Source organism: Photobacterium aquae, assembly GCF_001029445.1.
GTDB classification, from domain to species: Bacteria; Pseudomonadota; Gammaproteobacteria; order Enterobacterales; family Vibrionaceae; genus Photobacterium; species Photobacterium aquae.
Map to the genome: position 1 here is coordinate 1 of NZ_LDOT01000007.1, position 57671 is coordinate 57671.

Consider the following 57671-nt stretch of genomic DNA (forward strand, 5'->3'; position numbering starts at 1 on the left):
GGGGCGGACCATACATTTTTTGTGGTTGAAGAAACAGCCACCCTTCAGGAATATATGCTACGCTGATCCCCAAGATACTTTCTATTCCTGTCCCTATGGCAATAAACACAGCCGTACGACGATGAGCCAGACAATGCAACCAGGTCAACTGATCCCGCTAATCAAAACCGTCCATGCCGCAACCTTTATTGAGTTACTTAGGAATTTCGAAACAGATATCTACCCGCTCCTGAAAACGGCCGGATTACCTGATGATATTTTGCGCGGCAAGCATGAATTCATCCCCGAAAAACCAGTAAAACACCTGCTGGGGCTTATGGCCGAGCGTGCTGAACCCGAACGCTACGGCGATTTGCTGAGAACCCTGATTCAAACCTACTTTATTCCCAAAATGCTACGGCATCTAACGAACCCACAAACCTTAGGGGAAGCCATTTTCCAGTTAAAAACGGCTATTCGCCATGATTCACCCTCGGCCAGTATTGACCTTGAGTATTTCAATCATGTGCCTTGGTTCTGTCGCTACAAGCAAAACGACCATTCCACCGGGTTCCTATGGGCTGAAATATTCTCGATCCTATTCCTCATTGAATTTATTCGCATGGCAGGTGAATGCGACTGGCAGCCCGCCTCTATCGCCATCCAATCAGATGATGCAGGCATTCTGGCGGCGGTGATTAACTGCCCCGAAACGGTTCTTTACGCCAAACGCCGTCTTTCCGCCGTCGAACTTTCCGAATCACTGCTCAACTCGCCGTTCAACCTTCCGGCACGATTTGACAGTATTCAGCAAGTGCCCCCCCACCAGCCCAATTTTATCGAGAGTTTATATCTGGCACTGACCCCTTATCTCGGGCAGCAATCATTCACTATCGAACAAGCTGCGGAACTGATGAATACCAGTGTCCGCACATTGCAGCGACGCCTCTCAGACGAAGGCACCACCTTCAAACAGGTCAGGGAAAACATCATGCTAACCACCGCCTGCCAAATGATGGAAGATAAGCAATTCTCCCTCACTGATATCGCCACCGAGCTGGGCTATGCGGATATCGCCCATTTTTCACGTGCATTCAAGAAACTGACCGGATTTCCGCCGCGAATCTACCGCCAGCGATTTTTATAACCGACATAGCAAAAAGCCAGTCGATTGACTGGCTTTAATGATGTTAGCTCGGTGGCCCTTAGCTTAAGCGGGTATCCTTATAGACTTGCCCCCCTTTGATAACCACCTTTATATTCTCCGCATTGGCGAGAATATCGAGATCCTCGACAGGGTTACCCTGCACAAACAGCATATCAGCGTATGCCCCTTCGCGTAGTACCCCAATCTCGCCTTCCGGGTATGGGTCGAGCAAACCTGACATCTTAAGCAGCTCCCCTGCATCTGAAGTGGCCTGCTTCAAGCCACGCAGCGAGCCAAAATATTTCTTGCGTGCTGAAAACTCAGCATTTTGGCGCGCATGTACCTCGGGCGTTCCAATAAGATCAGTACCAAACGCACATTTCAGACCATACTTTTCTACCAACTCTGCCTGCTTGAGCAACCCCTTGCCGACCCGCTCCGTCTTTTGATAAAGAATTTCGCTATCCAGCGGGATTTGACGGTGGGCGATCATCTCGGCGGTCGCATACTGCGGCACCACCCATACCTCTTTGTCCAAGCACATCCGGGCAATATCATCATCCATAAAGGTCGCATGTTCGAGAGACTTAACCCCTTCCTCAATGGCAATTTTCATCGCCGGCCCGGCATGAATATGGCTACATACGTAAGAGCCGTAGTTCGTTACCGTCTCGACAATCGCACGCAACTCCTCGCGGGTGTACTGAATTGTATCGAGCGGATCGAATAGCGAAGACGCACCACCACCGCCAAATACCTTGATATGCGATGCACCCATAAAGATTTGATCACGCGTCCGCTTAAGGCACTCCGGCACACCGTCCGCCAAAATCAAATGCCCCTGACGCATAAAGCTGGAATCTTCAATCCCTTGGTTGAACACCGAACGCTGGGCTCGGTTCTGACGATAATCAGCATGGCCGCAAGTTTGCGAAATCGCACCATAACTTGGGTAAATGCGAGGGCCAGGCACAAAGTCACTGTCGATACTCTGCTTGAGACCATAGCAATTGCTACCCACATCGCGCACCGTGGTAAAACCGCGCTCAAGCATTTGCTTGGCGATTACGGTGGAACGAATTGCCACTTCCTCTGCTGTCATTTTATCCAGCGCCAAAAACGTATCAGACATGGCAATGTGGGTATGCGCATCAATAAGGCCGGGGATCACCGTATAACCCGTAGCATCAATCACCTTATCGTACGCAACAGCAGGATCCTGCTGTTGAGCGATCGACTGGATCCTGCCGTCCTCAATACCGATATAGCAATCAACCGTCAGCGTCTCGCTGATCCCATCAAACAAAGAGACATTCTTAATCAATACTTTCATTGTCTTCTCACTTTTCAGGTGAAATCAATTTATTCAACAGTACGCAACCGACTCAAATCACCGCCGATGCGCAAGCGGCATCAATTTTTTCCAATTCAATATGATAGGCCTCGATAATCTTCTCAGCCGATGCATCAATATCAGCCACAGTGGTATGGCAGTTAAGCACCGAGAAAAGCATGGTTTTCAGCCCCTTGTACCCAGATGTAGACGGATAACAAAAACCTTCTTGCTGTAAACGATGGACAATACGTGCCGTCAGCACATTGCGAAACTCATCATCGCCTTTACCGAACTGAGCTGAGAATCGATTCGAGACCACATCGTTTAGGATGGTAATGCCGTCAACATTGCGTAGACGGTCGGCCATACGACGAGCCAAGTCACAACAGGTATCCAGGTGGTCTTCTATACCCTGCCTGCCAAGGGCCTTAATCGCCGCGTAAACCGGCACTCCACGGGCACGGCGCGACGCCGCGATACCAAAGTTAATGGCGTTGCGATCCGGCTTGGCAATGGCATCTGTCAAATAGGCCCCCATACTGTTGCCCCCCATCGCCTCAGCCAACAGGCTCGCATCACGCACAATTACCACGCCACTGTCATAAGGCATGTTGAACCACTTATGACCATCGGTATCCCATGAGTCGGCTTTTTCAATTCCTTTTAGCATCGGCTTTTGCTTTTCGCTCGCCGCCGACCACAAGCCTATCGCGCCATCGACATGCAGCCAGGCATTCGGGTGACGACTGACACAAGCTGACAACTCCTCGAACGGATCATAGGCCCCCGAATCAATACAGCCTGCCTGAGCACAAACCAATGTCGGGCCATCACATTGTGCAAGCACGTCCGAAATGGCATCAGGAATAATCCGTAGATTCTTGTCTGTCGGGATAGTCTTGATATCGCACTCGCCCATGCCAATCATCCACAACGCTCGCTTGATCGTTGAGTGGATCTGGTCACTCACCACCACGTTGATCCGTGGGGCGTCATAGAGTCCTTTTTTGGCGACATCCCAACCCGCCCGTTTCAGCAATGCATTGCGGGCAGTAATCAAGGCGGTATAAATCGCCTCCTGGGCGCCAGATGTAAAGCCTACGCCCGCAGTGTGCGGCAAGCCTAGCAATTCAAGTAACCACTCGGCGGCAGTTTCCTCGGCAACGGATGTCGCCGGGCTAGACACATAATATGGAACATTCTGATCCCAAGCGCTCACCAGCCAGTCAGCTGCAAGCGAAACCGGAAAACTACCGCCGATCGCGTATCCGAAATAACGCGGGCCACCTGACCCAATCAGACCCTGTTCGATATTCTCAGCCAATTCATCGATCACCAACTTGGCATCACTCGGTGTTTGCGGCAACGGGCCCCCAAGACGCGAACGCAATTCATCACTGCCGATCTGCTTGTCGATTGGGCGCTCTGGTAGCGATTCCAAATAGTCCACTGCGTGACCCATAGACGAATTGAGTAGTTCTCGATATTGGGTAAATTGATGGCTCATGACGTACCTCACTAACAATGAAAGTTACCGTCTAAATTAATGATTCTCTCCTCAATTACTTACCATTTCACGCCAATCCAACGCTAAAGTTTTGCGAGTTAATTCATCGTTTTGAACGAGCAAATGACCATTTTGTAGTGCTGATAGTGTTTATTGGGCATTATTCAAATGGGTTCATACGGGTTACACGGAAGTCGAAATGGAATTTACTCAAACAGGCATTATTCTAAAAACGGAAAAGTACAATCACTGCGTCCGTTTCTATTCCGAAATACTTGGTCTTTGCCTTGTATCTGAAAAAATTGAAGGTGAGTTCAGAATGTCTGAATTCAACTTTGGGGGAAGTTACCTGTTAATTGAAACCGGTGGTAAGGCAAGCCTTGAAGAAAAAAGCTCGACCGAAAATCCTACCGTATTAAGATTTGATATTCCTGATGCCAATATTGCTATTGCATATTTGCAAAATCATGGGGTTCAAACAGCATATTACACCTATGATTGGGCCAATATCATTATCATCATTGACCCAGATGGTAACCGTATTGAGTTAAAGGAAACAAAATGATCGGTTACCAACGAGACCAGTTAACGCTTCTTCTGTTAATGAAAATAATATTAACAACCACATTGCTGCCTATTGTGTGGGTATTTAGCAAGCAAACCCGCTATGAGTTCTACTTAACAAAACTAGCTAACTGGCTGCGTATCGCCGGTTTATATCGGTTAGCGATATATTTTAGCAATAAGGTATTTAAAAAGACAAAATCACAAGATAATAAATTCTGGGCGACTCACGTTCTAGCAATATCGTATCAATATGCTGGTGATCTAATTTTGGCAAAATGCTACTTCTATGCCGCTCGCGAAGATGCCAATGAATACCAAATGGGATTAAGCTACTATTATCATGGTAAGTTTATGGTCGAAATCGGTGAGTTAGATCTGGCTCAAGACTATTTCCGGCAAACCATAAGATTATGCTCAAATAACAACAATGATAATTTGCTCAAACAAACTCAAAGAGCACTAACAGGGCTTCACGAACTACAACAAACACTAAACCATCCTTATGTACACGGCGAAAACACACCTAACTCGATAGCACATAATGATACCTAAAAAAATAGTGAGCCATTATGGCTCACTATCTAGGGTGTGTCCCTCAACTCAGTATTTAAACAGGCTCACAACATCTTTAAGCTGATCCGCCTTGCCTTTTAACTGGTTGACCTCCAAGACAGAACAGCGGGTCGATTCCTTGTTTTCATCGGCCTTCTCACTCAAAGAGGTCACATTCAAAGCTAAATCTTCAGAGGCTTTGGCCTGCTCATTCACCAAAAGAGTAATTTCAGCCATCCCATCACTGACTTTGCTTATGTTCGTCTTGAAGTTTTCCAGTGACTCATTAGCCTGATCGGCAAAACGCGTGCTTTCATCTACACCAATCACTGCATGATGCATCATATCTGAGGCATCTTTAGTATCCGTTTGGATAGACGCAATCATTGTCCCAATCTCAATTGTTGCCGTTGCCGTTCGCTCTGACAACTTCCTAACTTCGTCGGCAACAACGGCAAAACCCCGCCCTTGATCACCGGCACGAGCAGCTTCGATCGCGGCATTAAGCGCCAACAAATTGGTTTGGTCTGCAATATCCTTGATCACCTCAACAATCGAGTGAATATCCTCAGCCTGCTGATCCAACTTCGCCAATTTATCAGTCATAATTAATGCTTCTTGCTGAACAGCTTTGATACTGTTTAGTGCAAGATTAATTGTTTTGACTGTACTCTCGGTCAAATCACCAAATTGTGACATTTCTCCACTAGCAGCCACAACGATCCCGGACACACTCTGTGAACTGGCAGATAATTCCTCAACAGCCGTTGCACCAGCGCGAACATCATGTGCTTGAGCGTCGTAACGGTCAGACACCTCCTCCATCAAATGTTCAAGTTCGGTACAATTATTGTTTACACTATTAACCGCTGTGTCGATATCTGTGATCTTCACCTGCAAGGCAGCCATGAATGTATTGAATGCCTTGGCCATCATGCCAATTTCATCACCGCTTCGAATACTCAAACGGCGCGTTAAGTCCCAATTGCCATTCGCTAAAGATGTTAATGTATCATTCAGCACATATACCGGATGAGTTATCTTGCGGCTAAACCACGCTGCAATAATAATCGATACTAATAGAAGAATTACAGCAAGAATCAGAGTATTAGTTATAACTCTTTTTTTCATATTAGCGATTGCAGCAATCGAAACATCGGCACCGATTACGTGTAATTCACCGTTCGAATTCCTAAACGGAATAAATATAGACCTGAAAACACCAAATTCTCCTTGGTATTCTTCATATTGAATCTGAGATGTTTCAAATGCTTTACGCATCATTGCTGGTACAATTTCGTACTCTTTATGATACCAATTTTTATAATCTCCGCGGCCAATTTCATCCGGTGATTTATTAACAGATGTATAATAAATCCGACCATTCTTCATATAAACTGAGTAGATATAGTCCAAACCAACTTTTTGGTTAAAATCAGTCAGTACCGACACAATACGATCATAATCATCAGCATGGTCGTTATTCATGCTTAAGAAGTCATCACCAATTATAGCTTGAGCCGCATAAGCCGACGTACGTAACTCAGAGTCATATGCTGAATAAGCTCGTTTCACTAATGTATTATAAGAGATTACGGATAACACACTAATAATCAATATTGCAACGAATAAAAAACAACCTGTAAGTTTGAATTGAAGAGAACGATTATAAAAAAGTATAGAATTCATGTTTATATTTATTGATATGATTAATTATACGTCCGTTTTTATAAAATGAAAGGTATTCAGGCTTTGATGCATACTAAACAGGTTTTATATTTCCTTTCCGTAATACAATAGCAACTCAAAGCGCATATTTGCTTCGTCTTATTAATAATATAAACACCTTTACAAACAAATTGAAAACACCCAAGCCCCAAAATACAAAAAGAGCAACCATTCAATTACAGGTTGCTCTTTAGGTATATATCAGGTTATTTATCCCAATATGATATATTTGGGCTGTTACTTATATTTATCGCCAGCAGCAGCTACAAATGCCATTTCGACAAGATAATCAGGATCCGCTAGCTCAGCTTTAACACAAGCACGGCTCGGAGCACAACCTTCAGGAAAGAAGGCATCCCAAATTTCATTTAACGCATCGAAATTGGCAAAATCAGTAACATAAATAGTTACCGACAAAATTCGCGATTTATCGCTATCAATCTTTGCCAAATTTGCTTCAGCCTGAGCAAGGATTTGTTCTGTCTGTCCTTTGATATCCGCTGAGGTATCGGTATCTGCCACTTCAACAAAATGTGCAATACCATTAAATACCGTGATATCAGACCAACGCTTACAAGGGTTAATACGGTGAATAGTCATAACTGCTCTCGGTTAGTGATTTAACCGCGTTATTTTAATAAAAAAACACCTTGTCACACAGTTTTTTCTCCTGCAACGCGGTGTTTGCTGCTGCTAATAAATCGCTTTGTCCGGATCAACTTCACCATATAGGGTATTGCACACATCCCCCAATGCGGGTTCTAAGTAATCTCGTATAGCATCAATGGAATCAGCCTGCCACATACACTGGCAGCATTTCTGGTAGTCATTGACGATGGTGGAACATAATCTCATCCCAGCGGGGGCTTCGCTGATGGCAACATCTGCCTTGCGCCAGAATCTTGCAGGATCTGTTATCTCATGCTCAATCACTATATACATGTGCATCGCCCCTTGAGATTCGTATCATGACATCTCACTACACCAGTCTCACTGACTCGACAATATAAGGATACAATCAGCAAAGTTACGATGTCAGGTCTGTCGTGTCCTGACACACCAAATCTGGCTGAAGTTTCTCAATCTGTCCGCGTAATGTGTGACTTATTTCTGCCTTGCTGTGAGTGTTGAAATCAAACATCACTATATCCGCTTGCCCATACGTTGTAATTTGCTGCTGCTGGCGGCTTACAATAATGTACTCCATCGTAAAACGGTCTTTATCCACAGCGCTGACCCGACTTCCAACCAGTAAGGTGTCCGGATAGGTTACCGGCAAACGATAACGGCTCTGAGTACCACTAAGAACGGGTCCAACACGGCTTTCCTTCAACTCTTCCATTAAACCAATATGGGTAAAATAATCTAACCGTGCCGTTTCAAAATAGCGAAAGTAAACAACGTTATTAACATGCTGCAATGCGTCCATCTCACCCCATGCTACGGGAATTTCTGTGATCACAGGGTATCCATCCAACAAGCTATCCATATTCGCCTCCTTGCCTTTTACTGAATTCTTAAACGTTTGTTTGAATATTAGTCCATAATTCGCACTCCCCCAAACACCCCATTATATTAAATGACTAGCACATTGATGATGTAACACACAGGTCAACGCCTACTTTTTAAACACAAATGAAAGCCGTGTGTAAATTTTCAACGTTAAACAACAATAAACTTGATTTTATAAAGGATTACGTAGGCTTTTGCGGTATTCTAGCAGCCCAATTTTATCCTGATGCCCAATGGCGGCGTCAGGAAAACCAAACAGGCGCCGAAGGGCCACATACACACTATGCTTTACGACAATAATCTTCCAATCCGCTATCCGAAAGGTAATTTCGCCATGGCGACGGTGTACAGTTTCACCGGCGCATCAATTCTGGCCTCTATCATTTTTTCCCTATTGCTGTTTTTGTCTATTGACGAAGACCCAATGATGCAAATCCTGTTCGGCGGACTCGCCGTTATTTTCGAATTAGGCAAATTTTTTGCCTGGTACGAATTTGGCGAACGTCGTGCACGCCGCAATTACACCGGTGCTTTTTCTGCATTTGCCTTTTATGCCGTATTAGCAGCAATCTCTATTGGTGGTTCGGTTGGCGGTATCAACAGCGCAACGAATCAGGCGCAAAGTCATGTCAATGTTCAGCAGAGCAAGATCAACAACTACAACATGCAAATTGAGGCGATTGAAGATCAAATCAAACTCAACAACGTCGCCGCTGAGAAATATATCCAAATGGAGCGTATCGCTACTGGTGTGACCCGTATCCAGAAAGAAAATGACAAACTGCGCGAACAACAAATGGCGTTGGCAGCAGAGCGCGACAGTCTACCGGTTGTCAGCCAAGGCTCTGTGATCGGCCTGATCGACAGCTTGGCTAAATCACTGCACATTAAGACCCAAACCGCCCAACTCGGCTTGGTGATTTTCCTTTCTGTTTTGCTGGATTTCTTTGCGGCTTTCTTTGTTGGGCTAATTGGTGAAGAGCTGCGTTTTCGCAACCAATTCAAAAACAACAATACGATTACCATCGATAGCTTTGCTAATTGTGAACCGAAAGAACCAGAGTTACTGACTCATTACTACCAAGGGTCTGATGAAGAGTTCTCAGCCGGTGATGAGCAGGCAATGACAAAACAAGCACCTGAACCTGTCGAGCCTAAAAGCCTCTATGAACAGGCTATCGATGCACTAAGCCAAAACAAGGTTAATTGCACCAAACGTGCTGTTACCCAATATCTGAAAGTAACCAACGAAGACGTCGATGAGCTATTCAAGCGCTTTATGGATGAAGGTATTGTCAGCAAGAAACCGAATAACCACTACCAATGGCACGGCGTAGCTACTTCTGAAAGCTAACATTTCGCATCACAGACAAAAAGCCAGAGTCGTACTCTGGCTTTTTTTTTGATGTTACGCAGTGAATCTTTATCACAAACAAGCAAACAAACCATTAACAATTAATTTAATTTCGCTTGATTGCTGATATCATTTTGATATTGGCACACATACCCATCAAGAATATATAAATTGAGAATAAACTCATGAAGATACTGAAAACGTCGATTCTTTCAAGCCTATTGCTACTTTCTGCAACTGTATCAGCACATGAATATAATGCAGGTTCACTGACCATTGACCATCCGTGGTCCAAACAAGTACCGCCATCATCATCCGTCGCAGCCGCCTTTTTTGATATTGAAAACCACACGAATAAAAACGATGAGTTGATTGCGGCTAGTTCTCCAATAGCAAAAACAACCGAACTACATGCTCATATACATCAAGACGGCATGATGAAAATGCGCGAAGTGCCTGCGATAACAATACCCGCCAATGGCAAAGAATCACTCAAACCCGGCGGTTTCCACATTATGTTTTTCGAATTGGCAGAAGTACCGAAACTAGGTGAAACCTTCCCGCTGACATTGACCTTCAAACATGCCGGCGAAGTAGAAGTAAATGTCAAAGTAGAAAAAGCAACATTCACTCCTAATAGTAATAAACAACCAGCAATGAACAGTGAACATGCACATCACTAAGATGATCCTGTGACAATACATCAGGCCGCGCTGCGGCCTGTTTGGGGAGATTGCCGCTATGCTCGCTCTTCACCAGATCCAAGGTTATATCCAAACAATCTATCTCGCTGAATATCAACACGGGCTACTTCTTCTCGATAGCGGCTGTTATGCTGACGTCCCCACCATATGCAACTTCATTGAGACACAACTCAAACGGCCAGTACATGATTTAAAGCTCACGGTAGTTACCCACATGCACCCTGATCATGCCGGGGGAGCAGCCAAATTACGGCAAGTAACCGGCTGTAGCATCGCCATGTGCCGTATCAAAAAACACTGGTATCAAGGAATAGACGGTAAATTAATGTTCCTAACCGATATTCTATTAGCTAAATGGGTCGCCAAACGACTCAAGCGTCCAACAAAGCGGCTGTTGTTCTCCCCGTGGCTCAAGGCGGATTTTCTACTAGACGACAATGAATATCTCCCCTATTTTCCTGACTGGAAAGTCCTCTTTACCCAGGGCCATACCGATAGAGACTTATCACTTTACCACCTGCCACTAAATCGCATCTATGTAGCAGATCTTATGGTCAAAGTTAAAGAGCACTATATTCCGCCTTATCCTATCTTTCATCCCAACCGCTACCGAGCATCTTTAGAACGTATCTTTCATCTAGCGCCTTCATCATTGTTACTCGCTCACGGGGGAGAAATAAGGCCCAGCCAATCAATCCAAACTCATATCCTGACACTGATCCCACACAAGCCAATAACCCATTGGCATTCAGTCAAGAGTAAGCTCTTCAAGGTATACCACTCTCTTGGCTTCAAATAAAAAAAGCCCTCTGTCATAGAGGGCTTTACGTTACGTCGTCACTTCAATTAATCACGGGCGTAACCGTTATTGTAATGCCGAACGTCCGGCACAATATTATGCTTATTCAACAAACGATACATGGTTGCGCGTGACACCCCCAGATCCTTAGCCGCCGAGGCAACTTGACCGCGATGGGTTTCCAACACCGCCACCAAAACATCCTTTTCAGCTTCATCTTTAATATTACGCAAGCTTTGTTTCAGATTCGCTTTGCTCGGCAAATCAAAGTGCTCCGCCCTCACCTCATTACCTTCCGCTAGCAAGGCCGCTCGTTTAACCTGATTAATCAGTTCACGCACATTACCCGGCCAGCTATAACGAAGCAGCAACTGTTTTGAATCCTCAGAAAATGTCGATGCCATCGTGCTATATTCACGCGCAAATTTCGTCAAGAAGGTTTCAGCCAAAAGGAAAATGTCAGATCCCCTTTCGCGCAGAGTCGGAACCTTAATATGAAAAACATTCAAGCGGTAGAACAGCTCCTTACTGAAATCACCGTTGGCAACAGCAGCTTCTAGATCTGCACTTGAAGAGGCAATGATGCGTATATCCGCCATATCCTCTTCTTCAATGCCTTCCATGGTTGGTGCTGTGAGGTACCCCAACAACACTTCCTGAAGCTCTTTTGACAATTCGTCCACATTGTCGAGCATCAAGGTTCCATTGAACCGCGTCCCATCCTCTTGACGATAGGAGCCATCAAGCAATGCCATTTGCTCATCATTACGGTTCAGCGCAGCACAGTTTACACAAACAAATTGGGTATTCTTACGTTTAGACAAATTATGAACAGATTTAGCAATCAGTTCTTTGCCCGTTCCATTTTCCCCTGTTAAAAACACATTGACCTCGGTCATTGCTACCCGACGGACCATATCTCGTAGTTGCTTGATTGATTTAGATTCGCCAAAAAGTCCCATATCGTGCTTAGACGTTATTTCAACCCAAGAACTGGCTTCAATCTGCAACATACCAAGCTGATGCCCTATCGTCGACAACAGATGGCTTCCCGGAACGGGAACAGAGAAATAATCGATACAGAAATTATTAATAAATTGACAAATAGCATCTGTATTTAATTGCTCTTTCTTTATAATTGCGATCCACTTAACTTGTTTGGTTTTATTTGCACGCAAAGAAATACTATTCAAACTAAAATCGTTATTACTTAAATCAACAACACAAATACATGGGCTATACTCCTCGAGAATTGAATCTACAGTCCGTAAATCATAACAACAATGGGTTTTCCAACCTGATTGTTCCAAGAGCGCAATCCAAGGTTCGTAGTTACAACCAATTGCAACCAAACGACCGTCAATTGTTTTGTTTTGACTTTGAGCCACCATCTAAGTCACCTTCTGTCAATTTATACTTATTATCGATGTATTAAAAATATAGAAGAGCTTTAACTATTTTGCAGCGTATCAACAGTAAGAAACCTTATATAAATCTAGTACATTTTAACTAAACATATAATATAAATATAATTATCAATGACTTATGAAAATCAAAATAGTTATATAAATACTGAACTTTTCATCGTCACTTAAAATTCTAACAAAACAAAAAAGCACTACATAACATGTAGTGCTTTCAAAAAGACAAAAAAGTTACATTTAAACAATTTTTATCATGCAACAGGTTTAATAACCACTGAAAAAGATCGCATTCTCCAATCGGTTATTAAATAAGTTTTGCTGGTTGAAACTCTTGATGTCCGCCTCAATATCTAATACCGTCTGCGTACTAATATGCGTATTATCAGCCGAGTTTTGGACCACATAACCGGAAACATCACTACTTGGTGTCCCCGTGACAATATTATTATCACCTATACTAACCACTTGAAGTGGATCTGAGTGATCATAGGTTCTACTTCCATCCTTGCTCTGTAATATACCATTATTGAATGTAAAATCAGCAATATGGGTAGACAGTACAGTTTCGCCATTAATCGCTGTATTTATGGATAATCCAATACTGATGATATTATTATCTAAAGATACAAAACCACCCCGCATAGATGACATTTCATCATCTGACAAACTTGTCAGACCCAAATTATCAACACCTATAAAATTAATAGATGCTTGTGCAATTATTGCTGTACTACTTATTGCTGAAGCGATCAATACACGAGTGAACTTTCTCATACAAGCCTCTAATATTCATTCGCACCAGGCAGAGTAATACTGAATGTTGACAGTGAATCTCTAACAACAGCCTCTGACGATGGTGAGGGGGTATATATATTATAGTTATCATCGGTAATAAAACTCTTCCTGCCAACTTTGGCCTGATTCTTTACCAACAATACTGCCCCTTTATAATATGATTTAAAATCTTCAATAGGCATAGTCAGCGTCCCTCTAGAGGGATCACCAAGTATGACATTCTTACTATTCATACCTTTAATTACAACAAAGTGCATATATCCATCAAAATTTACAATTGTTATTGCAGGTATACGAATTTTGTTAAATTTTTCAAGTGGGATATTATAACCATCTGCATCCAACCCTACAGATATTAGGTATTTTTTCATATCCAACATTGAAAAACCTTGTTTTTCTATTTTATCTTTGTCTCCATTTTTGAACATATATTCAAAAATAACATTTTCATGAGCTTCTATTCCGTAGTGAAATTGTAGTAATGAAGCAACAGCAGCAGATCCACAACTAAAGTCATATTGCTGCCGAAACACATCACCAAATAATTGCTCTTGATAGCTTTTAACCTCAACATTAAACCCGCCGCGATTCGGAAAATAATCAAGAGCGAATACATTCCCCGAAACAACGAGGCTAAGAAGCATCACTATATTTATCTTCATGCGCTTTGCTGCCTTATTGAGATAACAATTAACCTATCTAATTCAAGGTTAAGCCATCAAAGACCACTTGCTTTATCATTTTCGATACATTAACCCAAACACTGATCTATACACCGAAAAGAAGAAAGGGCCTTTCGGCCCTTTATCTTAGTAACCACCAGTACCTGGCGATACACCTGAGCCAACAAGCGCTGCGTTTGTACTTGTACTTTGCTGAACCATTGAGTTATTACCCACGTTCTGACCAGCAATGCTGATACCTGATGCAGAATTGTAAGCCATACCCATGGTGTTACTGTGATCGACCATCACATCACCAGAACTACCTTTACAACATGCTCCACCATAAGTCACTTCTGTATCCATCACAGTGCCATAGATAACACTTGAGGCGATGTAGTCATTAATTTCTTTATCAATGTCAACATCAATCGACTTATCCCAGCTTGAGTTATTTTCTTTGTGTTTTTCATAAGTATTGCCGACATTTTTCATCAGCAATTTATCATCGTCGTAGTAGTAATCTTTCTTATAATCAACGCTTTTCTCGTAATTCAGCTCTTTTTCGACGCTAACTGTTTTGTTCTTGCTACCTTCAATCGTTAGGTCACCGTCGTAATCATCATAGCCGCCGTAACCACCACCATAACCGCCACCATAACCCCCATTTGCAAATGCCATTGGTGATGCAATCATTGCTGCTAACAGCATAACTTTTGTATTACGCATAATATTACTCCAAACTGTTGTTTTTTAATTATATTCACAATTCTACTATCAATAATTCTTACTATATCGAGGAATTAGCAAAAATCGAATGAAGAACTGTTATGCCCTGCGAAATCCAATAATAATAAATTATACATTTATAAGTTCAGTTATTATTTATCATCAATAGATAGACTAACAATCACTTCAATGTCAGATTTACAACGGTTGCATTTTGTATCAACACATTATTACCTGTGTTTTGAACGATATTAAACACACCTGATGAGTTACTTAATGAACCAGCATCAATTATATTATCACCAGTAGTATTGTTATATGCTGAGTTACTTGCAACATCACCTTGCATATCTGAACTCGCATGGATATTATCGAGCTTTAACTCATATTCACCACCTCGAGACACAGATAGAGTATCATCCGAAAGTGTTTGCGAGCTTGCTAGAATATCCAACTCATCGGCAGCTATACTACAAACGCTGAATAAAGAAGCTGCAACCAGTGTTAAATATTTCATGGTATCCTCCTGAGGGCTGATGACCAGCCCTCAGTAATAATAAATTATTGACCGGCTAACATCGCATTGGTACTTGCACTTTGTTGAACAAGTGAATTATTACCTGCATTCTGACCGGCGATATTAATACCCGATGCCCCAGAGAATGCACCTGTCATGTCGTTATGATGAGTAACTTGCAATGAAGATGGTGCTGATGGACCGTAACCACCACCTTTTTTACCGTAGTAACCACCACCATTACCCTCGCAGCAACCTGCACCATATGAAACTTTACTGTATGACACTACACCATCAAGATCTGATGAGGCCATGTTAGTAGTATGAGTCAAATCAATATCCCAATCTTGACTATAATCATGATGGCTATTGTCAACATACTCATGTTTCTTGGTATTATTGACGTTCTTCATTTTCAAAGTATCGTCATCAGAGTAATAGCTTTTTTCAACATTGTAATCTTTATCAATATTCTTAGTTAACGTTTTATCAATGTCTTTATTATACGAGTCAGTAATTGTTTTATCGTTTCCATCATCATAACCGTATGGGTTATATGGGTCGTAATATGAATTTGCCAGCGCCAATGGAGAAGCGATAACTGCTACTAATAGTGCGATATTTGTTTTACGCATGATCTTACTCCAAATGTATTGAGTTCTTTTTTTATAATCACTCGCACGTTTCCGGCGAGATACCTTAACTATAGCGATGGCAAGTTTTATTCATGTATTATTTTTAATAAAAAGAAGACAGCAAAATAAAAATAATTCTGGCTCATAATATGCCGTGAAATACATTTCAAATAATGAGTAAATGTCTCATTTTTTAAAACATAGAATCACTCATTAAATATCAATTTTAATACCCCATCTCAATAATTAATCAGCCGGGCACGTGTTCTCAACATTAAGACGTTGATTGATATTCTCACAATACCATTCATTCTCATAGCGACTATGATTTTCTTATTAGAAAAACAAGCTGTGTCATTACTCATACGGTGTTATGTAATGGCTTTTTGGGAAATAGACTAAGTGAGGGTACCGTGAATAGTTACTATAACTGTGGCCTGATTACGCTGCTTACCCTATTGGCGGGGCCAGTAGCGGCTGATGATTCATCGAATGCCAATGAAAAGCCCCGGGTGGTACAAACTGTCGCCGACCTACTTGATCCTGACCTACCCGGCGTTCTTACCCCCAAAGGCTCTTTTGTTCTAGACAGTAGCTTTTCGTTTACCCAGAACTCATCCAATACCGTTTCTGTTATTGGTTATACCGTACTGCCATCTTTACTGGTTGGCTTAATTCAAGCTAGTGACACGGATCGTACGACCCTAACCCTTGGCCTTAGTGGGCGCTACGGAATCACAAACCGTCTAGAAGTTGAGGCCCGAGTACCATGGGTATACCGCTATGATTCTATCTCTAGCCGAAACTTCAATGGAGATGGTAGCGAGGAGCCAGAAACTCGTACCTTTAGCGACAATGATCTCGGCGATATTGAAGCTGCATTCAAATACCAAATCAACATGCTAGAAGCCCCGTATTGGATTGCAGGATTGAGGTTTAAAACCACCACCGGCAGTTCACCTTACGAAGTTTCAGCAAATGACCAACTCGATCTCGAAGAGCTACCAACTGGTTCTGGCTTTCCTAGTATTGAACCGAGTGTCACGATGATCATGCCTATCGATCCTGCTGTTATTTATGCCAGCCTAAGCTACATTTGGAATATAGAAGACGATGTCACCATCACTGATAGCAACGACAACACGAGTAACAGAACAATTGATTTAGGGGATACCATTGGCTTAAGTGCAGGCATGGGCTTTGCCGTGAATTCTAAATTTTCATTTAGTTTGGGATTGAGCCACAAGACTATACTAAAGTCGAAAATCGATGGCAGTACCGCTCCTGACGCCAAACTACTTCAGTTGGATTCAATCTCAATGGGGGCCAATTACGCCATAAACCGTGAGACCACGCTAAATGTCGGTGTCAGTGCGGGCTTAACAGCCGATGCACCTGATTTCCAGCTCACCGTCAGAATCCCCTATACCCTCAAATAACGTCGCTATCGACCTCCCTGCCCATCTTGGGCAGGGATAACTCAATGACTAAAGTCTAATTTTCCTCTATGCTATGACGCTATTACTATGTGTCACAGGAAAACAAGTTATGTCCGCGCCATTAACACAGTCACAAATCGATGACATTCTGGCTCTTGATGCAGAAAAGCGCTTTAAATATCTGGTTAAAGAGGTGGTTTCTAACCGTGAAATCTGGATTTTGACCGATGAGCACGGCTGCGTAATGCTCAATACCGACGAAGAAGACGGCGTACCTGTATGGCCGAATAAAGAATTCGCCGAGCTATGGGCAACAGGTGAGTGGGAAGAGTGTAAAGCCGAAGCCATCTCACTTAACAAGTGGCACAGCCGCTGGACGTATGGACTGGAAGATGACGAACTAGCTGTAGTCATTTTCCCAGACCAAAGCGAAGAAGGTTTGGTTATTTCACCTGAAGAGCTTGATTTTGAACTCAAGCAACAGGCTCGTAAGTAACTGGTCCTAACATAGCGATATTAATAAAGGGGGGAGCATATCTCCCCTTTTTACCCATACCAAAGTCAATACTTTTGCACAGGAGAAAGTGCCATGGAGGCGTTACTCAAGCAATTGAAACACACACCCGAAGTGGTTAGTTTCGAACAGGTAATGGCTATTATCAACGAGCATTACCACTACCAAGCAACTGATTTTAGCAATGGATTAGGCAGGGAGACCCTGCACAACCTTGCCGGTATAAATGAAGGATCATGCCGAATTTTTGCTTTTGCCAATTTGCATCAGCTATCAGAGGCCGAAACACTGGCATGCTTTGGTGATTATTACCGTAAAGATGTGCTACCCCACCCTGATCGCAACGACCATAAAAATATTCGCCTTTTCATGAAATACGGTTGGCAAGGTATTCGATTTAACACGCTTCCCCTAACAGAAAAAAAATACGCATAAGACAGTAGGGGGCCACCTCTTCTTAAGGGCTTAAGGGCGAGTTATATTCGCCCTAATCAACAAAATTTACTTCAAAGCCGTTTGGCACACATTACATTTCTTCGGCGGAGCCGTGAAAAATGGGCTGCGATTAGGGCTGGCGCAAGATGGGCAGAACTTTGTGGATCGAATCGTTAGCACGGTTAACGGCACCATAAAGAGCACTATCCCAACCATATATACAATCGGAGGCTGCATATAGGCAATCACACTCGCAATGGCCACATTGCTTCCCGTCGTGAAATACGGCCATAACTTACGCTTCTTATCCGCATCTGTGCCCCTATGAAAGAGCATATAGCTTACCACTGTCATTAAAAGCCAAGCTGCTCCCAGCATGATCAACGCATCTTGTTGCATTAGTAACCTTTATTCCTTTGTTGATGAATAGACTCGAGCTGGCTCAAGTTGCTATATCCTACCATTAAATAATCAATTCAAAATATTGGCTTGGTGATCGGCCTCACATTGAAAACCTCAACGATGGGAAGGCGGTCACAACCTCACTGATTTATAGGTATTTTTCGCCTTTATTCATATTGAAATTCCCCCTTTCGCCCAGATATCTTAAGTGTCAGAGAGTGCTGGCGGAATGTGTTGTTAGCTTGTGCTCTTCATTTTGCTACTACTGTATGTGGCATGATTAAGGAGTTTTAATGATCCCTAAATCACTGTTTAGAACATGCTTTGTTCTACTATGTGTACTCGGACGTGGCCCTGTTGCCAATGCATCAATTCCGCAGTTTACTGATTCAGATATTGAACATCCTTCACCAATTCAAGGAAGTAAAGACAAATTCCAGCACTCTCTTAGCGGTCTCTACGCCATCCCATCTGCTGCCGCCCATGAACTCAAACAACCCTATGCTGATTTCGATACCCTCTACAGCAAAGGTGAAGTTGCTCAAGCTGAACTCAAACAGCTTCTAACGCAAATTAGCCTACATACCGACACCAAACCTATTTTGCCGGGGATTAAATCCAAGCAGCGGGCAAAATTCAAAGTGGATACCGAGCTCAATGGGCATGCCGATAAACTCACGGATCTTGCTCGTGGTAGCCTTATCGCTAAAGATATTCCATCGCTAATTGACGCATTCGAATTACTCGGCCATGAAGCGACAATTATAGAAACCAAAAACCGCTTCAAATCTCCGGCACCATCAGGCTACCGTGACCTGAAAGTTTTGATTTCACTTACCAATAGCCAAATCATTGCAGAAGTGCAGCTTCACCTTGAAACCATCGCTGAGATCAAGAATGGACCTGAACATGAAATCTACGAGACAATTCAGCAACTTGAGCGCTTGGCCATTGCAGAAGAACGTGAACTCAACGAGTTTGAGTTGGCGAGGATCAAACAGCTCCGCAGCACATCTCTAACTATGTACCAGCATGCTTGGCATCACTACCTACAACCAAGTGGCCTTACCGCCCAGGCAAGTTAGCCAGTCAATCATTAGGGGAGCATAAGCTCCCCTTCTTTTAATAAAGCCAATGGATTTTACTGTCAAACGTGCTCAATATCGCATTTATGCACATTATCCAAATCCCCTAAAGACCATAAGCAGTTAATTCATCTGGCGTTCAGATAACTCTGGTAGTCTTGCTGCCATAGACAACACAACCTCTACGACTCTTTTTACTGCTGCTTATAACGCATGCGATTACCGTTTACGTAGAGAGCCTACATATAGGTTCCCCTAGGAGTTGTTTAATGGATCTGAAATCGGTACTTCGTACTTGCTTTGTCCTGTTCTTGCTTAGCCGTGGTACGGCTATTGCAGCACCATCGACATCGAATTGTGCAAGGCTCGATTATGAAATATCGCCAAAGCAAGCTGAAGCAAGCAAACAGTCTTTTCAGCGTAGCTTAAGCGGTCTATACAGTATCAATAGCTGGCGACAGGCTAATATTATGCAGCCATATGCGCACATCGATCAGCTATATCAAGTTGCCCCTAAGGCCCAACTTGAGCTGGCTACCTTGGTAAAGGAAGTCGGCATGATTTCTAAGACCACGACGGTATTGCCTGACGTTAAGTCCAAAGATCGTGCAGAGGCGAAAATCGCCAGCGAGCTTAACGGAGACGCATCAAAAATTACAGATTTGGCACGTGCATCCATTGTTGCGGATAACATTCCCGAGTTGGTTCAGGCTTTCGAGCTAATTGGTAAAGAGAGCCAAATTGTTGCGGTAAAAAACCGCTTCAAGCAGCCGAATGCTTCTGGCTACCGTGATTTGAAAGTGCTGGTAGAGCTGCCGGAAAGCAAAATGATTGCTGAAATTCAGTTGCACCTCGATGCCATCTCTACCGTGAAAAATGGTGATGAGCACGCGATCTACGAAGAAATCCAAAAGATCGAACGAAATGCGACCGATCAAAGCCGCGAGCTAAGCGAATTTGAAGTAGCGCAAATAAACAAACTGCGCACCACATCGAAAACGCTGTATCACAATGCATGGCAGCAATACCTGCAACCTAACCGCATTGCCGTTTAACCTTCCCCCTAAGGCCGCCTGTTTATATCCGCAGCGGCCTTCTTTTTCCATCACCGTACCCGTTGTTCATCGTAAAATTGCTATAAAGCAACGAGTCACACTCTGTTGCTTGCAATATAGGCACTCTGGGCATATCTTCTGAGAAAGGTCTTAATAAGGACAGCGGCAATGCAAGAAGAAGAGTATCAACCAATCCCTTGCGGAAACTATGACTATATTGAACTTGCCTGTGTATACCACTATGACGTACTTATTACCTGTATCGATCATAGTGTCTATCAGGGGATCTGTATGGATACACAAGCCCGGGCCGATAAGTCTGAATGGCTACTGTTAAAACACGGTGAAGATATTCTTCCTATCCGAATGGATCACCTGGAGAGTATGAAAGTTTTGAGCCCCGGCGCACAGTTTAATGAAGTGCAATTTAACTAGCGCAATGTATATCTTCTTCAGATAGCAAAAAGGGCACGCTAGGTGCCCCTTCATTGTCTGGTTAACCGCCAATATGGCTTAACAACTATCTAAGCGGTTCAGTCTTACTTCTGGACCATAATTTCAAGAATCTGTACATCCGTTTGAGTCATTGCACCGTTTGCCAATGCAGACATATTACGGATAGTCGCATCCACATCGTCGGCCACAATTCCTTCGTTGCCTGTAACGCGGATACCATCGAGTGCCATCAGGGCTGCCTTAATTGCAGCACTGGCCGAAGAAGACACTTTCATTGCACAACTTGTTTTGGCGCCGTCGCAGATGATACCGGTAATATCACCAATCATACTGCAAATTGCATTGCTGATATGATTGAACTGGCCGCCAAGAAGCCATGTCATCCCCGCTACTGCTCCCATCGACGCCGTTGTCGCACCACAAAGGGCAGATAGCTTGTTTTGGTAACTCTTGATATAAATGGCCATTAAATGAGACATCATCAGAGCACGTAATACCGTTTCGCGGTCAGCCTTAATATGTTCAGCCACTACGACCACTGGCATTGTCGCGGCAATCCCCTGATTACCCGAACCTGAATTACTCATCGCTGGTTTCATTGCACCATCCATTCGGGCATCTGAAGCCGCGGATGTACGACGCAAGATATCCGTCATCAACCCACCAGAGATCAAGCCACGATCCACATTGCGCTGGAACGTCGCACCAATTTGCAACCCATACTTGCCTGTCAGCCCTTCTTGAGACAAGGCTTCATTCAGCTCGTAGGCCTGAGAGATAAACTCAATATCGGCAAGAGGTGCATGCAAGGCGAAATCATAAATATCCTGCGCCGTCGCCTCATCAAATACGTTGATCTCCGGCTCGCTCACTGACTTCTCTGCCAGCTCGGCAGAAAAACGGATTTCGCCATTGACGGAAACAGAGACAACCTGTGTATGAGAATCAGCAATAATCACGGTAGCAGAATGCTCGCCGGCACCTACTGTGACCTTGGCAAAAAGGATATTGGGCACCTGTGCCACGCCAACCGACACCGCTTTGGCATCAAGCATCTGCTTGGCTCTAACGACATCTTCTTGGGTGATAGATTTCAGCACTTCCAGTCCAGCATCGGGATCGCCAGCCAATGCACCCACGGCAGCAGCGACAGGCAAACCAACCATACCCGTTCCCGGTACACCTACCCCCATACCATTTTTCATCAGGTTAGGTGAAACATGCACATCAATATATGCAGGCTTACATTGCAGTTCGCGCGTTGCTATCGCAGCGGCAAGCGCAACAGACACAGGCTCGGTACAACCTAATGCAGGTACAACTTCGCGTTTTACAGTATCGATAAATCCAGACCAGAGGTGCTTTTTCATTGCTATCAACCTATACAATTTGCAGGGGCTGGCTACTAGAAGAAAAAATGAGAAAGCAGTAGCCATGTTATTGTTATGGCTGCTAATTTACACCATCATCAGGAGTATATTTTGCTCAAAAATCCTATCAGAAAAAGAATTTATAGAAAATTTTTCTCTAAACGCTCAAAAATGATAATTAGATTCCTCCTCAACTGTCATATCACAAATCATCAGAGTTAACAGATTGATTAAACAACCGAAATCGCTGTCAAACCATACCAATTCCACTCTGAACAAAATAATCAGCTAACCCGACTGTCATTTTCCACTGCTACTCCCTCTGTGCTCACACAGACTCTGAAAGTACCATGATTGGAAGTAACTCCCTTACGACGAATGAGTTAAATGAGTTCGCAAGTACGGTGAGACAAAAAAGGAAAGGAAGGAAAAAGCAAAGAGAAAGTAAATATAAAAGACAACAGCAGCACTTGGCTGCTGTTTTTCAGGAATTTTATGCAACTGACTGCTGCGTTTCAGGCAGCAATTCACTGACAATGCGTTTTAACAAAAAGGTTTCGCGTTCAATCGACATCCCTTTTTTCTCGCTGTTTGCCATTGTATGTTCATTGTGGGCAATAGCATCGAAGATATTAATCCACACCGGTTTCATACCGTTGTTGACCTCGTAATCCTCAAGCTTAGTTTCACCCAACTCAGGATCAATGACACAAACAAAGCAGTAGGACTCCATGTGCATAATGTCGAAATCCGTTTTATACCAAGGACGGTATTCCTCATACATACCGAATTCTTCAATATCACGAATATTACGGGCGCCCGTCTCTTCTTCCAGTTCACGAATCAAACCGGCAACTGCATCTTCCCCTTCATCAATACCACCGCCTGGCAGTGTGTAGTCATGATAGCGCTCGGTGTATAGCATCAGAATGTCGGTCCCGTTTAGGATAATGCCTCGAGCCGCTTTTCGATGAAACATCGTCCCATCAAGGTTCGCCAAATCAGGATGCACAGTTGATTTCAATAAACGCATAGCCGGTTTGTCTCTTCTTACCTACAACAAAGCGGTGAATTGTAGCGATCCATTTAGGTTCGCGCAATTCACCGCTCAATATTCGTCTTGTTCCATCTCCTACACAGAAGGAACCACCTCTTTTACCAAGTAAACAATCGCTTGAAGAAGTTTTCCACCTTGTCCGCACACCCCTGCTTTAGGTTTCCATTGGGATCCCATGCTGGTAGGTGTGTTTGGCCAACGCAGCTTTGCGACAGCACGCCGTACTTATTCTGGTAATAGTCAAAATCAGAGATCTGGGCAGGCTTACGCAACACCAAAGGCTCTGGGTCTCGGTGCTGGATATAGTCGGCATACAAGTGCAATGGGCCCGAAGAACCGGTCAGCTTCACCGCCTTGTTATCATCACGCCCCATCCAGATGGTAACAACTTCCCTGCCGTCAATACCTACATACCAGCTATCGCGGCCTTTGTCGGATGTACCGGTTTTTCCCGCAAGTCGGGAAGACGGCAAGACATTGTTCAAGTAACGCCCGGTCCCCTCAGAGACAACGCGCTGCAAACTGTACATTGTCAGCCAGGCAGCCTGCTCAGACACTTGCTGAGACGATACAGGCAGACTCTGATACAGTACGTTGTCATCCTTATCAACCACCGCGCTCAATGCTGTCAAATCGCTCCTGCGGCCTTCATTGGCAATTGTCTGATACATCTGCGTCACTTCAACCGGGGTCAGGGTAAATGCCCCCAGCAACATTGATGGCAACTCCGGAATTTCATTCTTATCGATACCAAGGTGATCCATGGTATCTATGACCTTATCCAGACCCACGGCCATCCCCAGATTCACCGTCGGAATATTGTATGATTTCGCCAAAGCCCGATAGAGCGGCACTTCACCACGGAATTTTCGATCATAGTTACGCGGTGACCAACTCTTCCCCTTATCATCCCGCAATGTTAGCGGACGATCTGTCAAACTCGTTGCCAATGAAAAACGTTTCGGCATCTCCAAGGCCGACAGATACACCGCAGGTTTAACCACCGACCCGATCTGACGCTTAGCATCCACAGCACGGTTAAAGCCATCGAAACCCGGTTTGGCACCGCCCACCATGGCACGAATTTCACCCGTTGTGCGATCAGCAATCACCACCGCAGTTTCCAACTCGTTACCCGCACGTGATTCTAGCGTCGGTATCACTTTATTGACCGACTTTTCAATCATGGCCTGTGATCGAGGATCCAATGTGGTAAACAAACGCAAGCCCTGCCCCGGCTTGTAATCCTCTACCTTCTCGCTCAGTTCGCGCTCAAGCTGGCCAAAATAGGCAGGCTGCTTGTTGGCAATGATCCCCTTCGCCTGTAAATCCAACGGCTTGTTAATCGCCACCGAGTATTGCTTTTCATCCAACACCCCATTGTCAGCCATCAACTTCAACACCAGATCGCGACGGTTTTTCGCACGCTCAGGATAACGCCATGGATTATAGTAAGAAGGGCCTTTTACCAAACCAACCAGCAAAGCCAGCTGATCGGTCCGCAGCTCCGACAAAGGCAAACCAAAATAAAAGCGTGCACCCAAGGCAAAACCATGTACAGCATCACGCCCACTTTGGCCTAGGTAGATTTGGTTTAAGTAGGCATCCAAAATCTGATCCTTACTGTAACGATAATCAAGGATCAGAGCCATATAGGCCTCTCGGAATTTACGCCACAAGCTGCGCTCACTCGTTAGAAACAGGTTTTTCGCCAATTGCTGCGTCAAGGTACTGCCACCTTGTACGGTACGACCCGCTTTGACGTTAGCAACAAAAGCACGAATGATCGCGGTCGGCGACACCCCGTCATGTTCGTAGAAATCACGATCCTCAGTAACAATTAAGGCATCGATCAGCGCTTCGGGCATCTCCGCTTTGGCTTGATAGATCCGCTGCTCGTCTGACTGTGCCTCAAGCATACCAAGTAGCTTAGGCTCTACCGCAAAGATCCCCAGTTCACGGTTAGAATCCGCGTCGCTAATCTTACGTACTTTAGCGTAGTCAAAAGTCACGACCACATGGCGTGCCGGTTGTTCACCGTCACGAAAATCAAACGGACGCCGAATAAATTCAACCTTCAGGCGGCTGGTACTGTATTCCCCGGGTTTAGAGGGTGATTTGACCTTGCGGTAATTAAGCACCTCAAGCTCTTGAACAAGATCGTCATAGAGCACAGGCGACCCAGGTTCAAGCGTTAGCTCTCGCGCATAGACAACAGACGGCAACTGCCATAACTGCCCCTCGAACTTTGCTGAGATTTCATCGTTGATATCGAATCCCATCTTGACCAAACCCGCACTGGCCAGCAATGTTCCGCCTAGCAAAGAGTACTTGACCCACTTGCCAATACGGCTAGGCTTCTTCAAGGTGTTTGCGGAAGACGAAGTAGGTGCTTCGTTATTTTGGGCCGATGTCGGTTGCCCTGCGGATACTGCTTCCTGCTGATTCGCACCGGAGTTATTAGGATCATGCTGATTACTCGGCATCTGTTGCTTGGCCATAATTCACCGTAGGTCTTATATCAATCATTCGCATTGCGAGCGAGGACCTCGTCGATACGAGGCAGATAGCAGCATAAAGCGGCAAGGCGCAAGACATTACCCCATGCCGATAACCCGATTGTCATGGTTTTGTCAAAGCCAGAGTCACCTCACACTACTAGTATTTACTTTCAATTTCTTACACAATAGCGCCCAAACGACATCAAATGATTGCAAGATCCACGCACTGAGAAGCCAAACTATGGAACGAGATTACACACTAGAATGCCTGATGACGATGCCGCGTCACGAGCTGGAGGAATTCAGCCTTCGAATCGTCAACCGCATGGTTCCAGAAGACGTAATGAAAGAACTCTTCAACTTTGAAGAGGAAGAAGTCAGCAGCCAAGAGCGTATGCTATCGGCACAATTTGATGCCATGCTCCGCATGAATGCTATCGCATTGGGTGAGGTCCGTAATATGTTTGCCGAATCGGACAATGCCGAGCAAAATATCGAGCGTATGTCTCGATTACTGCTATGGCATTTTTACGCTATGTCATTCAATTTAGAAGAAGCTATTTCTCTTGAAGACCATTGCGCACAAGTCGACAACATTCTAGCTAACCCACCTAAAGATACTTTCGGTTGGGTGAAGACACTCACCGAACTGCTTCATACATACGCCTCGATGCATGAAGGCACTGACGAAGCAGCGGCACATTCCGAGACTAACCAATAAAACAAAAAGCCGATGGATTAACCATCGGCTTTTTTTTCATACAAAGAATTAGAGTGAAGCCTGATGTTTGTCAATCAGCGACGCCATTGCCTCCTGCGCGCGCTGCTGTACATGTTTGATACTATCCTCATGGCTCATAGCCTCAACGACCTCGTAGTAACATTTCAGCTTGGGCTCCGTACCAGAAGGCCGTACAACAACCCGCGACTCGTCATCGAGATAATAAATCAGCACATCACTAGATGGCAGATCGATATCCTCAGTTCGACCATCGGCAAAGCGGCGGACTCCCAGCTTCAAATCTTCCGTCATCTCCACAGCCCGACCCGCAATACATAGCGGAGGATCAGCTCGCAGCTGATCGCCAACAGAGACTGCCCCCGGCGCTAGCGCAATGCTACGCTGCTCATTAAGATAATAACCATGTTCACGGTAAATGGACTCAAGTCGATCCCAGACAGTATGTCCATTGGCAGCAAGTTCTGCCGTCATTTGTGCAAAAGCAACTAGCGCCGACAATCCGTCTTTATCCCAAACGGTGTTGCCAACGGTATAGCCCAGTGCTTCCTCATAAGCGAAAAGGAACTGCTGCTCTTGGGTCTGTTGCTCCATGGCCACATTGGTCAGCCATTTGAATCCGGTCAATGTCTTATAAAAACCAGCCTCCAAAGCCGTCGCGATCTTCTCAAGCAAGCTAGAAGACACGATTGTCGTGCCAACCAACTGCTGCTCAGGTACCGAGTGGGTCAACAAATAATGACCGAGTAACACTCCCACCTGATCACCTGTCAGCATCTTGTACTCACCGTCTTCGGTTCGCACGGCAACGGCAAAGCGGTCTGCATCAGGATCATTGGCACAAGCCAATATCGCACCATGGGCTGACGCTTCTGCGATAACCATATCCATCGCCCCCGGTTCTTCAGGGTTAGGGAAATTAACGGTCGGGAATCGGCCATCAGGCTCACGCTGGGCAGCCACACTATAGACATGGGCAAATCCTGCATCAGCTAACAAGGTTTCTGCCATGTCCGCTCCGACACCATGCATCGCTGTATAGGCAAGGCTAATATTGGCCGGCTCTGTATGGTTTGCCAAATAAGGGCTGTTATTCTGCGCTTTACGATACGCGGTAAAATAATCGTCATTGAGCCATGTAAGTAAGCCTAGGCGCTCAGCATCTTCAAGGCTATTCACCGGCAACACTTCTTGTGATGCAAGATCTATTTGTTCTGCAATACCCGAGTCATGTGGCGGGATAATTTGCGCACCATTGCCCCAATAAACTTTAAAGCCATTGTAAGCCGGTGGGTTATGGCTTGCTGTCACCACAACTGCAGCAGCAGCATTAAAATGGTGAACCCCGAAAGCAACGACAGGCGTTGGTGCAACCTTAGCGGTTAGGTAAACGTTAATGCCTAGAGCCGTCAGCATGCTTGCCGTATCCTGGGCAAACTGACGTGAGTCAGGGCGACCGTCATAACCGATGACAACCCCCCTAGATGCCGCACTATTGACCGTATCAAGCAAATAGCGTCCCAGTCCGATCGCTGTTTCCTGAATCACGAGCCTGTTCATTCGGTTAGGGCCCGCACCCACGATTCCCCTCAACCCAGCAGTACCAAAGGCAAGCCGAGTTGAGAATCGGTCCTCAATCTCTTGTTTATTATTATCATCAAGAAGTTGTTGAAGCTCCTGACGAGTAACTGGATCAGGATCTCGAGCCAGCCAAGTTGATACATCAGTAATCATTGCGGAACGTCCTTTCTTTAAAACTGCAACTAGTATAGACAACAGCCTTCTCCAAGCGACTTCAATCTAAGAGATTCCACCTATGGGCCTCCGAAACTCAGTCTATGGATGGCCGCTATACTACTGTACGTTACCAACAACTTACATGATAATAATTATCAATACCATGAATATTGACGGTTTACGTTTCTTTTGGACAAAAAAAATCCAGCCCTAAGGCTGGATTTTCTAAATCAATCGAAAAATTAATCTTCGAAACGAGGCTTACGATCGCGGCGTGGGCCACCGTGGTTACGCTCACCACGGAAAGTGCCACGGTTGTCACCGCCACGGTTGCGGTCGAAACGACGCTCGCCACCTTCACGGTTACCATCACGATTGCCATCGCGGTTGCCGTCACGGTTACCACGGTAACCACCACGGTTGCCATCGCGGTTACCATCACGATTACCGTCACGGTTGCCACGGAAACCACCACGGTTACCGTCACGGTTGCCATCACGGCCGCCACGGCGGTGCTCACGAAGTACGTCATCTTCAACAACAACAGCTTTAACTTCGTTCTGACGGATGCGTAGCTTCTTAAGCTGTGCAGCAACGTCTTCTGGCATCTTCTTAGGAAGCTGAACATAAGTGTGCTCAGGAGCCAGCTTGATAGCACCGATGCTATCTTTGTTCAGGCCTAGTTCGTTAGCGATTGCGCCTACGATATCTTTAACCTGTACGCCTTGCTCACGGCCAACCTGTAGCTGGTATGTATCCCAGTCAGCAGTGTTGAAAGTACGACGCTCACGACGCTCACCACGTTCGCCACGCTCACCGCGGTCATCACGACGACGGTCACGACGCTGCTTATCACGCTCGATCGCAGCAACCATTGGGTCTGGACCTTTGTAGAACAACGGACGGTTGCCCTGCTGGCGCTGAAGAAGCATCGCAGCTAGAGTCTGAGTGTCCACTTCGATAGTTTCCTGAAGCTTCTCGATCAGCTCAACAAATGCTTCAAGGCTGCTTTCTTCTTTCTGAGCAGCAAGCTCTAGACCTAGGCGGTTCAAGCGTGCTTCTGCAACAGCATCACGAAGTGGAAGTTGGATCTCTTCCATGCGAGATTTAGTCACGCGCTCGATAGTACGCAGCATGCGGATCTGGTTAGTACGAACAAGTAGGATCGCCTTACCATCACGACCAGCACGACCTGTACGACCGATACGGTGGATGTATGATTCTACGTCGAATGGGATATCGTAGTTAAATACGTGTGTAATACGTGGCACATCAAGACCACGAGCAACAACGTCTGTCGCAACTAGGATATCAATCACGCCACGTTTGATATGATCAACGGTACGCTCACGTAGTGACTGAGGAATATCACCGTGAAGAGCTGCAGCTTTGAAACCACGAGCAGATAGCCAATCAGCCAGACGCTCAGTATCCTGACGAGTACGTACGAATACGATAGACGCATCAGTATCTTCAGTTTCAAGAAGACGCATCATTGCTTCGTCTTTCTCTACACCTTTAACAACCCAGAACTGCTGCTCAACCTGAGCAACTGTACGGTTTTCACCAGCAACGTCGATGCGAGCAGGGTCACGAAGGAAACGGTCAACGATCTCTTTAACCATTGGAGGCATAGTTGCAGAGAAAAGAACACGCTGAGCAGACTCAGGAGCCTGTTCCATGATCCAAGTTACATCGTCAACGAAGCCCATCTTCAGCATTTCGTCAGCTTCATCAAGAACGAAAGTGTGTACTTCGTCAAGGTGCAGACGGTCGCGAGTGATAAGGTCCTTAACACGGCCAGGAGTACCAACAACAATGTGAGCACCTGACTTAAGTGCGCGCATCTGATCAACGATTGATGCACCACCGTAGATCTCAAGTACCTTAAGACCGTTAACATTCTGGCCTAGGTTCTTGATTTCTGCCGCAACCTGAATCGCTAGCTCACGAGTAGGCGCCATAACGATCGCCTGAGGCTTATGCTGGTTCAGGTTTAGTTTGTTAAGTAGAGGTAGAGAGAATGCTGCTGTCTTACCAGTACCTGTCTGAGCTTTACCCAGCGCATCAGTACCAGTTAGAAGTAGAGGAATTGACGCCGCCTGAATTGGAGTCGGCGCAACAAAGCCCATTGAGTCAAGTGCGGATAGTAGTGAGTCAGCCAGTTCTAGCTGGCGAAATTCTGTAACAGATTCTTGCATTGGGATCCCAATAAATAATCTAACTAAAAACGGGGCCCCTACTGCTATATAAGGTTCTGCAACAGCAACCACAAGCACGGGCCTCGACATATGAGGCGCGCATTGTGCGCCATTACTTGATAAAAAGCCAGAAAAAATTGAGCGAGGTCACAAATTAACTTTCAAGGACTTATTATTTATACAAATAGCTTAATCAACTAGCCTAGCTCTCTAATTTATAAATATATTTTACCAATAAATAGAAAAATATGACATTTAGTTTATGAATTATAATGCAAACAAACAGGCAGCCAACGACTAAAAGCGGTTCAACGTCAGATCACAGCATGTTACCTGAGCTCGCCCTTGTGCTTTTGCGCGATACAGTGCAGCGTCAGCACCTTTGATCAGCACGCAGGAATGTTCTGATTGTGCCATTTCAGCACTCCATTTTTCATATTCTCCCGGTTCATGCCTATGCGATGAATTTACAGCCGCCTTGCTCGGCCGAATCACACAGCACCCTGCACTTATGGTCACTATGCCCGCATCACTTGCCTTATGTTCTATGGCCAATGCGGCCACCCCATCAACCATTGACTGTGCGAAAGCCACCAGCTGTTCCATCGACATGCCAGGTACGACACAGACAAACTCTTCACCACCATAACGCGACAAAACAGCATTTTTATAAGGTTGGATTTGCGATTTGAACAAAGCCGCAATTTTCTTCAAACATGTATCACCATAAAGGTGACCATAGCTATCATTGAAAGCCTTGAAATGATCAACATCTAACATCACCAGCCCAAGCATTGAATTGTCGGCTTCTGCAGCGCGCCAAAGCCGCTTGTACGACAGGTCAAAGAAACGCCGATTTGCCACACCTGTCAGCCCGTCTTGCATCGACCAACGCTCAAATTTATGGTTGGCACGCTCAAGGGCCTTGTTTGATGCCAACAGTTCTTCCGTGCGGCGCATGACCCTCTCTTCCAACTGCTGGTTGAGCTGTTTCAATTCTTCGTACTGACGACGAATCACAATTTGTTGCCCAAGAGATGCACCAAACAACTTGAAAATCTCTTTCTGGTGTTCGGTAATTGGCCTTCGGTTGATCAGGTTGTCCGCCGCTATCCAGCCAATGCAGCAATCGCCATTCCACATAGCAATCATTGCATTCCACCCTGTCCCAACCTGCTCTGTACCGTAATAGAGCGGCGCATCTTCTTTCACCACCACATAATCTTTCCGACTCAAGGCTTCATTGACCAAAGGGTGATCCGGAATCGCACTGCAAAACGAACGGCGGCACACCAAGTTACCTTCTGGATCCGTTCCAAACGTCCCACGCATTTCATTTTTATCAAAATCGATCAGAAACACAGCCATACGATCAATACCGAGCTTCTCACGACCCAACTTCACAGCAGTTTGATAAAAATCATCATTTGTCTCAGCTTTGGCCAAGCACAAAGTCACCGTATGCAAATTCTTGAGCAGCTCGAGATAATGGTTCAATGACTCATTACGGAGTGCTAGCTCTGCCTCAACATCACGACGACTTTGATGCTGCTGGAGAACCTCCTGCATCAAAATACGGGCGCTAACATCCGAAGCCAGTACCATCAGCAGGTCTTCAACTTCTTGCTTTCTAGCTTCCAGCTCACCCAGCTCAAATGTCTCGGCACAGATATAGCCCACAGCCCTATCATGCATCCGAATCGGCAAGACTAACTGATACCATTGCTCAGGATGCTCAGACGGCATGCTTTGATAAGAGTGATTGATAGGGGTACAGATAAACCGCCCACCGTCCCTCGCCTGTCGAAGAGAGAGCAACGGCACCCCTTTATATTCATCAAGACTTAATGTGGGGCAGTAAAATCTAAAATCCGTCCCTGTTCCGCTTGCTATGATGCGCGTCTCATTTTGCTGCTCGATCAACAAGGTCATCTTTTGCAGGTGGAATTCTTCTTGAATCGTTTCCAACAGTACTTGACACCATTGTTCCATATTGGATTGTCGAACTAACTTGTCGACTAACAGTTCAAGAATACTGTTTTTTTTATTGTTCATTCTCTACCTAGCCAGGTCCCGTAGATAAGCCTTGTTTTATTCATCTAAACAAAGGCTAAAAAAACACGCTGATATCCCATCAGGAAAACATGTTGTTCACGCTATATACCTCCCCTTATATCTTATTGCCCGACTCTTTGCTCGCGAGCAGTTTCTATATTTTGATCAAAGTAATAGCTATAACCACATCATGAGGGACTAATTTCGCAAAGTGCAACAAGTATCACACATCAAACTGTGCAACATTACCTAGTAGGTACGCATTTTTATCTCATCATCTGCTGATGCTTGGTTTTAGCGACTGAAATCTTTATAGTGTCAGGGTCAATAACCTGAGACCGGGCATAATGTTTCAAGATAATCCTTTACTCGCACAGCTAAAAAAACAGATCCAAGAAACCCTGCCAAAGAAAGAAGGCAGCATCAAAGCAACGGACCGTGGCTTTGGCTTCTTGGAAGTGGACAATAAAGAAAGCATCTTCATTCCACCAAACTACATGAAAAACGTCATGCACGGCGACCGTGTCATGGCAGTTATCCGTACCGAAAAAGAACGTGAAGTTGCCGAGCCACAAGAGCTACTGGAGCAGTTCATCACACGCTTTATCGGTCGCGTTAAACTTATTCGTGATCGTCTGCATGTTGTGCCTGATCATCCACAGCTAAAGGACGCAATCAAGGCTCGCCCAGTCAAAGGCCTGAATCCTGAATTGCTAAAAGAAGGCGATTGGGTTGTCGCTCATATGACCCGCCACCCTCTTGTCGGTGACAACAAAACGTTTTTCTGTGAAATCCGCGAAAAAATCACTGACAGCAACGATAAGATTGCACCGTGGTGGGTAACGCTTGCACGTCATGATCTGCCAAACGCAGAGCCAGCACCGCAGGAAAACTGGTCGATGCTTGATGAAGGCCTTGAGCGTCAAGATCTCACTGCTCTGCCTTTCATTACGATTGATGGCGAATCAACCAAAGATATGGATGACGCCCTGTACACGGTAGTGAACGATGATGGCAGCTTTGAGCTGACCGTCGCGATTGCCGATCCAACCTCTTATATTGCCGTTGGCGATAAGATGGATGACGAGGCTCGTCAGCGTGGTTTCACGATCTACCTACCTGGCCGTAATATTCCAATGCTTCCTCGTGAACTCAGCGATGAGCTATGTTCTCTTATGGAAGACGAAACACGCCCAGCTATTTGCTGCCGCGTAACCGTGGATCAAAACGGCGTTATCAGCGATGACATCACCTTCTTCGCAGCATGGATCAAATCACAAGGCCGTCTTGCTTACGACAACGTTTCAGATTTACTTGAAAATGGCCATTGCGATAATTGGACACCAAGCGATGTTATCCTTGAACAGGTAAAAGCACTACAAAGCTTTGCTAATGCACGTAGTGACTGGCGTTCAAAGAATGCTGTCGTCTTCCCAGACCGCCCAGACTACCGCTTCGAACTCAGCGAAGATAACGATGTCATCGCTATCCATACTGATCCGCGTCGTACAGCTAACCGCATGATCGAAGAAGCAATGATCACTGCCAACATCTGTGCGGGGCGCGCGCTGAAAGAAAAATTCGGGCTGGGTGTCTACAACTACCACAACGGTTTCAATCCAGAGAAAATTGATGCCGCAATGGACTTCCTCAAAGACGCAGAAGCGCCGTTTGAGAAAGAGCAACTGCTGACGCTTGAAGGCTTCAGTGCTTTGCGCCGTTGGTTGAACTCTCTAGATTCAACCTACCTAGACAACCGTCTGCGTAAGTTCCAGGCGTACAGTGAAGTCGGCAATACACCAGCCCCACACTTTGCGATGGGTCTTGATGTTTACGCGACGTGGACATCACCGATTCGTAAATACGGCGATATGATCAACCACCGCTTGCTAAAAGCACTGATCACTGACCAAGAGCCTTCACAAAAGCCGGATGACAGCGTAGGCGAAGAGATTGCGGGACATCGCCGTAGCCACCGCATGGCAGAACGCGACGTAGCAGACTGGCTATACGTTCGCCTGCTGAAAGATGCGGTGAAAGCAGAAACGGTATTTACGGCTGAAATCTTTGATATCAACCGTGCGGGTATGCGTGTTCGCCTACTTGAGAACGGTGCGGCCGCGTTTATTCCGGCTCCGCTGATCCTTGACAACAAAACGCGCATCGAATGCAACGGTGACCTTGGCATTATCAACATCGACAAAGTGAAAGAATACCAACTGGGTGATCACTTTGAAGTAGTATTGGCCGAGGTACGTGATGCTACACGCCAGCTTGTTGCCAAACCGGTGAAGCAGTTCCCTGCCCCAGAAGCAGAGAATAAGCCTGAGCAAGAAGCACCGGCGACTTCTGAAGACAATGCCGCTTAAGCGACCGTCTTCAATACGCTAAACTCTAAGGGCCAGCAATGCTGGCCCTTCTTTTATTCATAACTATAAGTAACTGTCAGCTATGTCAAAAACCTGCCCAATCACGGCTGCTAAAGCCACTGAGCAATGGCTCGAAGATGTCGTCATCGGACTGAACCTTTGTCCTTTTGCGGCTAAACCGCAGCGCAACCAGCAAATCAAAATCCACGTCAGCCAATCGAACGACGAAGCAACGCTGCTTGAGGAAATCTACGGACAACTGCGCGAACTCGATGAAACGCCTGTTACAGAGCTAGAAACAACGCTGGTTGTCACTCCCTATCTTTTCAAGGCATTTGACGACTACAACCAGTTTCTCGACCTTGTGGATGCACTGCTCATTCAATGCGGTTACGAAGGAACATATCAGGTCGCTAGCTTCCACCCTGATTATTACTTTGCAGGAACACATCCCGATGATGCAGAAAACCTAACCAACCGCTCACCGTATCCTGTTTTCCACCTGATCCGTGAAGCCAGCATGGAAAAAGTTCTCAAGCACTACCCAGATCCAGAAGGGATACCAGAACGAAATATAGCTCGAGTAGAATCTCTTACTCCGCAAGAAATTAAGCAACTGTTTCCTTTTCTGAAATAACCTTTGCCACTCATAACTTATTTTTGTTATGACATAAAAAAACCCGAGCATAATGTTCGGGTTTTGTTACCAATAAACCTACTTATAAAAATAAAAAGTAAGCCCAGCTATGCAGTAACGCCAATAAATCAAGCTCATCAACTTCCTAACAGATCGGCGGCCAAACCAACGTTAAGATCAGAGCTAGGGAGATGCTTGCAAGTGAGAACAAGCATATTTTTCTTATTTATAAAACACTCAAGATGCTTTATACACATTATCTTATCAGTCCTTGAATATAAGTAAAGACTACACTCGTTAATTTACCCAATAAAATAAACACTTGTGTACTGATAAATAAAGACATTATGCAACTTAGCGACGGATATTATTAACTAGCTAAAATATACCCCAATGATATATATCAAAGTCAATTCACAAAAAACAAAAAAAGCCTGCATATGCAGGCTTTTCACTTATTGATTGGAATCGTAAATTATTAACCCTTCACGCCACCAGACGTCAAGCCGCCCACCAAAAACTTCTGGGCCAGCAAGAATACGGTCGTAATTGGAATGGCGGACAATACAGCGGCAGCGGCAAAATCACCCCATAGGTAGTTCTGCGGGTACAGATACTGCTGCATACCTACGGCCAACGTATAGTTATTGACATCCGTCAGAAGCAGCGACGCTACAGGCACCTCTGTCACAACACCGATAAACGACAGGATAAAGACAACGGCTAGGATTGGCACAGATAGCGGCAGCAGCACTAAACGGAATGCCTGCCATGGTGTCGCGCCATCAAGCGCAGCCGCTTCTTCCAAAGATCCATCAATCGTTTCGAAGTAACCTTTGATTGTCCATACATGTAGCGCGATACCGCCAATATACGAGAAGATCAAGCCACCGTGCGTATTAAGCCCTAAGAACGGGATATACTGGCCAAGACGATCGAACAATGCATATAGGGCAACCAGTCCTAGTACCGCAGGGAACATCTGAAAAATCATCATCCCCTTCAGGATCACGCTCTTGCCTTTAAAACGAAAACGGGCAAAGGCATAAGCACTGGTTGTTGATAGCGCAACGATAATAACCGACGTAATACCTGCAACTTTCACTGTATTCCAAAGCCACAGCAGCACCGGGAATGGCGGAGGTGTCACACTGCCATCACTGTTGGTGACCGAAAACCCTAGCGCAAGGCGCCAGTGGTCAAGGGTCGGATTGCTAGGAATCAATTCACCGCTGGCAAAGTTACCTTCACGTAGCGAGATAGCAACGATCATCAGTAGCGGGAAGATTGTCGCCGCAAGGAACAGGCAAAGTCCGATATGCGTTGCCCAAACCCGGTACTTCAAAGATTTTGGTTGAACCATTGGCATGACGTCTCTCCTTAGTCCTGCTCAAGTGCTGTTTTGGTAAATTTAAGATTAAGCAGTGCCATACCGCCGACCAGCAAGAAGATAATGGTCGCAATCGCACCCGCCAGACCGAAGTCCTGGCCGCCGCCGCCTTCAAAGGCAATACGGTAGGTGTAGCTAACCAGCAAATCGGTGTAGCCTGCAGGCTCTGATGTACCGACCATATTAGGACCACCGGATGTTAGAAGCTGAATCATTACGAAGTTGTTGAAGTTAAATGCAAAGCTAGCAATCAACAGTGGCGTTAGTGGCTTGGCAAGCATAGGTAACGTAATGGTAAAGAAGTTCTGAATCGGGCCGGCACCATCAATCGCAGAGGCTTCATACAGATCATCAGGAATGGATTTCAACAAGCCCATGCAGAGGATCATCATATAAGGGAAGCCCAGCCACGTATTTACAATGACCACCATCACTCGGGCCATAATAGGATCTGAGAACCACGATGGCTTAATTCCAAATACACCTTCTAGCAGCATGTTTATCTCACCAAAACTCTGGTTGAACAGACCTTTGAAGATAAGAATGGAAATAAATGACGGTACAGCATAAGGCAGGATAAGTAGCACTCGGTAAATACCACTTCCCTTCAGTGGTTCCCACTGCACGATACAGGCCAGTACCATACCCACAGCCAGAGTCAGTGATACTGCCAAGAAAGCAAATACAACCGTCCAGATAAAGATACCAAAGAAAGGTTCTTTGATACCGTCATCGGTCATCACACGTTCAAAGTTCTTACCGCCAACGCCCACAACAAACCCAGGAGAAATTGGCTTATCGATAAATTTGCCATCAGCATCAACAGGCTGGTAGAAACCAATTTCCATGTTTGGCTTATAAAGCTGCTGGGTACGGTTGTTGTACAGTGACTCGCCATCTTGCTGAAGCGTAAACAGCGGCATTTCTGCAGCAAATTTACGTAGACCGCTCATACGGATCTCTTCACCGCTTGGCATGGCCAACTCAACCTTGTTCAAGTTGCTGCGGTTAGCAATAATGGTTTTGATGATCTCTTTTTGCCCCTTCACTGCACCAACCGAATGCAACTTCATCGCCACATCAGAAGGTGGATTGGACAAATCGAACACATCTGATGCCAGTAGCCCGCCATCTGCCTTAATGATCAACTGGTGGCCATTGTCGACTTTGTAAAGATCAAAGCCATAGCTAGAGCCCGACAAGAATGTCCTTTGCTGTAGCACCGACTGGGCTCGCTCAATTGACAATTGGTTATTCGCACTGTAGTTAGTAAAGGCCAGTCCAACAGTATAAATCAGAGGGAAAATAACGAAGACAAGCATCCCGGCGATACCTGGATAGATATAACGGTGCTCGTACGTTTTGTTACTACCGAAAATGTAAAGAGCCAGTGCTGTTAGAATAACGGTAAGAAGCGCAAAAGGTATTTCCCCTTGTGCATACATCAACACAGTAGCATAACCGTTAACAGTACCGATCATGCCGAGTAGCGACCATTTCAGCCACTTTCGATAATTTAATTTTGGGCTTTCCTTTGCGGTTTCCAAAAGCCCTGCACCTTGAACTGACTGCATCTCAGCACCTTGCTAGCAAAAAGACAATGAAGTGTGAAGGGAGGCATCCCCCTCCCTTCGGGTGTACTTATTTAATTATTTAAGCATTTGTTTCGCGGCTGAATCCAACGCGTCATTCACGCTCTGGCGACCGTCAACGATGTTCTGGATTGCATTACCTTGCGCATACCAGAATGCTGTCATTTGAGGGATGTTTGGCATGATCTCGCCGTTCATCGCGTTGTTCATTGTCGCCGCGATACGTGAGTCCTTGTCCAGTTTCTGCTGGTAAGATTTCAAAGCAACAGCACCTAGAGGCTTGTCGGCATCAACCTTCGCCAGACCTTCATCCGTCAGCAGGTAGTTTTCAATAAACTCAACTGCCAAATCACGGTTAGGAGATACAGCACTGATACCAGCCGTCAACACGCCGACGAAAGGCTTAGATGGGTTACCATTGAGCTTAGGCAGCAGAGTAACGCCATAGTTAATGCCAGACTTTTCAATGTTGCTCCAAGACCATGGACCATTGATTGTCATTGCCACATTGCCTTTGTTGAACTCAGACTCAGAGATGCTGTAGTCCATATCAGCAGAAATCACTTTTTGGTCAACAAGCTGCTTAATGAAAGTCATACCGTGCTTGGCACCGGTATTGTTGATGCCCACATCTTTTGCATCATAGCCATTGGCGGTGTACTTGAATGCATAACCGCCATCGGCAGTAATTAGCGGCCAAGTGAAGAACGGTTCGCGCAGGTTCCACATGATGGCTTTCTTACCATCTTTTTGCAGTTTCTTATCCAGCGCCGCAACGTCTTCCCAGTTGGTTGGAGGCGTTGGAACGAGGTCTTTGTTATAAATCAGAGAAAGTGCTTCAACAGCAACAGGGTAGCCAACATACTTACCATCATACTTCACCGCATCCCACGTAAAATCGATGATCTTGTCTTTCATCTCAGGCGATGGGTTGATTTCTGACAGAAGGCCAGCCTTAGCATAACCGCCAAAACGGTCGTGAGCCCAAAATACGATATCCGGGCCATCGCCAGCAGCAGCAACCTGAGGGAAACGCTCAGCCAGGTTGTCAGGGAACGCAACCGTTACCTTAACGCCAGTGTCAGCTTCAAATTGCTTACCCACTTCTGCCAAACCGTTGTACCCCTTATCACCATTAATCCAAATGGTAAGTTGGCCTTCTTCAATGGCCGCGTGGGCACTAAATGAACCAAGAGCTGCTAGGGTACATAATGCGACGGTGCTGAGGACTTTCTTCATTATTAACATCCTTCATGATTGTTATGTGGTTTGCGTAACGACTGTAATGCAACGCAATTTTCAGGGTGTATCTTCCACCAGGGCTACGCATCTAGCATCCTCCTGCTGACTACGCCCCCAGCCACAAAGACTCAAAACCGTGATCTCCATCGTCGGTGCAAGTGACGGAGATCTAATAATGAAGCACAGTTGTGATACGGCGCACATGGTAATTGGATTAATCCGTGTGTTCAGCCCCCCAAATTTCAAAGTGTGATCTGGGCACTCCTCCCCCCCTCATCCCCCCAACAAATTTATTCATAAGGAGGATGTTTTGCCGCTGTCGCTAGGCAAAAATAACACCATACCCAATGGGTAGTTGAAGATGCTTTTTACTATTCTGCTTTATGTGCAGTAGCCACTTTTATTAGACGACAGCACCGTACTTTTTCTTGGGGAAGTAAATAGTGCGGATTAAGTCGAGGTAGCAGCTTCGTTATCATGAATAATGATGCTGCTACCCGTTTTTTTGTCATCATATCTTCAGCACAATGAATTCTTTACCGACAAGGCCCAGAACGCATAAGATCCGGCCTTGCTGGCAACAACAAACTTAGAGGAATAGGCTCGATGGCGAGTGTTACTTTACGAAATGTATGTAAAGCATATGGAGAGAACCTGATTTCCAAAAACGTTGATCTCGATATTGCCGAAGGCGAATTCGTGGTCTTCGTAGGGCCATCAGGCTGTGGTAAGTCTACGCTTCTACGTTGTATTGCAGGTCTAGAAGATATCACCTCAGGTGATCTTTATATCGGCGAGCAGCGCATGAACGATGTACCACCATCGGAACGCGGTGTCGGCATGGTATTCCAATCGTACGCACTCTACCCTCACCTTAACCTGTTTGACAACATGTCCTTTGGTATGAAGCTTGCCAAAGCAGACAAGGGCGAAATTAAGAAGCGTGTTGACCACGCGGCAGAGATCCTGCAGCTAGGCCACTTGCTAGACCGTAAGCCTAAGGCTCTGTCTGGTGGTCAGCGCCAACGCGTTGCCATCGGCCGTACGTTGGTATCCCAACCAAATGTCTTCCTGCTCGACGAACCGCTGTCCAACCTTGATGCGGCACTTCGTGTACAGATGCGTATCGAAATTGCCAAACTGCACAAGCAACTCGGCTGTACCATGATTTACGTTACCCATGATCAGGTTGAAGCAATGACCATGGCACAAAAAATCGTGGTGCTGGATGGCGGGTACGTTTCGCAGGTGGGTAAGCCACTTGAACTCTACCACTACCCGCAAAACCGCTTCGTTGCCGGTTTCATTGGCTCACCGAAAATGAACTTCATGAGTGTGTTCATCGAACAGGTTGAAGACGAGCGTGTTATGGTTCAAATGGCCAATGGACATGCCTTCTGGATCCCTGTTGATGGCAAAACCGTTACCAAGGGCGACCGCATGTCAATGGGCATCCGTCCCGAACACCTGGTTTCGGCAGAAGAAGGCGACGCCGTTGTTGAAGGTACGGTACAAGTTGTTGAAAAGCTGGGTTATGAAACTCAAACCTACCTGCAGCTTGATCAAATGGATGCTGATTTCATCTACCGTCGTCCTGATACTTTGGATGTTGAAGCGGGTGACAAGTTCAAAGTGGGTATCCCTGCCCATCGATGCCACCTGTTCCATCGTGATGGGGCTGCGTGTCGCCGCCTGTATCAAGAACCAGGCGTATAATAAATCACACTCGTATTCCCAAAGGCGCTGTTTTCAGCGCCTTTTTTATATTCAAGCAACGACGATACCCTCCATGACTATTGACCCTCGCACCAAACACTATGATCCTTCGCGCATGATCATCATGGATGATTTTGTGATCCCCCAATTAAACCGCAAGCGCACTATTCGTATTTACTTACCCGATGGCTACGAACAATCACAAAACCACTATCCCGTAATTTATATGCATGACGGCCAAAATGTTTTCGAGCCATCACTTTGCATCAGCGGTATGAGCTGGCAAGCAGGAGAGAGTATTGACGCCTTCCAGCGGGAAACCTCATTCTCATGCGCAATTATCGTTGCGGTTGACTGCAGCGGCGAACGTGGGGCCTTTGGCCGCAGGGATGAATACTCACCTTGGCCTTATCACCCAGAGCCAGAGCTTACAAACTGGGAGCAAAGTGCCATTCCTCAAGGTGGCGATGGAGAGAAATACTGCCAGTTTATTGTTGATACCCTGAAGCCTTTCATCGACAACCAATACCGGACATTGCCACAACGGGAATATACCAGTATCGCGGGGAGCTCTATGGGCGGGCTAATCAGCCTGTATGCCCTGCTGCGTTATCCATCGATTTTTGCCAATGCCGGCGTGTTTTCACCTGCTTTTTGGTTTGCCAGTCAGGCCATTCGCCAATTCATTCACGATACCCCCGTCGAGCACCCCGTCAACATCTACATGGATATCGGAACGGCAGAGAGCAGCGACCACAACATAAGCATATTCCCCCATATTTATCAAAAACACGCCGCTGCCATTGCCAACCAGCTTTCTTCACACAGCCCGAAGATTAACTGCCAGTTCCACATCATTGCCGATGCTATCCACAGTGAATCAGCCTGGGCGCTTCGCTTTCCTGCAATGCTGGCGTTCTTCTTCCCCTGCATATCGCACGATTCCCTCCAAGAGCTGGATTCGAGTACCTTTCATTCCTACACTGAAAAAGGGTGATCGTTTCAGCCGTGGGTAACGTAGATTAATCGGCTCTTTCTCGAAATGGAGGATCATACAATGAGCAGCCATGACAGAATTGAAGACATTGAACAGCGTATTGATATGGCTTACCAAGAGGGTGACTTCCAGCAAGCCAAAGCTCTTGAAGCTAAACTCCGACGATTAAGGGGGGCAAGCAACAACAATTACGATCAATGTGAACCGTATTCACTCGAAGGCAGGGTCTATATGGATGACGACTAAGTACCCAGCATGACTCTCTCATTCCCCCTACCTCAATGAAGGTAGGGGGACAGCTCTCTCTTCCTATTCAAAAGTGTGATCCTCTTCAGCCATTCGATTTACTGTATAAATCCACATCTGGAATCAGAATCCAAATCAAAGAAAGCATAAAATTTCACTAATACACTGCCCACAGGACATAATAAAAAGGAACTACAATGGGCGCTACCCATTCACCACGCATCGGGATCATTGGTGGACTAGGCAATGAAGCCATGGTCGACCTGTTGAAAAAAATTCAGACTGTTACCCACGATACGCCACCAGCATTCATTGCCTTTGGCAATTCACGTCTGGCCTATAAACCGGAAGAAGTCGGCAAGCACTGGCAACCAGAGGATCTGCCAGAACAACGACGGGTTGATACCGCCCGCTACACGCTTCGGCTCATGCAGCACCTCGGTGTCGATTCGCTAGGGTTAGCCTGTAACAGTGCACATTCTCTGTTCAGAGAATTACTGCAAGACATCCCCCTGCCGTTTGTTGACATGCTCAAGCAGACTGCAACCACCCTAGAGGGAACATCAAGCAACGTCCTTGTCATGGGGGTTGATAGCCTAATACATTCGGGCCTCTACCAAAGCGCGTTGACCGAAAAAGGCGTGACCTCCACCAGCCCAAATCCAGAAAACCAAAAAAAGGTCATGGCCGCCATATATGACCCGGAGTTTGGTATCAAGACAGCCAAAATCACCGAACAGGCTGAACGTCTGTTGTGTGAAGTTATTACCGACGAATGCACTCGTCAGCAATGCAAGCTGGTTGTATTAGGGTGCACAGAACTCCCGCTCGCTCTTACTTCAGAGAGTTGCCAACGCTTCAAACAAAATGGCTGGATTCCACAAAATATCGACGTCATTGATGCCTCCAGCGTACTAGCACAGGCTTTGGTGGATGCTATCTCGCCGCAGAATTCAGAAAACGAGGGTAACGGCCTAGCCCAACCGCTCAGCCTCTTTGCAGGAAATAACCTTGACTGGTTCCCACCATTAACCTTCAAAGTTAACAGTCTAGAGCAAGCCATCGATATACAGCAGGCCATTTTTGACTCTTGCTGTGACTACCTTGCCAAGCAAGGCAAAGGCATCACAGGTAGTTATTGGCACCTTCCGACCCTATTCTTCAGCCAGACAGAAACGGATATAGAGCAATCACTCTCAGAATTAGGCATTACCGCACATTCCGGTGATTGCCAACTTTCTGAGCTAGTGGACAACGTGCTTCCGGCATTTTATTCATAGCCAATTACCGTATCCATAATAGGCAAAAGCCGGTCTTTTTATCGACCGGCTTTATCCCCAAAATCGCTCGTTTTAGTTAACGACAGACCTTACTTCACTTCTGTTATATCACTAGGCTTCCAGCTACCGTCATACCAATGTTCAAGCGGGCCATACATCCTTAAGATGGCAAACCACCCTTTTTCGGGTACCGTCTGGATCCAGTTCGCATCCTTTCCGTCAGGCGCGGTAGGACCAAAGTACAGGTCAACCGAACCATCAGGGTTTTCGATCATTTTGTCACGCTGGTCATTCTTGCTTGGGAACGGCTGGCTCGTCTGGAGTTCTGACCGGGTCTGCGTATCGTAGACAACCACCGACCAGAAGTTCTTCGCAGGAACGTTTGCCGGTATAGTCAGTCTATAATTTTTACTGCCCTCAAAGAACTCACCCTCACCCGTCTTGTCTACAATGGCATATTGCGAGCCTTTACCTACCATTTTTAGCGCCATTGCGGGAGTATTGACCGTGGCCATGTAAAAGAAATATGTTCTGGCATCTAAATTTCGCCCCCCGTTCCCCCCATCAATTAACCATTGATAATCTTTGCCGATGAACGCCGTTTTCCAGTTACGGTCATCCCAGATATACGCATTATCTGTCCGGGGATTGAACATCAGCGCTCGCGCAGTCGCGTTACCGATCGCCGCCCCTTCTTTGAGGATCTTCTGCATCCGGTCATCCGGCTCAAACGGTTTGCCTTTCTGAATACCAATTGTCGCAATTAACCCGCGCAGTTCAGGGTCAATAAATTCGACCGGCTCTTTATCAATAACAACCTTAATCTCATCGTAAAAATGCTCGTCATTGGCATGAATGGTATTGAATGACTTGCCACTCCCGGAAACGAAGGTCATCTTTGGCGGGTTGCCTTTCTTGGCTAACGGGTAAATCTTCAGCCCCGAGTGATAGGCATCCACCGCGGCATCCGTCTTGCCATCTTTCAAAAATCCACGGGCAATAAACCAATTTACATAGCTGGTGGACCGAGACACATGGTATCCCTCAGGTATATCCCCCTCATAGTTGGGAGGAAGAATCAGATACTTACCGCCTTTTCCACGATCTGGCCCTACAACCCCCATGTCGGTTACAAACCGAAAGAAGGCATCATTGACCGTTGTCGGCCCCATCCCCGGGGGGATTTCCACCACTGTCGGCCCATCTTTTTCAAGATCAAGAAAGGCCGATGCATACACCGTATCCGTGTTGCCGGTCAGAAACAGGGGATTGGAATCCATTAAGTTATCGAACAACATCACCTGATGGGACTGTTTCACCCCCATCTTCTGATGCCCGATCCGTAACGCTTCTAACGATGCCATGGGAATCGCATTCAGGAAAACTTCCGTCGCGCGCATTGTATCCAGATTATCGTACAACCGCTCCATGGTCTGCTGGCTAGGTACACCGTCTTTGAAGTGCAGAACACCGAGGTGGGTTTCAACCTTATCCGGCGTCATAATGCTGGCTGGAATCTCGGTGTTATACACGCTATTCGCTGCAAGTACGGATGAAGAAACCAATATACCTGTCAGCAAAGCAACATATTTAAGTTTGGCCTTTAACATTTGCATTCTCCACGTGACTGTCATACCCAAGCAACCTCAAGAGACTAAAGGTTGTACAAAACCACCTTATCTAACGTTAGAAATCAATATTGAGTTTCGCGATTATCAAATATAAAAAAACCTGCCAAAGCAGGTTTTTTTATATTGGGGTTCAAACAATACTCAGTCCACTGCGCTTTCCAAGCCTGCAGACTGTATCGCCTCTTGCAGAATATGGCGTCCAGCTAGCATTTCATGCTGACGATGGTAATCCGGTTGGGCAAAGGTCAATTCACCAATCTCAGCAACAAAACTGGCCTGAACACAATCTAACGGTACTTTCACACCGTCAACCGTTGCATAAATTGCCTCGGGATCAAATACCACCACCGCCGGAAGTTGCTGTGGTGCCAGTTCGAGTTGGTGCTTAGACTTATTCGCTGCCGTCAGTACGACACAAATCCCCACGTCATCAGGCTTCAGGTAACTCAACTGATAAGTCTGTTTACCATTACGATATTGGTACTGAAGATTCAACTGATTATTCCTACCAAAACGCAATTCGGCTTGCACCTCATGCCATGCTGACGGCATGCATGGCGATAGCGTCACCTTTCGTTCAAGCAACTGCGGTGAGAAACCCAAATAGTCCTGATAGCCATTACGGGTGAATTCAGAAACTGACCATGCCTGAGCATAAGTCCCTGACGTCGTGCGCTCTCCATCACTATTGAGGAACGCATCGAGGTTCTCGCTCATTGTTCCACGATGGCCAATATGCAAAATCTGATCGGCCAAGTTTTGGGTAAGTTGATAAGCAAAATCTGAATAGCCGTAGCGGATCAGGCTAGACACCGTGAACCCTGCATTCCAGCCCCAAATCGTGCCATTATGATAGGCCGCATCCTTATGGTATTCCTCACGATTAGCATGGAATGGGTGGAAGATCGGATCATCTTGTGCCAATGATGTGATTCCCCATGGGAACAGCAAGCTGGACACGGCATGTTTCACTACCTTGGCACCCAGCTGACGATCCAACAGGCTGCCGTCAAACGGTACTGTTAGCGTCATTAATTGATTAGAACGGTTTTGTAGATCCCTGCAGCCATCGTCATACAGGCGATCTGCCAATACCTGCTGGCCTTGATCCCAGAACAACAGCTCAAAGCTCTGCTTCACCTGCTCGGCCATTTTCAGATAACGTTCCGCATTCGCGGGATCTGCATTCAACTTCGCCAACTCAACAGCAACCAATAGACTGGTATACCAAAGCGCCTGAATATCATTGGCTCTGTTACCTCGGGCAGACCATGGAATACGCCCTTCCAACTTGGCATCCATCCAGGTATCTGGATCGCGGTGGGTCATCAATCCGTAACTATCAAGATAGTATTTTTCAATACCATCGATATACGTCTGAACAACTGGGTAAATCGCCTTAGCATAGTCGATATCACCGCTGTAGCGTAGATAATCCCAAACTTCTCGAACCATCCACGGTGTACCATCGGTCGTGTTGTAAATCATATTGGTCAGGCTGGTCACACGATTCGGGATCCGGCCATAATTCACACTCGATTCATCCACCAACTGCATGGCGGAAAAGTTGTCGATAATTGCCTTGGCGTCATGAAAGTCCCCATTGACCAAAGTAATTCCCGGTAAAGCGATGAACGAATCACGCCCCCAACAATCTTTAAACCAAGGCAGTCCAGCCCAAATCCCCATTCCATACTCATGGGAAACAAATACCTTTCCTGCAGCCTTTGCCCACATCAGTGCGCGGTTGTATTCGAGATCTGACGTCCACAAATAAGAATGGGTCAGCATATTGTAGACTTGCTGTTGGTGGCAAATAACCCCATCAAGCTCGACTAACTGCCTGGCTTGCGCCTCAGCATCGGCTTGCGTCTCAGCAAAGGCCAAATAAAGCGTAAAACTGGTCTCTTTGGATTTGGTGCACAAGTATGGCTTAACGTGGTGGCCACTCAGAAAAACCGTATCTTTCAGCTCAGGCCGTTTTGTGAAGGTCATCTCTTCAAAATTAAACGGCTTGTCAGCACACAAGGCAATAAACGATGGTGTTCCCGGCTGGCGCAATTCTGATGATAACGCATAAACCACACCGTATTCAAACAAGCTAACCGTTGAAGCATCAATGGCCAAATTCAACTGTGGAAGGATCGCAAGCTCAGCCGGAGTCGAGCTAGTTACCTGTATTGCAGCACTTCTGCGACCACTGCGCTCACCGGAAATCAGCATCATGGTTTCGGTAGCCTGAGAACCACCCTGACAATATGAATGCGTCACACCATACGGCAGCAAATCCGCGTGACTAGCCTGCTCTTTGTTGTTCAGACAGCCATCAACAAAAGAGGCATAAGTGCCCAAATACCATCCCTGCTTGTGGCGATATTTTCCTGCGGCAACAAAGGCATGAGTTCGGCCATCATAATAACCATCAATATTGTCGCCAAATACATAGGGGACACTCTGGGTATTGCGAATGGCCAGTTTTTCAAATAATACCTCTGGCTCAAGGACATTTCGTCCTTTGCCCATCAGCTTATCGCTCCCCCCCCTCACATTGAAATCGGCACGAAAAGGCGATCTGGTCGGCTCGCAATCATCCATATCCCCGCCTTGAGTCACTGTCAATTCATACTTCTTGCCATGCACGGAAAACGCTATGGTGTACAAGCCTGTTTCTGGTGCATCAAAAACTAAATCATTTCCGATCCCTTTCGCCGGAATTAAACGCTGCATTTCACCAAGGTAACAATTTACTGCCTTGTACTTATCAGCAGCAAAACACAGTGCTTCTGTTCCCTGCTGATCAGAAATTTTGAAATTGTGGCTGTCAGCCGACAGGCACACTACTGCTTGATATACGCCTTCACCAACATAAACCATTGGTGTGTCGTCACCCCACCCATTGAACGTACCTTTTACATAAAGGCTTTCTTTAAACGGTGACGTACTGCATTTACCCATTGTTGTCTTATCCATATAACGATAAACCTAGAAACAACAATGCGCAGCTCCTCGTTGGATACTGCGCATTATTCATTTACTGCTAATAATTCATTAGCGAATTTGTGACGCAGCGGTATCCAGAGCTTCTTTTACCGTTTGACGCCCCAATAGGGCATTCTCAATAGCGGCACCTTCGGCAAACCAATAGGCTGTCATCTGTGGGATATTTGGCATAATCTCGCCATTCTCAGCATTGGTCATGGTTGCCGCAATACGGCTATCTTTTTCAAGCTTCTGCTGGAAAGATTTCAGCGTCACTGCGCCCAATGGTTTATCGTCATTTACCTGCTTCAGACCATTATCTGTAATCAAATAGTTTTCAAGAAACTCAACAGCCAAGTCTTTATTTGGGCTGGCCGCATTAATACCAGCACTCAATACCCCGACAAATGGGTTGGACTTGCCGCCATCCAACGTTGGGAAAACCGCAACGCCATAGTTAATACCTGATTTTTCTAGGTTGCCCCAAGACCACGGACCATTGATTGTCATGGCAACGTTGCCTTTATTAAACTCGGCTTCCGATACGGCATAATCCATATCTGGATTTACCACCCCTTTCTTGGCCAAATCAGCAAGGAAGGTCAAGCCAGCCACACCCGCATCATTGTTAATACCAATTTGGTTTGGATCAAAACCTGTCGGGGTTTTCTTAAAGGCGTAACCACCATTGGCTGAAATCATCGGCCATGTAAAATAGGCATTCTTAACATCCCACATGATGGCTTTCTTGCCTTTGGCTGCCATTTGCTTCTCAATGGCATATAACTCTTCCCATGTTTTTGGAGGCTCAGGCAATAAGTCTTTGTTATAAATCAGTGAGGGTGATTCAAGCGCAATTGGGTAGCCTACCAACTTACCTTCATAAGTAACGGCATCCCATGAGAAATCCACCAATTTATTTTTGAATTCATCAGAAGGCTTCACTTCCATCAGCAAGCCAGATTTGGCATAACCGCCAAAACGGTCATGAGCCCAAAAAATAATATCAGGGCCGCCGCCTGTTGGCGCGACTTGCTGAAATTTTGCCTCTAACGATTCAGGGTACTGAACATTAACCTTGATCCCAGTGTCTTCCTCAAACTGGCGACCGACCTCAGCCAAGCCTTCATAACCCTTATCACCATTAATCCATACAAGGATCTCACCTTCTTGCATAGCAGACGCAGACATAGGCAGCATCATGGCCGCAGTTAAAGAGCACAGAGCAAAAGTTTTCATTACACGTTTCATGGCTTCATTCCATTGTTATTTTAACTTTGAAACCACGTTACCTCCCCCCTGCAGTGATGAGCATCCTCCTCCCCCCTACGCCCCCACCCTCTTTATATCGGCACTGTGAATCAGACCACATTTAGTGGCAAAAAAATAAACAATCACTTTTCGACAAGATTGAGCCATCTAGCCATTGGCTCAAGTGCCCACCCTTGCACCAACACAGAAATCAGAACAATGAAAAACACCATATGCATCATCGAATTCGCACCTTCCACCCCAGCAGAAGCTGGGATCAATGCAAAAACAATCGGCGTAGCACCTTTCAGGCCAATACTAGAAATAAACACTTTTTTCTGCCAGCTAGTGCGTCTAAATGGTAAGTAACTGATGAATACCGCTAACGGACGAGCAATCACAATAAGCGCCGCCGCGGGTAGTAATGCAGCTTGTAAGTCAGCAACAAGATCTCGTGGAAAAAACTGTAATCCAAGAATAATGAACATCAATGCCTGAGCAAGCCAAGACAAACTGTTAAAGAAATGCTTACTTATCTCCTTTCCGCGCAATAGCTCATTGCCAATAATCACACCTGCCACATATGACGCGACCAGAATATTACCTCCGGCCAATTCACTACCGTAAGCAGCAATAAAGAAGCATGACAATATGAAAACGGGAATCAGGCCATATTCTTCCAGCTTGATTCGATTGAGCAGATAGACGCAGCACTTACCAATGCCATAGCCAAACACCAACCCGACTAGGATTTGTTGTGCAAGCTCAACTGCAATCATATTTGCAGAGACTATCTGCTCAGAACTTAACAGCATCTCTGTCAAGATCCCCACCAACAACAGCGCGACCGGATCGTTAGTCGCAGATTCAAACTCAAGCACTGTATCAGTACTTTCTTTTAGCTTTAATTTTTTAGATTCAAGAATGGAAAATACAGCCGCAGCATCGGTTGATGATACAACAGCGGCAAATAACAAGCAGCTCAGTACATTAAAGTCTGTAATAAAATGTAAAATTACCCCGAGAATGATAGTGGTCAGCAGCACTCCCACTGTTGAGAGCATTCCCCCCTCTTTATAAGCAATGCGTATACTCGCTAATGAAGTATTTAAACCACCAACAAAAACAATAATATTCAGTGCCAACGTGCCTACAAACGATGTAACTGCAAGATTGTCATAAACAAAATCAAATTCACCATTTCCAAACAGTAAACCCACACCCATAAAAATCAATAATGAAGGTAGCCCTAACGTCTTTGACGGCTTATGCAACAAAATTCCGACAGCGATCAACACCGCCATTCCTAACATAATCATTCCGCTACTCAATCGACTTCCCTCTTGTTAATGGTTGGCAACACCTCAAATATAACACACCAAATCAATACAATCGGTTAACACAAACTGACCAATCAACAAAATAAAAAGAAAAAACACATACCTACCAGACATGCTGCATTCCTTGTCGCACTTTGAAAAGCACATCAAGAAATCTTATTTTTCACTACAATTTGATTTTTTAATTGACGAACATACAAAAAATTATACACTTCTACTCCCGAAATCCGTGTATAACAACAATGAAAAAAACAATAAGTCAGTGTTTTGAAAGATGGGAATTATTCTCATTTTTTAAAGTCAGTCTATTTTCTCTTTTGACTATCTCAATGTTTTACCAGGGTTTTAATATTTATCATATTGAGCGTCTACACAATGAGATAATCAGTAATTATTCACAGCTTTATTCTATAAGCCGTAGATTCTCTACATATTACAACAATACAGACACCATACCTCTGACAAAAGGTCTACATAAAAGAAACAATGTCAGTATCATTGTGAGTAAAGATACGAATGTAAAAGTGCTCTCAACAGGAATTAACAAATTAAAATCTGAATTAAAGAACATCATTCCTAATAGCCTTTGGACAATTGCCGTTTTTGAAAACCCAGCTTATTACAGCCATTATGATCCTTTACGTCCAAGCTATCAGAGTTTCTTTGATAGTTATGATCTCAACTCTGTTATGACGAGAATTGTTAAAAAAGAAAAATTAAGCAAGAGCTATCAAAATTTCTATGGGTGTAATTTAAAAATCACAGATTCATATACAGAACAAGAAACAGGAGAAAGAATAAGAACTATCTATTATCCTGTATTCAACAATAAAAAACTTAACTCACTTTTAGCGATTGATATAAAAGAAGAACATATCAAAAATATGATCAATCGCTATAATTTAAAGCATCATACAACAATCAATAACGGACAAAGCAATAATGTTTATCACTCAACAAGCCTATTACCTTGTTCAGATAGCAGCCCTATTACCATCGGAATAAGTTATATTGATGTTCTTGAAAAAAGCTTTATCCCATCTGTTTTCGTTTCAGTATTAATTACTATTATGTCATTAATAGCTAAACAACGGGATCAATCTTTCAAACGGGATAGAATGACTAATTTTTATCGTCGTGACTACTATGAATCACGACTGAAGAAAATGCGTTCATTCTCAATGCTTATTATAGATATCGATCATTTTAAAACAGTGAATGATACCTATGGACACAAAAAAGGTGATGAGGTTATTACACAGATAACTCGAATCATCAATCAACAAATTAGAAATGATGACATAGCCATTCGCTGGGGTGGCGAAGAGTTTATTATTATATTCCAGAATATGACGCCAACAGTTTTACAAGAAAAAGCGGAATGTATCCGAGAGAGCATTGCAAAAAATAAAATTGCAGGACTTTCTGTCACAATATCAATCGGTGGCATACATAGCACCAATACAACATTCAGCAATGCCTATAAGCATGCTGACTCTGCTCTTTATGAATCTAAACACCGCGGACGCGATAAGGTAACCATTGCATGATTAGCTATTTCCTATCGATTAAACAAAAAACGATTTTGGATAAGTTATTCTATCTGTTTTTTGCATATATAATGGTTCTTTTTAGTTTCCACCTCAGCCATTTCTCCCACGGCTTGCTATCACAAGTCCAACTTTTGTCGATCACCTCAGGGGTGATCATTGCTGCGACATACCTATATGGCCGCACGGGAATCATTGGTATCTTTCTTGGGCTGCTGACCTACTATACCTTTATCAAAGCCTCTCATAACGGGGTCGGCTACCTGTATAGCCTAGTGATCACGTCCTTGCTGATCATCTCATTGTCGCTGATCGAAAAGCTTCGCAACCATCACTACATTACTCGATTGATTTTTAGTTTCTATGTGTTTATCACACCAGGGTTTTGCTCGCTTGCCTTAGCGATATTTACCCCTCATAGCTTCAATACCGCACAAGCTCTCAACCTATTTTTGACTGACTCTATTGGTATATTGCTAACCGCCCCTGTCATTGGCTTATTCTTGATTGCCTTAAACAAACATAAAGAACCAAGGAGTCTTCTCCGCGAGTTCAGTCATATTTCAAAAAGCAACTTTATCTACAAATCACTGATTGTTTTGGCTATTTTCTTTGTTTTACTAAATAAGGAAAATATTACCTATTCCTACATGACTTATTTGTTTTTGCTGCCATTGGTTATTATGGCTGCCTTTAACTTCTCAGAATTGACTCAAATACTATTGATTGTCATTGGATATAGCTTACTGATTAAAAATGATGTTACAGCAGATCTATTACTGCTAAACACCAAGTTAACTATCTTCTTTATGTTCTCTTTGATTGTCTACATCATGCTGGACTTCAAGGTGTCCCTACGCAAAGAAACCGAGCGATTTACTAAAAACCTCTACTTTGATAATCAGAGTAATTTTGGGACATTCCAAAAGCTTGATGACGATACGTTACACCGTCGTGATTTCGTTGTTGCAGCTATCGATCTTAGCCCGATCTTTAAATATCCTTTAATTAAAAGGGATAAGATCCTTCGCCAAATAGCAAGCTATATCAATAAATCGACCAATTTCTACGATCAAAGTTATGTGCTCTATGATGTCGCAGCACTGGTTATTTTGCTCGAGAACAACTTACGCGCAATTGGACGATTAGATAAACTGTCAGAAATGCTTAATGCTTCATTAGAAGCCGACCATGTGAATTTTCATATCGATAAAATTTTCTTCTGCCGATGCAAGAAAGGAAACCGAATAAAGCAGACCATTAACCAGATTCATATGAATTTACGTTTAGCCGAACGTAACAATTCACATACTATGGTTGACTGTGATCATAGCCGATACACTAACTATATTACGTTACTTGATAATTTTAATCCTAGCCATATTCAGATCTTACGCCAAAACTATCAAGGTCTCGCTCATGATCGTACGTCTTGCTTTGAGTTATTGTCTCGCTTTACCGTCAAAGGAAAGCCACTCAATACAGAGACCATGTTTTTTTGCGCCCAAAAGCTCGGTCATATGGAAATGCTGGAAAAGGCCATTGTCCGAAAGATGTTTGAGTATATTCAACAGCTTCCGATTGACAGCTTTGACTATGGTGCCATCAACCTATCACCCGATTTTCTGAGCTCAGATCTCTCTATCGATACACTGCTACATATTGCGCATGAACTCAACGTACCATTGGACAAAATATGTATTGAAATCGTAGAGTCAGGCTCAATCAATGATTTCGATGCACTGATGAAGAACCTACTAAGACTGAAGCATGCCGGTTTCAAAATTGCGCTTGACGACTTCGGTGCTGGGCATTCCACCTATAAGCAATTGCTCAATATGCCTATAGATACAGTGAAAATTGACGGTTCACTAATTAAAGACTGCCATAATGATCCAATAAAGCAGACGATTATCGAAAACTTACGCGCGATTACTACACTGTCTAAGATCAAGCTTGTCGCCGAGTGTGTCGAAACTGAAGAGGAACAACAGTGGCTCCAACAAATCGGCGTTGACTATCTGCAAGGTTACCTTATTCATCGGCCATCCCTTTCATCCTAATACGTCAAAGCGCAGCCCAACGGCTGCGCTTTGTCTATGATAATCGTCACGAGATCTTAGCGATCCAGAATCACAACCGAGCTCCCCAAAGGCGGTAGAGATAAAGCCAAACAGCCTATACCTGCTTCAACTTTTAACATGACCGTTTTGTTGCCATTAAGTGCATCCTGACAACTATATTCTCCATCATCCAATTTCCACTCGGCAATCACGCCTTCTGGCACGACGACCGGCAAACTCTCTTTGCTATCCGGATCAAAATTTGCCACAACAACCATCAGCTGCTCTTGACTATAGCGAGCAAACGCAAACAAATTACCCTCATACCCCCTACCTTGCTGACGATTAGCTGTCTGCAACTCGACATAATGCCCTGCTGCGGCGGGACTCATCACTGACAAGTTAAGCAGGCACTGATAATACGACCGCAAATCACGCTCAGCATCTGTCAACAGCCCACCATCAAATGCACCATGGTTCATCCATCGTTGATGGCTCGGTACGCCAATATAATCAAATATCGATGTTCTTGACGGCTTACCAAAACCCGCATCTTCCGCGCCAGGCTCACCAACTTCCTGGCCGAAATAGACCATCGTCGGCGAAGTGCTTAGCAAGGTTGAAACCACCATCGCCGGCTTGCCTTTTTCCGCACAGCCAGCAAATTCTGGGCTCGCCACACGCTGCTCATCATGGTTGTCCAAAAAGTGCAGCATATGATGTTCAATATCCTGCATACCGGCCTGGACATCGACAATGGCATCGGTACTCTGTTTACCCTGAATGATATCTTTGAGCGTATCGTACAGATCCACCTTGTCATAGAGGTAGTCCATTTTGCCTAAGCGAATATAATCTCGATACAAATGAGGTTGATACACTTCTGCCATCAGAAAAGTATCCGGATTCACATGCTTGATAGCAGAGTTCATATAACTCCAGAACTCAACCGGCACCATTTCCGCCATATCATAGCGAAAACCATCAACGCCTTTAGCCAGCCAATACAAAGCAATATCGCGAAATTTCTGCCATGAATCGGGGACCGATTGCGTCAACCAAAACGCATAGTGTTCTTGATGCGTGCGTTCTTCATAGCCAATAGGAAGTTCCGCGAAATCCTTGCTACCATCAGGTCGGATCCCATAGTTTACCTTGACGGTTTCATACCAATCGTCAAATTTGGGTTTTGCCAGACGCGAACCGTTTCCAGTCCACTTCGCCGGGTATTCCACGTATGGGTCAACCATCATCGGATGCGTCTCACCGCCCAATGGCAAATAACCATTTTCGAAATCAGGCAGTTCAAACGCCTCTCCAGGGATATAGTAAAAATTATTGTCGCGGTGGTAGGCAACCGACGTATCATCCCCATCACCGAAATCAACAACGCCCTCAGGGTTAGTCACCCCTTTATAGCGCCGCGCAACATGGTTTGGCACAATATCAATAATTACCTTCAACCCGTTGGCATGGCTTCGCTCAACCAGAGACTGGAACTCCTCCAAGCGGTTAGCCGGGTCAACCGCCAAATCAGGATTGACATTATAGTAATCTTTCACTGCGTAAGGAGAGCCCGCACGCCCTTTTATCACACTCGGGTGATCACTAGCGATCCCGTATGCTTCATAATCAGCGACCAGCGCATGATGAGGTACACCTGTATACCAGATATGGGTCACACCCAGTTTTTTTATTTCACTCAAGGCCTTATTAGTAAAATCATTGAATTTACCAACTCCATTTTCCTGCGACGTTCCCCATGCCTTATTATTCGTTTCCGTATTACCAAACAAACGGGTAAACACTTGGTAAACGACAAATTTTTTCTTCTGCTGCATTATTTCCATCATCATGATCGGCTGGCCACTTCCCATATAACGACTGTGACAAAAAAGGGTGGGCACTGCCCACCCTGTATACCCAAACTACCTTATTTTTGAATCAATTTAATGAAAGTGTTTTCTGCCGTCGCAGAGCCTGCACGCTTAGCTTCTTCCATTAATTTCAGCGCTCGTTGAATATCCTTTTTCTCAACAGCCAACTGAATTTGATTGTTATAAAACGCTTCTGTTTCCGGCAACATTGCTGGACTATTTACAGCTGACGACTGCTGTACTGCCGTATTACTCAGCACCATGCTGGCTGCCGGAACTGTAGCTACAGCTTCAACAGATTCGGCAGTCTCTACCGGTTGGGATACCGCCTTCTGAGGCACGGTTGTATGAGAACGGTACGAACGTAGAGCGAGTGGTTTGAGATCGAGTTCCAAGCTACCAAACTTTTGGTGCTGAATCGTCGGATCCGTCACCATCGGACGAGCCAAGCCCAGCTCTTCGGCCCGAACTCTTTCTGGATGTGGGATCTGAATAGAACCTTCTCGGTACGCCAATGG

The 57671-nt window shown here is 45.2% G+C and carries 48 protein-coding genes (1 of these 48 running past the window's edge); 21 read left to right on the forward strand and 27 right to left on the reverse strand.

Annotation, left to right across the window (positions count from 1 at the left end; genetic code table 11):
• Positions 1-133: 133 nt before the first annotated feature.
• Positions 134-1126, forward strand: a complete 993-nt coding sequence (locus ABT56_RS07095; RefSeq protein WP_047878284.1) for a helix-turn-helix transcriptional regulator — start codon at positions 134-136, stop codon at positions 1124-1126.
• 58 nt (positions 1127-1184) lie between these two features.
• Here the strand turns inward: ABT56_RS07095 and ABT56_RS07100 are convergent, their stop codons facing one another.
• Both ABT56_RS07100 and ABT56_RS07105 read right to left on the reverse strand, forming a co-directional pair.
• Positions 1185-2459 carry a metal-dependent hydrolase family protein gene (locus ABT56_RS07100; protein ID WP_047878187.1) on the reverse strand — a complete coding sequence of 425 codons (1275 nt, stop codon included), beginning with the start codon at positions 2457-2459 and terminating at the stop codon, positions 1185-1187.
• Positions 2460-2511: 52 nt separating this feature from the next.
• Positions 2512-3969, reverse strand: coding sequence for a pyridoxal phosphate-dependent decarboxylase family protein (locus ABT56_RS07105; protein WP_047878188.1), 1458 nt, complete (start codon positions 3967-3969; stop codon positions 2512-2514).
• A gap of 199 nt (positions 3970-4168) precedes the next feature.
• Between ABT56_RS07105 and ABT56_RS07110 the strand changes: the two genes are divergently transcribed.
• Entirely contained in the window at positions 4169-4534 is a 366-nt protein-coding gene (locus tag ABT56_RS07110) for a VOC family protein (protein ID WP_047878189.1), read from the forward strand.
• A complete protein-coding gene (locus ABT56_RS07115; RefSeq protein ID WP_047878190.1) occupies positions 4531-5088 on the forward strand; it encodes a hypothetical protein in 558 nt (185 codons plus the stop codon). The genes ABT56_RS07110 and ABT56_RS07115 overlap by 4 nt, the downstream gene beginning before the upstream one ends.
• 48 nt (positions 5089-5136) lie before the next feature.
• Here ABT56_RS07115 and ABT56_RS07120 read toward each other — a convergent pair whose 3' ends face one another.
• The 4 genes from ABT56_RS07120 to ABT56_RS07135 form a co-directional block, all read right to left on the reverse strand.
• Positions 5137-6777: a methyl-accepting chemotaxis protein gene (locus ABT56_RS07120; RefSeq protein ID WP_047878191.1), complete on the reverse strand. Its 1641-nt coding sequence runs from the start codon at positions 6775-6777 to the stop codon at positions 5137-5139.
• A 276-nt stretch (positions 6778-7053) separates the two neighbouring features.
• Entirely contained in the window at positions 7054-7416 is a 363-nt protein-coding gene (locus ABT56_RS07125; protein WP_047878192.1) for a RidA family protein, read from the reverse strand.
• Positions 7417-7509: 93 nt separating this feature from the next.
• Positions 7510-7758: a hypothetical protein gene (locus ABT56_RS07130; RefSeq protein ID WP_047878193.1), complete on the reverse strand. Its 249-nt coding sequence runs from the start codon at positions 7756-7758 to the stop codon at positions 7510-7512.
• Positions 7759-7843: 85 nt separating this feature from the next.
• Entirely contained in the window at positions 7844-8305 is a 462-nt protein-coding gene (locus ABT56_RS07135; protein WP_047878194.1) for an acyl-CoA thioesterase, read from the reverse strand.
• A 306-nt stretch (positions 8306-8611) separates the two neighbouring features.
• Between ABT56_RS07135 and ABT56_RS07140 the strand changes: the two genes are divergently transcribed.
• The 3 genes from ABT56_RS07140 to ABT56_RS07150 all read left to right on the forward strand — a co-directional run bounded on the left by ABT56_RS07140 (position 8612) and on the right by ABT56_RS07150 (position 11185).
• Positions 8612-9682: a US12 family protein gene (locus ABT56_RS07140; protein WP_047878195.1), complete on the forward strand. Its 1071-nt coding sequence runs from the start codon at positions 8612-8614 to the stop codon at positions 9680-9682.
• Between the two features lie 185 nt (positions 9683-9867).
• Positions 9868-10365: a copper chaperone PCu(A)C gene (locus tag ABT56_RS07145; protein ID WP_047878196.1), complete on the forward strand. Its 498-nt coding sequence runs from the start codon at positions 9868-9870 to the stop codon at positions 10363-10365.
• 58 nt (positions 10366-10423) lie between these two features.
• Positions 10424-11185 carry an MBL fold metallo-hydrolase gene (locus ABT56_RS07150; RefSeq protein ID WP_047878197.1) on the forward strand — a complete coding sequence of 254 codons (762 nt, stop codon included), beginning with the start codon at positions 10424-10426 and terminating at the stop codon, positions 11183-11185.
• Between the two features lie 47 nt (positions 11186-11232).
• Here the strand turns inward: ABT56_RS07150 and ABT56_RS07155 are convergent, their stop codons facing one another.
• The 6 genes from ABT56_RS07155 to ABT56_RS07180 form a co-directional block, all read right to left on the reverse strand.
• On the reverse strand, positions 11233-12576 hold the full coding sequence (locus ABT56_RS07155; protein WP_047878198.1) for a sigma-54-dependent transcriptional regulator: 1344 nt from the start codon (positions 12574-12576) through the stop codon (positions 11233-11235).
• 297 nt (positions 12577-12873) lie between these two features.
• Positions 12874-13383, reverse strand: coding sequence for a hypothetical protein (locus ABT56_RS07160; protein WP_047878199.1), 510 nt, complete (start codon positions 13381-13383; stop codon positions 12874-12876).
• An 8-nt stretch (positions 13384-13391) separates the two neighbouring features.
• Complete coding sequence (locus ABT56_RS07165) at positions 13392-14066, reverse strand: C39 family peptidase (RefSeq protein ID WP_047878200.1); 675 nt, start codon at positions 14064-14066, stop codon at positions 13392-13394.
• Positions 14067-14213: 147 nt separating this feature from the next.
• Entirely contained in the window at positions 14214-14795 is a 582-nt protein-coding gene (locus tag ABT56_RS07170; RefSeq protein ID WP_047878201.1) for a hypothetical protein, read from the reverse strand.
• 181 nt (positions 14796-14976) lie between these two features.
• Positions 14977-15312: a hypothetical protein gene (locus ABT56_RS07175; protein ID WP_047878202.1), complete on the reverse strand. Its 336-nt coding sequence runs from the start codon at positions 15310-15312 to the stop codon at positions 14977-14979.
• 44 nt (positions 15313-15356) lie between these two features.
• Entirely contained in the window at positions 15357-15947 is a 591-nt protein-coding gene (locus tag ABT56_RS07180; RefSeq protein WP_047878203.1) for a hypothetical protein, read from the reverse strand.
• A gap of 413 nt (positions 15948-16360) precedes the next feature.
• Between ABT56_RS07180 and ABT56_RS07185 the strand changes: the two genes are divergently transcribed.
• The 6 genes from ABT56_RS07185 to ABT56_RS07215 all read left to right on the forward strand — a co-directional run bounded on the left by ABT56_RS07185 (position 16361) and on the right by ABT56_RS07215 (position 21312).
• Complete coding sequence (locus ABT56_RS07185; RefSeq protein WP_240478272.1) at positions 16361-17386, forward strand: transporter; 1026 nt, start codon at positions 16361-16363, stop codon at positions 17384-17386.
• A gap of 109 nt (positions 17387-17495) precedes the next feature.
• Positions 17496-17882 (forward strand): DUF2750 domain-containing protein, encoded by a 387-nt coding sequence (locus ABT56_RS07190; protein ID WP_047878204.1) that lies wholly within the window; start codon positions 17496-17498, stop codon positions 17880-17882.
• 93 nt (positions 17883-17975) lie between these two features.
• Entirely contained in the window at positions 17976-18335 is a 360-nt protein-coding gene (locus tag ABT56_RS07195) for a HopJ type III effector protein (protein WP_047878205.1), read from the forward strand.
• 695 nt (positions 18336-19030) lie between these two features.
• Positions 19031-19822, forward strand: coding sequence for a nucleotidyltransferase family protein (locus tag ABT56_RS07205; RefSeq protein ID WP_047878207.1), 792 nt, complete (start codon positions 19031-19033; stop codon positions 19820-19822).
• Positions 19823-20091: 269 nt separating this feature from the next.
• On the forward strand, positions 20092-20877 hold the full coding sequence (locus ABT56_RS07210) for a RelA/SpoT domain-containing protein (RefSeq protein WP_047878208.1): 786 nt from the start codon (positions 20092-20094) through the stop codon (positions 20875-20877).
• A gap of 168 nt (positions 20878-21045) precedes the next feature.
• Positions 21046-21312, forward strand: a complete 267-nt coding sequence (locus ABT56_RS07215) for a Rho-binding antiterminator (protein WP_047878209.1) — start codon at positions 21046-21048, stop codon at positions 21310-21312.
• A gap of 104 nt (positions 21313-21416) precedes the next feature.
• Here ABT56_RS07215 and ABT56_RS07220 read toward each other — a convergent pair whose 3' ends face one another.
• The 3 genes from ABT56_RS07220 to mrcB form a co-directional block, all read right to left on the reverse strand.
• A complete protein-coding gene (locus tag ABT56_RS07220; RefSeq protein ID WP_047878210.1) occupies positions 21417-22703 on the reverse strand; it encodes an L-cysteine desulfidase family protein in 1287 nt (428 codons plus the stop codon).
• Positions 22704-23196: 493 nt separating this feature from the next.
• Entirely contained in the window at positions 23197-23736 is a 540-nt protein-coding gene (locus tag ABT56_RS07225; protein WP_047878211.1) for an NUDIX hydrolase, read from the reverse strand.
• Between the two features lie 122 nt (positions 23737-23858).
• Positions 23859-26246: a penicillin-binding protein 1B gene (gene mrcB, locus ABT56_RS07230; protein WP_053062413.1), complete on the reverse strand. Its 2388-nt coding sequence runs from the start codon at positions 26244-26246 to the stop codon at positions 23859-23861.
• 256 nt (positions 26247-26502) lie between these two features.
• Here mrcB and ABT56_RS07235 point away from each other — a divergent pair, with 256 nt between their 5' ends.
• The gene (locus tag ABT56_RS07235; protein WP_047878212.1) at positions 26503-26982 is read left to right on the forward strand and encodes a hypothetical protein; all 480 of its coding nucleotides are present in this window, start codon (positions 26503-26505) and stop codon (positions 26980-26982) included.
• Between the two features lie 48 nt (positions 26983-27030).
• On the opposite strand, the gene ABT56_RS07240 is transcribed toward ABT56_RS07235, so the two are convergent.
• The 3 genes from ABT56_RS07240 to ABT56_RS23210 form a co-directional block, all read right to left on the reverse strand.
• Positions 27031-28734, reverse strand: a complete 1704-nt coding sequence (locus ABT56_RS07240; protein ID WP_047878213.1) for a phospho-sugar mutase — start codon at positions 28732-28734, stop codon at positions 27031-27033.
• A 245-nt stretch (positions 28735-28979) separates the two neighbouring features.
• Entirely contained in the window at positions 28980-30938 is a 1959-nt protein-coding gene (locus tag ABT56_RS07245; RefSeq protein WP_047878214.1) for a DEAD/DEAH box helicase, read from the reverse strand.
• 297 nt (positions 30939-31235) lie between these two features.
• Positions 31236-32993, reverse strand: coding sequence for a sensor domain-containing diguanylate cyclase (locus ABT56_RS23210; RefSeq protein ID WP_053062406.1), 1758 nt, complete (start codon positions 32991-32993; stop codon positions 31236-31238).
• Between the two features lie 347 nt (positions 32994-33340).
• Between ABT56_RS23210 and ABT56_RS07255 the strand changes: the two genes are divergently transcribed.
• Positions 33341-35362: an exoribonuclease II gene (locus tag ABT56_RS07255; RefSeq protein WP_047878215.1), complete on the forward strand. Its 2022-nt coding sequence runs from the start codon at positions 33341-33343 to the stop codon at positions 35360-35362.
• Positions 35363-35444: 82 nt separating this feature from the next.
• A complete protein-coding gene (locus ABT56_RS07260) occupies positions 35445-35999 on the forward strand; it encodes a DUF1415 domain-containing protein (protein ID WP_047878216.1) in 555 nt (184 codons plus the stop codon).
• Positions 36000-36477: 478 nt separating this feature from the next.
• Here the strand turns inward: ABT56_RS07260 and malG are convergent, their stop codons facing one another.
• From malG to malE (ABT56_RS07275), 3 genes are all read right to left on the reverse strand, one after another.
• A complete protein-coding gene (gene malG, locus ABT56_RS07265; RefSeq protein ID WP_047878217.1) occupies positions 36478-37368 on the reverse strand; it encodes a maltose ABC transporter permease MalG in 891 nt (296 codons plus the stop codon).
• Positions 37369-37379: 11 nt separating this feature from the next.
• Positions 37380-38963 carry a maltose ABC transporter permease MalF gene (gene malF, locus ABT56_RS07270; RefSeq protein ID WP_047878218.1) on the reverse strand — a complete coding sequence of 528 codons (1584 nt, stop codon included), beginning with the start codon at positions 38961-38963 and terminating at the stop codon, positions 37380-37382.
• A gap of 75 nt (positions 38964-39038) precedes the next feature.
• The gene (gene malE / locus ABT56_RS07275) at positions 39039-40220 is read right to left on the reverse strand and encodes a maltose/maltodextrin ABC transporter substrate-binding protein MalE (RefSeq protein WP_047878219.1); all 1182 of its coding nucleotides are present in this window, start codon (positions 40218-40220) and stop codon (positions 39039-39041) included.
• A gap of 609 nt (positions 40221-40829) precedes the next feature.
• On the opposite strand from malE (ABT56_RS07275), the gene malK reads away from it, so the two are divergent.
• From malK to ABT56_RS07295, 4 genes are all read left to right on the forward strand, one after another.
• Positions 40830-41939, forward strand: a complete 1110-nt coding sequence (malK, locus tag ABT56_RS07280; RefSeq protein ID WP_047878220.1) for a maltose/maltodextrin ABC transporter ATP-binding protein MalK — start codon at positions 40830-40832, stop codon at positions 41937-41939.
• Positions 41940-42012: 73 nt separating this feature from the next.
• A complete protein-coding gene (locus tag ABT56_RS07285) occupies positions 42013-42936 on the forward strand; it encodes an alpha/beta hydrolase (protein ID WP_053062407.1) in 924 nt (307 codons plus the stop codon).
• Between the two features lie 60 nt (positions 42937-42996).
• Positions 42997-43182, forward strand: a complete 186-nt coding sequence (locus ABT56_RS07290; protein ID WP_047878221.1) for a hypothetical protein — start codon at positions 42997-42999, stop codon at positions 43180-43182.
• Positions 43183-43379: 197 nt separating this feature from the next.
• Positions 43380-44462, forward strand: coding sequence for an aspartate/glutamate racemase family protein (locus ABT56_RS07295; protein WP_047878222.1), 1083 nt, complete (start codon positions 43380-43382; stop codon positions 44460-44462).
• A gap of 89 nt (positions 44463-44551) precedes the next feature.
• Here ABT56_RS07295 and ABT56_RS07300 read toward each other — a convergent pair whose 3' ends face one another.
• The 4 genes from ABT56_RS07300 to ABT56_RS07315 all read right to left on the reverse strand — a co-directional run bounded on the left by ABT56_RS07300 (position 44552) and on the right by ABT56_RS07315 (position 51636).
• Complete coding sequence (locus ABT56_RS07300) at positions 44552-46072, reverse strand: DUF1254 domain-containing protein (protein ID WP_047878223.1); 1521 nt, start codon at positions 46070-46072, stop codon at positions 44552-44554.
• 162 nt (positions 46073-46234) lie between these two features.
• Positions 46235-49063, reverse strand: a complete 2829-nt coding sequence (locus ABT56_RS07305; RefSeq protein ID WP_240478273.1) for an amylo-alpha-1,6-glucosidase — start codon at positions 49061-49063, stop codon at positions 46235-46237.
• 78 nt (positions 49064-49141) lie between these two features.
• On the reverse strand, positions 49142-50323 hold the full coding sequence (malE, locus tag ABT56_RS07310; protein WP_047878225.1) for a maltose/maltodextrin ABC transporter substrate-binding protein MalE: 1182 nt from the start codon (positions 50321-50323) through the stop codon (positions 49142-49144).
• A 143-nt stretch (positions 50324-50466) separates the two neighbouring features.
• The gene (locus ABT56_RS07315) at positions 50467-51636 is read right to left on the reverse strand and encodes a potassium/proton antiporter (RefSeq protein WP_240478274.1); all 1170 of its coding nucleotides are present in this window, start codon (positions 51634-51636) and stop codon (positions 50467-50469) included.
• A gap of 269 nt (positions 51637-51905) precedes the next feature.
• On the opposite strand from ABT56_RS07315, the gene ABT56_RS07320 reads away from it, so the two are divergent.
• Both ABT56_RS07320 and ABT56_RS07325 read left to right on the forward strand, forming a co-directional pair.
• Entirely contained in the window at positions 51906-53213 is a 1308-nt protein-coding gene (locus ABT56_RS07320) for a GGDEF domain-containing protein (protein ID WP_047878227.1), read from the forward strand.
• Entirely contained in the window at positions 53210-55276 is a 2067-nt protein-coding gene (locus ABT56_RS07325; protein WP_047878228.1) for a sensor domain-containing phosphodiesterase, read from the forward strand. Before ABT56_RS07320 ends, ABT56_RS07325 begins: the two co-directional genes overlap by 4 nt.
• Positions 55277-55332: 56 nt before the next feature.
• On the opposite strand, the gene ABT56_RS07330 is transcribed toward ABT56_RS07325, so the two are convergent.
• Together ABT56_RS07330 and ABT56_RS07335 are read right to left on the reverse strand one after the other, a co-directional pair.
• Positions 55333-57132 (reverse strand): alpha-amylase family glycosyl hydrolase, encoded by a 1800-nt coding sequence (locus tag ABT56_RS07330; protein WP_157037800.1) that lies wholly within the window; start codon positions 57130-57132, stop codon positions 55333-55335.
• Positions 57133-57209: 77 nt separating this feature from the next.
• Positions 57210-57671 carry the 3' portion of a MalM family protein gene (locus ABT56_RS07335; RefSeq protein WP_047878229.1) on the reverse strand. Its footprint extends 462 nt past the window's final position, so only the last 462 of its 924 coding nucleotides appear in the window; its start codon lies beyond the right edge, outside the window; its stop codon occupies positions 57210-57212.

Excerpts from the sequence above, each read along its gene's own strand:
- ABT56_RS23210 (WP_053062406.1), bottom strand. The coding sequence starts at position 32,993 with ATGAACAATAAAAAAAACAGTATTCTTGAACTGTTAGTCGACAAGTTA.
- ABT56_RS07145 (WP_047878196.1), top strand. The coding sequence starts at position 9,868 with ATGAAGATACTGAAAACGTCGATTCTTTCAAGCCTATTGCTACTTTCT.
- ABT56_RS07175 (WP_047878202.1), bottom strand. The coding sequence starts at position 15,312 with ATGAAATATTTAACACTGGTTGCAGCTTCTTTATTCAGCGTTTGTAGT.
- ABT56_RS07240 (WP_047878213.1), bottom strand. The coding sequence starts at position 28,734 with ATGATTACTGATGTATCAACTTGGCTGGCTCGAGATCCTGATCCAGTT.
- ABT56_RS07305 (WP_240478273.1), bottom strand. The coding sequence starts at position 49,063 with ATGGATAAGACAACAATGGGTAAATGCAGTACGTCACCGTTTAAAGAA.
- ABT56_RS07320 (WP_047878227.1), top strand. The coding sequence starts at position 51,906 with ATGAAAAAAACAATAAGTCAGTGTTTTGAAAGATGGGAATTATTCTCA.
- mrcB (WP_053062413.1), bottom strand. The coding sequence starts at position 26,246 with ATGCCGAGTAATCAGCATGATCCTAATAACTCCGGTGCGAATCAGCAG.
- ABT56_RS07205 (WP_047878207.1), top strand. The coding sequence starts at position 19,031 with ATGATCCCTAAATCACTGTTTAGAACATGCTTTGTTCTACTATGTGTA.
- ABT56_RS07095 (WP_047878284.1), top strand. The coding sequence starts at position 134 with ATGCAACCAGGTCAACTGATCCCGCTAATCAAAACCGTCCATGCCGCA.
- ABT56_RS07170 (WP_047878201.1), bottom strand. The coding sequence starts at position 14,795 with ATGCGTAATACAAAAGTTATGCTGTTAGCAGCAATGATTGCATCACCA.
- ABT56_RS07285 (WP_053062407.1), top strand. The coding sequence starts at position 42,013 with ATGACTATTGACCCTCGCACCAAACACTATGATCCTTCGCGCATGATC.
- ABT56_RS07325 (WP_047878228.1), top strand. The coding sequence starts at position 53,210 with ATGATTAGCTATTTCCTATCGATTAAACAAAAAACGATTTTGGATAAG.
- ABT56_RS07210 (WP_047878208.1), top strand. The coding sequence starts at position 20,092 with ATGGATCTGAAATCGGTACTTCGTACTTGCTTTGTCCTGTTCTTGCTT.
- ABT56_RS07120 (WP_047878191.1), bottom strand. The coding sequence starts at position 6,777 with ATGAATTCTATACTTTTTTATAATCGTTCTCTTCAATTCAAACTTACA.
- malE (WP_047878219.1), bottom strand. The coding sequence starts at position 40,220 with ATGAAGAAAGTCCTCAGCACCGTCGCATTATGTACCCTAGCAGCTCTT.
- malE (WP_047878225.1), bottom strand. The coding sequence starts at position 50,323 with ATGAAACGTGTAATGAAAACTTTTGCTCTGTGCTCTTTAACTGCGGCC.
- ABT56_RS07330 (WP_157037800.1), bottom strand. The coding sequence starts at position 57,132 with ATGATGATGGAAATAATGCAGCAGAAGAAAAAATTTGTCGTTTACCAA.
- malG (WP_047878217.1), bottom strand. The coding sequence starts at position 37,368 with ATGCCAATGGTTCAACCAAAATCTTTGAAGTACCGGGTTTGGGCAACG.
- ABT56_RS07180 (WP_047878203.1), bottom strand. The coding sequence starts at position 15,947 with ATGCGTAAAACAAATATCGCACTATTAGTAGCAGTTATCGCTTCTCCA.
- ABT56_RS07165 (WP_047878200.1), bottom strand. The coding sequence starts at position 14,066 with ATGAAGATAAATATAGTGATGCTTCTTAGCCTCGTTGTTTCGGGGAAT.
- ABT56_RS07195 (WP_047878205.1), top strand. The coding sequence starts at position 17,976 with ATGGAGGCGTTACTCAAGCAATTGAAACACACACCCGAAGTGGTTAGT.
- ABT56_RS07160 (WP_047878199.1), bottom strand. The coding sequence starts at position 13,383 with ATGAGAAAGTTCACTCGTGTATTGATCGCTTCAGCAATAAGTAGTACA.
- ABT56_RS07130 (WP_047878193.1), bottom strand. The coding sequence starts at position 7,758 with ATGTATATAGTGATTGAGCATGAGATAACAGATCCTGCAAGATTCTGG.
- ABT56_RS07290 (WP_047878221.1), top strand. The coding sequence starts at position 42,997 with ATGAGCAGCCATGACAGAATTGAAGACATTGAACAGCGTATTGATATG.
- ABT56_RS07255 (WP_047878215.1), top strand. The coding sequence starts at position 33,341 with ATGTTTCAAGATAATCCTTTACTCGCACAGCTAAAAAAACAGATCCAA.
- ABT56_RS07235 (WP_047878212.1), top strand. The coding sequence starts at position 26,503 with ATGGAACGAGATTACACACTAGAATGCCTGATGACGATGCCGCGTCAC.
- ABT56_RS07220 (WP_047878210.1), bottom strand. The coding sequence starts at position 22,703 with ATGAAAAAGCACCTCTGGTCTGGATTTATCGATACTGTAAAACGCGAA.
- ABT56_RS07100 (WP_047878187.1), bottom strand. The coding sequence starts at position 2,459 with ATGAAAGTATTGATTAAGAATGTCTCTTTGTTTGATGGGATCAGCGAG.
- malK (WP_047878220.1), top strand. The coding sequence starts at position 40,830 with ATGGCGAGTGTTACTTTACGAAATGTATGTAAAGCATATGGAGAGAAC.
- ABT56_RS07225 (WP_047878211.1), bottom strand. The coding sequence starts at position 23,736 with ATGCGTTTATTGAAATCAACTGTGCATCCTGATTTGGCGAACCTTGAT.
- ABT56_RS07140 (WP_047878195.1), top strand. The coding sequence starts at position 8,612 with ATGCTTTACGACAATAATCTTCCAATCCGCTATCCGAAAGGTAATTTC.
- ABT56_RS07150 (WP_047878197.1), top strand. The coding sequence starts at position 10,424 with ATGCTCGCTCTTCACCAGATCCAAGGTTATATCCAAACAATCTATCTC.
- ABT56_RS07110 (WP_047878189.1), top strand. The coding sequence starts at position 4,169 with ATGGAATTTACTCAAACAGGCATTATTCTAAAAACGGAAAAGTACAAT.
- ABT56_RS07215 (WP_047878209.1), top strand. The coding sequence starts at position 21,046 with ATGCAAGAAGAAGAGTATCAACCAATCCCTTGCGGAAACTATGACTAT.
- ABT56_RS07245 (WP_047878214.1), bottom strand. The coding sequence starts at position 30,938 with ATGCAAGAATCTGTTACAGAATTTCGCCAGCTAGAACTGGCTGACTCA.
- ABT56_RS07105 (WP_047878188.1), bottom strand. The coding sequence starts at position 3,969 with ATGAGCCATCAATTTACCCAATATCGAGAACTACTCAATTCGTCTATG.
- ABT56_RS07300 (WP_047878223.1), bottom strand. The coding sequence starts at position 46,072 with ATGTTAAAGGCCAAACTTAAATATGTTGCTTTGCTGACAGGTATATTG.
- ABT56_RS07190 (WP_047878204.1), top strand. The coding sequence starts at position 17,496 with ATGTCCGCGCCATTAACACAGTCACAAATCGATGACATTCTGGCTCTT.
- ABT56_RS07260 (WP_047878216.1), top strand. The coding sequence starts at position 35,445 with ATGTCAAAAACCTGCCCAATCACGGCTGCTAAAGCCACTGAGCAATGG.
- ABT56_RS07125 (WP_047878192.1), bottom strand. The coding sequence starts at position 7,416 with ATGACTATTCACCGTATTAACCCTTGTAAGCGTTGGTCTGATATCACG.
- ABT56_RS07155 (WP_047878198.1), bottom strand. The coding sequence starts at position 12,576 with ATGGTGGCTCAAAGTCAAAACAAAACAATTGACGGTCGTTTGGTTGCA.
- ABT56_RS07115 (WP_047878190.1), top strand. The coding sequence starts at position 4,531 with ATGATCGGTTACCAACGAGACCAGTTAACGCTTCTTCTGTTAATGAAA.
- ABT56_RS07315 (WP_240478274.1), bottom strand. The coding sequence starts at position 51,636 with ATGTTAGGAATGGCGGTGTTGATCGCTGTCGGAATTTTGTTGCATAAG.
- malF (WP_047878218.1), bottom strand. The coding sequence starts at position 38,963 with ATGCAGTCAGTTCAAGGTGCAGGGCTTTTGGAAACCGCAAAGGAAAGC.
- ABT56_RS07135 (WP_047878194.1), bottom strand. The coding sequence starts at position 8,305 with ATGGATAGCTTGTTGGATGGATACCCTGTGATCACAGAAATTCCCGTA.
- ABT56_RS07295 (WP_047878222.1), top strand. The coding sequence starts at position 43,380 with ATGGGCGCTACCCATTCACCACGCATCGGGATCATTGGTGGACTAGGC.